52 protein-coding genes and 1 riboswitch (2 of these 53 only partly in view) are annotated in these 57671 nt (G+C 37.6%); of the genes, 8 read left to right on the top strand and 44 right to left on the bottom strand.

Annotated features, from left to right (window positions below; all coding sequences use genetic code 11):
* The 10 genes from lgb_RS05630 to lgb_RS05675 all read right to left on the bottom strand — a co-directional run.
* Positions 1-254, bottom strand: partial view of a deoxynucleoside kinase gene (locus lgb_RS05630; protein ID WP_019294009.1) — the 5' end (the start) only. 385 nt of this gene lie to the left of the window's left edge; only the first 254 of its 639 coding nucleotides appear in the window; its start codon is at positions 252-254; its stop codon lies off the left edge, out of view.
* Positions 255-291: 37 nt separating this feature from the next.
* Positions 292-1578 carry a bifunctional folylpolyglutamate synthase/dihydrofolate synthase gene (locus tag lgb_RS05635; RefSeq protein ID WP_019294010.1) on the bottom strand — a complete coding sequence of 429 codons (1287 nt, stop codon included), beginning with the start codon at positions 1576-1578 and terminating at the stop codon, positions 292-294.
* Positions 1575-2069, bottom strand: coding sequence for an NUDIX domain-containing protein (locus tag lgb_RS05640; RefSeq protein WP_019294011.1), 495 nt, complete (start codon positions 2067-2069; stop codon positions 1575-1577). Before lgb_RS05640 ends, lgb_RS05635 begins: the two co-directional genes overlap by 4 nt.
* Positions 2069-3142 (bottom strand): dihydropteroate synthase, encoded by a 1074-nt coding sequence (gene folP, locus lgb_RS05645; protein WP_019294012.1) that lies wholly within the window; start codon positions 3140-3142, stop codon positions 2069-2071. Before folP ends, lgb_RS05640 begins: the two co-directional genes overlap by 1 nt.
* Position 3143: 1 nt before the next feature.
* Positions 3144-4193: a GTP cyclohydrolase I FolE gene (gene folE / locus lgb_RS05650; protein WP_019294013.1), complete on the bottom strand. Its 1050-nt coding sequence runs from the start codon at positions 4191-4193 to the stop codon at positions 3144-3146.
* 56 nt (positions 4194-4249) lie between these two features.
* Entirely contained in the window at positions 4250-4597 is a 348-nt protein-coding gene (gene folB, locus lgb_RS05655) for a dihydroneopterin aldolase (protein WP_019294014.1), read from the bottom strand.
* On the bottom strand, positions 4590-5177 hold the full coding sequence (gene yihA, locus lgb_RS05660; protein ID WP_019294015.1) for a ribosome biogenesis GTP-binding protein YihA/YsxC: 588 nt from the start codon (positions 5175-5177) through the stop codon (positions 4590-4592). The genes folB and yihA overlap by 8 nt, the downstream gene beginning before the upstream one ends.
* Positions 5178-5357: 180 nt before the next feature.
* A complete protein-coding gene (gene clpX / locus lgb_RS05665; protein ID WP_019294016.1) occupies positions 5358-6596 on the bottom strand; it encodes an ATP-dependent Clp protease ATP-binding subunit ClpX in 1239 nt (412 codons plus the stop codon).
* 31 nt (positions 6597-6627) lie between these two features.
* On the bottom strand, positions 6628-6801 hold the full coding sequence (locus lgb_RS05670) for a hypothetical protein (protein WP_014024827.1): 174 nt from the start codon (positions 6799-6801) through the stop codon (positions 6628-6630).
* A complete protein-coding gene (locus lgb_RS05675; RefSeq protein WP_019294017.1) occupies positions 6798-7313 on the bottom strand; it encodes a dihydrofolate reductase in 516 nt (171 codons plus the stop codon). The genes lgb_RS05670 and lgb_RS05675 overlap by 4 nt, the downstream gene beginning before the upstream one ends.
* A gap of 488 nt (positions 7314-7801) precedes the next feature.
* On the opposite strand from lgb_RS05675, the gene lgb_RS05680 reads away from it, so the two are divergent.
* On the top strand, positions 7802-8305 hold the full coding sequence (locus lgb_RS05680; protein WP_019294019.1) for a tRNA (cytidine(34)-2'-O)-methyltransferase: 504 nt from the start codon (positions 7802-7804) through the stop codon (positions 8303-8305).
* Between the two features lie 74 nt (positions 8306-8379).
* Here the strand turns inward: lgb_RS05680 and lgb_RS05685 are convergent, their stop codons facing one another.
* From lgb_RS05685 to lgb_RS05740, 12 genes are all read right to left on the bottom strand, one after another.
* Positions 8380-10482, bottom strand: coding sequence for a MucBP domain-containing protein (locus lgb_RS05685; protein WP_019294020.1), 2103 nt, complete (start codon positions 10480-10482; stop codon positions 8380-8382).
* 291 nt (positions 10483-10773) lie between these two features.
* Positions 10774-12075 (bottom strand): nucleobase:cation symporter-2 family protein, encoded by a 1302-nt coding sequence (locus lgb_RS05690; protein WP_019294021.1) that lies wholly within the window; start codon positions 12073-12075, stop codon positions 10774-10776.
* 17 nt (positions 12076-12092) lie between these two features.
* Positions 12093-12686 carry a xanthine phosphoribosyltransferase gene (locus lgb_RS05695; RefSeq protein ID WP_249663176.1) on the bottom strand — a complete coding sequence of 198 codons (594 nt, stop codon included), beginning with the start codon at positions 12684-12686 and terminating at the stop codon, positions 12093-12095.
* Positions 12687-12844: 158 nt separating this feature from the next.
* A riboswitch (purine riboswitch) is annotated at positions 12845-12942 on the bottom strand.
* A gap of 86 nt (positions 12943-13028) precedes the next feature.
* The gene (locus tag lgb_RS05700; RefSeq protein ID WP_017369897.1) at positions 13029-13745 is read right to left on the bottom strand and encodes a pseudouridine synthase; all 717 of its coding nucleotides are present in this window, start codon (positions 13743-13745) and stop codon (positions 13029-13031) included.
* On the bottom strand, positions 13732-14301 hold the full coding sequence (scpB, locus tag lgb_RS05705) for an SMC-Scp complex subunit ScpB (RefSeq protein ID WP_086582690.1): 570 nt from the start codon (positions 14299-14301) through the stop codon (positions 13732-13734). The genes lgb_RS05700 and scpB overlap by 14 nt, the downstream gene beginning before the upstream one ends.
* The gene (locus tag lgb_RS05710; protein ID WP_019294024.1) at positions 14294-15034 is read right to left on the bottom strand and encodes a segregation/condensation protein A; all 741 of its coding nucleotides are present in this window, start codon (positions 15032-15034) and stop codon (positions 14294-14296) included. The genes scpB and lgb_RS05710 overlap by 8 nt, the downstream gene beginning before the upstream one ends.
* Positions 15031-15759: a site-specific tyrosine recombinase XerD gene (gene xerD, locus lgb_RS05715; RefSeq protein ID WP_019294025.1), complete on the bottom strand. Its 729-nt coding sequence runs from the start codon at positions 15757-15759 to the stop codon at positions 15031-15033. The genes lgb_RS05710 and xerD overlap by 4 nt, the downstream gene beginning before the upstream one ends.
* Entirely contained in the window at positions 15716-16180 is a 465-nt protein-coding gene (gene cbpB, locus lgb_RS05720) for a cyclic-di-AMP-binding protein CbpB (protein WP_019294026.1), read from the bottom strand. The genes xerD and cbpB overlap by 44 nt, the downstream gene beginning before the upstream one ends.
* A 20-nt stretch (positions 16181-16200) precedes the next feature.
* On the bottom strand, positions 16201-16710 hold the full coding sequence (locus lgb_RS05725) for a metallophosphoesterase (protein WP_064305315.1): 510 nt from the start codon (positions 16708-16710) through the stop codon (positions 16201-16203).
* A gap of 35 nt (positions 16711-16745) precedes the next feature.
* Complete coding sequence (gene racE / locus lgb_RS05730; RefSeq protein WP_019294027.1) at positions 16746-18158, bottom strand: glutamate racemase; 1413 nt, start codon at positions 18156-18158, stop codon at positions 16746-16748.
* A gap of 27 nt (positions 18159-18185) precedes the next feature.
* On the bottom strand, positions 18186-18425 hold the full coding sequence (locus lgb_RS05735) for a YneF family protein (protein WP_004257058.1): 240 nt from the start codon (positions 18423-18425) through the stop codon (positions 18186-18188).
* A gap of 120 nt (positions 18426-18545) precedes the next feature.
* A complete protein-coding gene (locus lgb_RS05740; protein WP_019294028.1) occupies positions 18546-19568 on the bottom strand; it encodes a branched-chain amino acid aminotransferase in 1023 nt (340 codons plus the stop codon).
* A gap of 137 nt (positions 19569-19705) precedes the next feature.
* Between lgb_RS05740 and lgb_RS05745 the strand changes: the two genes are divergently transcribed.
* Positions 19706-20452, top strand: coding sequence for a mechanosensitive ion channel family protein (locus tag lgb_RS05745; RefSeq protein WP_019294029.1), 747 nt, complete (start codon positions 19706-19708; stop codon positions 20450-20452).
* A 19-nt stretch (positions 20453-20471) separates the two neighbouring features.
* Here lgb_RS05745 and lgb_RS05750 read toward each other — a convergent pair whose 3' ends face one another.
* The 9 genes from lgb_RS05750 to lgb_RS05790 all read right to left on the bottom strand — a co-directional run bounded on the left by lgb_RS05750 (position 20472) and on the right by lgb_RS05790 (position 27872).
* A complete protein-coding gene (locus lgb_RS05750) occupies positions 20472-21233 on the bottom strand; it encodes a ribonuclease HII (protein WP_019294030.1) in 762 nt (253 codons plus the stop codon).
* Positions 21220-22077 carry a ribosome biogenesis GTPase YlqF gene (ylqF, locus tag lgb_RS05755; RefSeq protein ID WP_019294031.1) on the bottom strand — a complete coding sequence of 286 codons (858 nt, stop codon included), beginning with the start codon at positions 22075-22077 and terminating at the stop codon, positions 21220-21222. The genes lgb_RS05750 and ylqF overlap by 14 nt, the downstream gene beginning before the upstream one ends.
* 265 nt (positions 22078-22342) lie before the next feature.
* Positions 22343-22987 carry a DNA-3-methyladenine glycosylase gene (locus lgb_RS05760; protein ID WP_029345843.1) on the bottom strand — a complete coding sequence of 215 codons (645 nt, stop codon included), beginning with the start codon at positions 22985-22987 and terminating at the stop codon, positions 22343-22345.
* A 167-nt stretch (positions 22988-23154) separates the two neighbouring features.
* Positions 23155-23562, bottom strand: coding sequence for an NUDIX domain-containing protein (locus lgb_RS05765; protein ID WP_019294033.1), 408 nt, complete (start codon positions 23560-23562; stop codon positions 23155-23157).
* 49 nt (positions 23563-23611) lie between these two features.
* Positions 23612-24232, bottom strand: a complete 621-nt coding sequence (locus lgb_RS05770) for a hypothetical protein (protein ID WP_019294034.1) — start codon at positions 24230-24232, stop codon at positions 23612-23614.
* Complete coding sequence (locus lgb_RS05775; RefSeq protein ID WP_019294035.1) at positions 24219-24890, bottom strand: hypothetical protein; 672 nt, start codon at positions 24888-24890, stop codon at positions 24219-24221. Before lgb_RS05775 ends, lgb_RS05770 begins: the two co-directional genes overlap by 14 nt.
* Before the next feature lie 74 nt (positions 24891-24964).
* Positions 24965-26011, bottom strand: a complete 1047-nt coding sequence (locus lgb_RS05780; protein WP_227671628.1) for a hypothetical protein — start codon at positions 26009-26011, stop codon at positions 24965-24967.
* Between the two features lie 70 nt (positions 26012-26081).
* On the bottom strand, positions 26082-27221 hold the full coding sequence (locus tag lgb_RS05785; RefSeq protein ID WP_019294037.1) for an ArgE/DapE family deacylase: 1140 nt from the start codon (positions 27219-27221) through the stop codon (positions 26082-26084).
* A 159-nt stretch (positions 27222-27380) separates the two neighbouring features.
* A complete protein-coding gene (locus lgb_RS05790) occupies positions 27381-27872 on the bottom strand; it encodes a hypothetical protein (protein WP_019294038.1) in 492 nt (163 codons plus the stop codon).
* Positions 27873-28095: 223 nt separating this feature from the next.
* Between lgb_RS05790 and lgb_RS05795 the strand changes: the two genes are divergently transcribed.
* On the top strand, positions 28096-29547 hold the full coding sequence (locus tag lgb_RS05795) for a Y-family DNA polymerase (protein WP_019294039.1): 1452 nt from the start codon (positions 28096-28098) through the stop codon (positions 29545-29547).
* Positions 29537-29719, top strand: a complete 183-nt coding sequence (locus lgb_RS05800; RefSeq protein WP_019294040.1) for a hypothetical protein — start codon at positions 29537-29539, stop codon at positions 29717-29719. The genes lgb_RS05795 and lgb_RS05800 overlap by 11 nt, the downstream gene beginning before the upstream one ends.
* A gap of 11 nt (positions 29720-29730) precedes the next feature.
* Here lgb_RS05800 and lgb_RS05805 read toward each other — a convergent pair whose 3' ends face one another.
* The gene (locus lgb_RS05805; RefSeq protein WP_019294041.1) at positions 29731-30111 is read right to left on the bottom strand and encodes a VOC family protein; all 381 of its coding nucleotides are present in this window, start codon (positions 30109-30111) and stop codon (positions 29731-29733) included.
* A 296-nt stretch (positions 30112-30407) separates the two neighbouring features.
* Between lgb_RS05805 and lgb_RS05810 the strand changes: the two genes are divergently transcribed.
* Positions 30408-30806: a phosphate-starvation-inducible PsiE family protein gene (locus lgb_RS05810; protein WP_004257024.1), complete on the top strand. Its 399-nt coding sequence runs from the start codon at positions 30408-30410 to the stop codon at positions 30804-30806.
* A gap of 40 nt (positions 30807-30846) precedes the next feature.
* Here lgb_RS05810 and ppdK read toward each other — a convergent pair whose 3' ends face one another.
* Entirely contained in the window at positions 30847-33465 is a 2619-nt protein-coding gene (ppdK, locus tag lgb_RS05815) for a pyruvate, phosphate dikinase (RefSeq protein WP_249663177.1), read from the bottom strand.
* Positions 33466-33665: 200 nt separating this feature from the next.
* Here ppdK and lgb_RS05820 point away from each other — a divergent pair, with 200 nt between their 5' ends.
* The 3 genes from lgb_RS05820 (at position 33666) to lgb_RS05830 (ending at position 35822) form a co-directional block, all read left to right on the top strand.
* Positions 33666-34298 (top strand): helix-turn-helix transcriptional regulator, encoded by a 633-nt coding sequence (locus tag lgb_RS05820; RefSeq protein ID WP_019294043.1) that lies wholly within the window; start codon positions 33666-33668, stop codon positions 34296-34298.
* 9 nt (positions 34299-34307) lie between these two features.
* Entirely contained in the window at positions 34308-35111 is an 804-nt protein-coding gene (locus lgb_RS05825) for a pyruvate, water dikinase regulatory protein (RefSeq protein WP_019294044.1), read from the top strand.
* A 114-nt stretch (positions 35112-35225) separates the two neighbouring features.
* Positions 35226-35822, top strand: a complete 597-nt coding sequence (locus tag lgb_RS05830; protein ID WP_249663178.1) for a lipoprotein BA_5634 family protein — start codon at positions 35226-35228, stop codon at positions 35820-35822.
* A gap of 74 nt (positions 35823-35896) precedes the next feature.
* Here lgb_RS05830 and lgb_RS05835 read toward each other — a convergent pair whose 3' ends face one another.
* The 11 genes from lgb_RS05835 to secA form a co-directional block, all read right to left on the bottom strand.
* Positions 35897-36376 (bottom strand): SNARE-associated domain-containing protein, encoded by a 480-nt coding sequence (locus lgb_RS05835; RefSeq protein WP_019294046.1) that lies wholly within the window; start codon positions 36374-36376, stop codon positions 35897-35899.
* Positions 36377-36556: 180 nt separating this feature from the next.
* Positions 36557-46630 (bottom strand): KxYKxGKxW signal peptide domain-containing protein, encoded by a 10074-nt coding sequence (locus lgb_RS05840; protein WP_019294047.1) that lies wholly within the window; start codon positions 46628-46630, stop codon positions 36557-36559.
* Between the two features lie 34 nt (positions 46631-46664).
* Positions 46665-47108: an accessory Sec system protein Asp3 gene (gene asp3 / locus lgb_RS05845; protein ID WP_019294048.1), complete on the bottom strand. Its 444-nt coding sequence runs from the start codon at positions 47106-47108 to the stop codon at positions 46665-46667.
* Positions 47098-48651 (bottom strand): accessory Sec system protein Asp2, encoded by a 1554-nt coding sequence (gene asp2, locus lgb_RS05850; protein WP_019294049.1) that lies wholly within the window; start codon positions 48649-48651, stop codon positions 47098-47100. The genes asp3 and asp2 overlap by 11 nt, the downstream gene beginning before the upstream one ends.
* Positions 48644-50218 carry an accessory Sec system protein Asp1 gene (gene asp1, locus lgb_RS05855; protein ID WP_019294050.1) on the bottom strand — a complete coding sequence of 525 codons (1575 nt, stop codon included), beginning with the start codon at positions 50216-50218 and terminating at the stop codon, positions 48644-48646. Before asp1 ends, asp2 begins: the two co-directional genes overlap by 8 nt.
* 21 nt (positions 50219-50239) lie before the next feature.
* A complete protein-coding gene (gene secY2 / locus lgb_RS05860; RefSeq protein ID WP_019294051.1) occupies positions 50240-51487 on the bottom strand; it encodes an accessory Sec system protein translocase subunit SecY2 in 1248 nt (415 codons plus the stop codon).
* Between the two features lie 29 nt (positions 51488-51516).
* Positions 51517-51696: a hypothetical protein gene (locus lgb_RS05865; RefSeq protein ID WP_017370017.1), complete on the bottom strand. Its 180-nt coding sequence runs from the start codon at positions 51694-51696 to the stop codon at positions 51517-51519.
* Positions 51693-53039, bottom strand: a complete 1347-nt coding sequence (gtfB, locus tag lgb_RS05870; RefSeq protein ID WP_019294052.1) for an accessory Sec system glycosylation chaperone GtfB — start codon at positions 53037-53039, stop codon at positions 51693-51695. Before gtfB ends, lgb_RS05865 begins: the two co-directional genes overlap by 4 nt.
* Positions 53032-54534 (bottom strand): accessory Sec system glycosyltransferase GtfA, encoded by a 1503-nt coding sequence (gene gtfA, locus lgb_RS05875; protein WP_019294053.1) that lies wholly within the window; start codon positions 54532-54534, stop codon positions 53032-53034. The genes gtfB and gtfA overlap by 8 nt, the downstream gene beginning before the upstream one ends.
* A complete protein-coding gene (locus lgb_RS05880) occupies positions 54521-55549 on the bottom strand; it encodes a sugar transferase (RefSeq protein ID WP_019294054.1) in 1029 nt (342 codons plus the stop codon). The genes gtfA and lgb_RS05880 overlap by 14 nt, the downstream gene beginning before the upstream one ends.
* A 19-nt stretch (positions 55550-55568) precedes the next feature.
* Positions 55569-57671: the 3' portion of a preprotein translocase subunit SecA gene (secA, locus tag lgb_RS05885; RefSeq protein ID WP_064305316.1), read on the bottom strand. The gene runs 225 nt beyond the window's last position; 2103 of the gene's 2328 nt are visible here — the last part of the coding sequence; its start codon lies beyond the right edge, outside the window; its stop codon occupies positions 55569-55571.

The raw sequence follows: 57671 nt of genomic DNA on the forward strand, positions 1-57671 counted from the left end.
AAAAGTTCGTCTTCAAAAATTGACCGGTCAAGGACATTATTCTCTTGAGTATAAGCCATTTTGATTGATTCAAAACGCTTGTTCAAAAAATAGATTTGCAACAAGAAAGCATACTTTTTTGGATCTTGATAATACAAATCAAGAACCGGATTATTATCTACTGCCTCATAGTAAACATCTGTTCCAAGATGCTCCCCTAAAGCTTTTGCTAAGCTTGATTTTCCAGCTCCTATTGTTCCTGCTAAAACAATCACAGTTTTCTTCCTCCTAAAGTCCATCAAGGACTGATTTTTATTGCTCTGACTCTAAGATGTATGCCCTAATTTGAGACATGAAATACAAAGAACCGGTCATTAAAAGTACATCGTCTTTCTGTAGATTTGCTTTTAATGCTGAATATGTGCTTTTCCAATCTTCTGCCAATACTACATTTTCTTTTTCTAAGTAAGTAAAATCTTCTAATTTTAAAGCTTTCGGATAATCAAAAGTTGTCAAAATAAGCTCAGAATTATCAACAGTTTGCAACATTTTAATCATTTCAGTAATATCTTTTGTGACCAGAGCTGAAAAAAGAATCGTAATCTTACGACCTGAAAATTCATTTTTTAAGTTTTCCAAGAGTCGTTGCATGGCATGTACATTATGCGCCCCATCAAGTAGTGTTAAAGGAGCTCGGCTGATTTCTTCCATGCGCGCTGGCCAGAAAGTTCTTTTTAATCCCTTTCTGATTGCTTCTTCTGAAAGTGATAATCCTACTTTCTGCGCGTAAACCATAGTAAGTTTAACAGCAAGTGCTGCATTATCTACTTGATGAAGACCAAGTAAGGATTTTTGCAAGTTGAGCAAGTGAATTTCATCATCCTTGTAATTAAATCGCTCATTTTCAAGGATTTCTACCTGATAATCAATACCGTATTGATAATGCTGCGCTTGATTTTTTTGAGCTGTTTGCGCAATAACAGCTAGAGCTTCGTCTGCTATTTTCCCTGTCACCAAGGGTGTATTCGGCTTAATGATTCCTGCCTTTTGGGCAGCTATCTTTTCTAGGGTATCCCCTAAGATATCCATATGGTCCATCCCAATTGTTGTAATTGCAGTTGCTACAGGTTGAATGACATTAGTACTATCTAAAAGTCCCCCTAAGCCTACTTCTATCAAAGCTACATCAACGTGTTCGTCTGCAAAATAGCGAAAAGCCAGAGCGGTAATAATTTCAAATTCTGTGATGCCAGCAAGATTTTCATCCTTATCCATTTCTTCTACGAATGGTTTTAGTTGCTCAACATACATGATAAGCTTGTCATCAGGAATAGGATGGCCATTAATCGCCATCCGTTCGCCAAAAGTCGCAATAAAAGGACTGGTAAAAGTAGCCACAGTCAAGTCCAACTGCTCCAGAATACCTCTGGTAAAAGCAACAGTTGAGCCTTTGCCATTTGTACCAGCAACATGAAGCATTGATAACTCTTTTTCAGGGTTTCCAAGCAATTTGAGCAAGGCTTCAATTCGTGTCAATCCTGGACGGATATTAAATTTAAGACGAGAATGTATCCATTCTAGTGCTGTTTCGATAGTCATGTTAGGCTTGTTTTCCCTTCTAGAAAATACTTTTTAAATTCCTCAGGTGCCTCTGTTTTGGAAAGCAAAAAAACAGGCAGCTCTGCCAGTTCAGAAGGCTCATCCCGCAATTTAAGGAGATAACGAAAATCTATGTGCTGATGTGCTTTTTCTTCCTTAACCGCATTATAGGGAATATTAATAAGATTCACATCTATAAGACGTGGTGTATCAGCTGTCAGACCTGTTTCTTCATGGAATTCACGCTTTGCCGTCTCATAGGGTTTTTCCCCTTCTTCGACATGTCCAGCAGGCAGTAAGAGTTCTTTTTGATAGGGATGCTCGATAAAATACATTTTCTCCCCTTTAAAAACGACAGCAGATGCTGATAGTTGCAAATCCGGATTCTGTTTTCCTTCAAGTCCTTTTTTATTGCGTAAAAGAGCAATTACCTGTTCTTGTTTTTTAGAACTTTCTAAAACAGAAAGTTCACGTATCAAATCATTATACATTAGTATTTTTGGTATATTTTAAAATTATCAATTAAACGTCGTGTTGCTGCAACATCATGTACACGTAGGACACGCCCACCATCCATCATCATTTGATTTTCAAGAATCAATGTTGATAAAAGACGCTCATCTACTTCCATATTCATAAGATTGGTCATAAAAGATTTACGAGAGATTGCGACCATCACCGGCAAACCTAGGCAAGTCAATAGTTCAGTCGTTTTTAGGCGCTGTAAAGAGTCAATTCCTGTTGCTCCGCCTGAAAAACCAACGCCTGGGTCTACACATATTTGTGCATTCGCAATGTCAAGTTGATTTAATTCTTTCTGTTTCTCTGTAAAATAGACTGGCAGTTCTTGATAAACATTATCTGCGTAATGCATACCTGCTCGACCATTATTCATAGCAACCAAAGCCGGTTGATATTCTTGCATCAACTGTAGTTTTTCAGGTGTATCAAAACCATCAATATCATTAATAATATCTGCACCTGCATCCAGTACACACTGCATAACATAGGCTTCATCAGTGTCTATAGCGATAACTGCTTCCGGAAATGCCTTACGAATACTCTGCAAGGGCTGAGCGAGACGTTGCCATTCTTCTTCTGGCGAAATATCTGCGTAACCTGGACGAGAAGACTTTCCTCCAAGTTCAATGACTTGTGCCCCCTCTTGTAAATCCTGTTCTACTCGTTGTAGGATAAAATCCAAATTGAGATTTTCTTCTGCACCATCAAAGAATGAATCTGGTGTGACATTGACAATAGAATAAACAATCGGATCCAAAGTCAAATCAAAAGAGAAATTCTGTCCTGACCAAATAATCTGATGACGTTTAAAAATGCGCTCCAAATCCAATTTTTCCTGAGATGTAGGCCAAGCCTTAATCAAATCCGCCAATTCATAAATCGTTAAAAAAGTCAGCAAATCATGATTGTCTACGAGAACTTTTGCTCTTACACGGTACAAAAGATTATCCAATTTAGCTTTTTCTTGGCTGCTCATCTCAGTAAAACAGATAGAGATGTGCTTCAGAGAAAAACAATCAGTGTTTTTTTCAATGATTTTCATTTTAATTCAAGCTTTCTAAAAATTCGAGACGTGTTTCTCTGCTTTCTTCAAATTCACCCATGAAGAAAGAGGTTTTTGTTTGGGAATTTCCTTTTTTAACACCACGCATTTCCACACACATATGACGCGCTTCGACAACAACTGCAACACCTTTTGGCTCTAAGATATCATTTAAGATTTCCGCTATGTCTCGCGTAATGTTCTCTTGTACTGAAAGTTTATGCGAAACGTAGTTGACCAAGCGCGGTATCTTGCTTAAGCCAATAATATTGCCATCTTTAGGGATATAGGCTACGTTTGCCTTACCAAAGAAAGGCAACATGTGATGTTCGCACATCGAGTAAAAGGGAATGTCCTTGATTAAGATAGTTTGATCCTGGTCTGTTTTTTCAATTTTAAAGAGTTTATACTCCTCAAATTGCGTTAATTTTTGTGAAGAGAGAATTTCTTCATACATTTTAGCTACACGTTCTGGCGTTTCTAAGAGTCCTTCCCGTTCAGGATCTTCACCAACAGCTGAGAGAATTTCTCGTACAGCAAGCTCAATACGTTTTCTAGCGGGCTTTTCCGTCGGAATTTCTACTATTTCTTGTTCAGTATCCTTGAGCTTTTCAATAGCTTGTTTCACTTGTTGTTCGTATGAGAAACCAGGCTCTAAAATTTCCAAAAGTGGCACAAGAACAAAAAGGCGATTAAAGACTTCTTTGTGCGGAACCATCAAATCTTCCTCTAAAATTTGTTCGTTTCCGTAAAATAAAATATCGATATCTATCGTGCGTGGTCCCCAATGAATTTTGCGAACACGATTTAATTTGGCTTCGATTTTATGAATAAGCTCCAATAGCTGGCTAGCTTCAAGTGTCGTTGAAATCTTCAAGGCCATATTGACAAAGTCATCTTGCTCCACTCCCCCGACAGGTGAGGTTTGATAAAACTTTGATCTTCTATCTATTAAAATGGCCGAATCCTGTCCCAATAAGCTTACCGCATCTTGCAAGTAAGCTTGCTTGTCTCCAATATTGCTCCCTAAACTCAAATAAACCGTTTGCATCACTTTCTTGCTTCCCCCCTTAGAAAGCCGTAAATATTTTCTAAATGTTAAATATTTTAACCGACCATTTCAATTTCGACATTGTCAAAGATTCCTGCAATAGGTACAGCCAATTTGCGGATATGTACTTCTACTGTTTTCACTTTATTGTTTTGTTTAATGGCTTGAATGATATCGAAAGCCAACTTTTCAATCAAATCTGCACGTGAGACTTCAATTATTTCCGCGATACTCTCATAAAAAGCAACATAACTCAAAGTTTCGTCAAGCTCATCTAAACCAGAGTAGGAAAAATTCGTGGTAACAATCAAGTCAATTTCTAAATTTTGTCCTAAGATTTTTTCTTCAGGTAAAACGCCGATATGTGAAAAGAACTTCATATTGTTAATCTTAATCTTATACATATTGTTCAATGGCTTTCCAAGCCTCCTCGATTCCTGTTTTATCAAAACTAGAAAAGATTACAAAATCATCTGTGCTGTCAAATTGCAAGGCTTTTTTTATCACTGAGACATGCTTGTTCCATTTACCGCGTGGAATTTTGTCGGCCTTTGTTGCAACTAAAATTACAGGAATATCATAGAATTTCAAAAAAGTGTACATCAGCTTGTCATCTTCAGATGGTTCGTGTCGTAAATCAACGAGAGCAACCACCGCTTTAAGATTAGGCGCTGTAGTGAGATATTCTTCAATCATCTTACCGAACTTTTCACGCTCTTTTTTCGAAACACGTGCATAGCCGTATCCTGGAACGTCTACCAAATGAACCGTATCATCTACATTGTAAAAATTTAGGAGCTGCGTTTTACCTGGCGAACTTGAGGTACGCGCAAAGTTCTTACGGTTTAATAAGGTATTGATAAAGCTTGATTTTCCAACGTTAGAGCGACCAGCAAGAGCAATTTCCGGCATGTCTGTCTCTGGATATTGCTTGGCAGAGGCTGCTGAAATAGTCAGTTGTAAATTATTAGGGTTTATTTTCATTATTTCTCTCTTTCCTTGTGTGTCAAACTATTTTAGATAGTTGCGCAAGGTTTATTTAAAGTCTTTTTTAGGGAAGAAGGTTCACAAATCACATCTCTCCCTGTCTATTATCATTGATTTACTAAAGGTAAATCAATGATAATAACAAGAAAACCATGAGCACTCATGATTTTCTGTTTTTTATTTTTGAATATAAATGATTTCTGCTTCTGCTTTATCACGCACAGCTGCTTCCGTAATAATCACTTTTTCAATATTATCATGACTTGGTATTTCAAACATGATATCCATCATCACTTCTTCAATGATTGAACGTAAGCCACGTGCACCTGTTTTACGTTCGATAGCTTTCTCAGCAATGGCATGCAAAGCTGCATCCTCAAATTCCAGTTCCACATTGTCATAGCTTAACAACTGCTTGTATTGCTTGATAAGTGCGTTTTTAGGCTCGGTCAAGATACTGATAAGATCAGCTTCTGTCAAACGTTCAAGCGCAGCAACTACAGGCAACCGTCCAATAAATTCAGGAATCAATCCGAAAGTTTGGATATCTTCAGCAATGATTTCTTGCATATAAGATTCATTGTCAGACAAGGCCTTATTATTTGTGCCAAAGCCGATAATTTTCTCACCTAAGCGTTGTTTGACAATTTCTTCAATACCGTCAAAGGCTCCGCCTACAATGAAGAGAATGTTTTTAGTATCAATTTGAATCATCTCTTGGTTAGGATGTTTACGCCCACCTTGTGGGGGAACGCTGGCAACTGTACCTTCGATAATTTTTAAGAGGGCTTGTTGTACACCTTCACCGGAAACGTCACGAGTGATAGAAACATTTTCTGATTTTTTAGCAATTTTATCAATTTCATCAATGTAGATGATACCACGCTCAGCACGTTCAATATTGAAATCACTAGCTTGCAGCAGTTTGAGCAAGATATTTTCAACATCTTCACCCACATAGCCTGCTTCTGTCAAACTTGTAGCATCAGCAATAGCAAAAGGAACATTAAGCGACTTAGCTAAAGTTTGTGCCAAAAAAGTTTTCCCTGAACCTGTAGGACCAATCAATAAGATATTAGACTTTTGAAGTTCAACTTCTTCGTCATCTTGACCTGTAAAGTTGATGCGTTTGTAATGATTATAAACAGCAACCGCAAGTGCACGTTTTGCACGCTCTTGCCCGATAACATAACCATTCAGATGATCCAACATTTCTCTTGGGGTCATTACAGGAGTGGTTTCAAATTCTTGAGCCATTTCCTCGCGCATCTCTTCTTCAATCAAATGGCTTGATAGCTCCACACATTCGTCACAAATATAAACACCGACACCGGCGATAAGTTTCTTTACTTCTGGTTGGCTCTTGCCACAGAATGAACAATATATATTTTCGTTTTCTTTTGTATCGTTAGACATTTATTTCTCTTTTTCTAGATTTTAAACATTTTTAGGAAAATAAAGTTCCAAAAAAAGCATGAATGGAATTTACAATATTCGTAAAGGCATTAAGAAGAAAAATAGTTCCTAAGCCCCAGCGTTTTTTGCGGAAGCATTGCAGTGCAAGTATTACACATATTGCGCATAAAACAGCGGTAAATAAGCCAAAAATAGATTTTGTCACGGCTTTTGTTTCTCCTTCCGCTCATATTTTTCGACGGTAAAGTCATAAGGATTTTGCTCGTCTTTTTTGTGATAATCCGCTGACACCTTCGCATACTTCGAAAAATCAAACGTATCAGGGAAATATGTATCCCCCGCAAATTCTCCATGAACAACCGTTTTATAGAGCGCTGATAGCTCCTTTTCGAAAAGAAGGAACATCTCTGATCCGCCAATGATATATAAATCACGCTCTTGATTATTATACCATTCTATAACTTCGGATACACTATGCATGATTAAGACACGTTCATTATCTTCTTTAGGGTAAGCTTCATCTCGTGTAAGGACGATAGTGATACGTCCAGGAAGCACGCGCTTATTCATGCCTTCAAAGGTTTTGCGGCCCATCAAAATCACTTGATGATAAGTTGTCTTTTTAAAATGTTCGAGTTCAGCAGGTAAACGCCAAGGTAAATGACCATCAATGCCAATCACTTTTTTCTCATCTTCTGCCCAGATAGCGTAAATCATTTTATTTCACCTATGTGCTTTTCTTCAATTGCTTTGAAAAGCCAATCATCCTTTTAAACAAAGATGTTCCTTTCTTTTGGGATTTTAAGGCCATCTATTTCATACACAAATAGCTGATGAAATTCATAAAGAATCCTTCAAGACCTTATTTATTAACCGTTTAAACAGTTAATCTCTCGCTGTTCTCTCAGAAGCTTTTTTCTGCTTTGAGGGATAGAATTACCTTTCCTATTATACCAAAAAACACCTTTTTTTACTTTAATTTTTCTTATTCGGAAAAAAATGAAAAAAATTTCCATTATTTCCTTTACTTTTCCTTAAAGATGTGTTAAGATTACTCTATCAATTAATTTGTTTCAATCAACCCTGTTATGATTAAAGCAAATTAGTCCCCCAACTAGGCTGCTCGCTGAGACCATACTCCGAGCTACCTAGTTTTTATTTTTGTAAAAATGTAAAACCCTTACAAAAACGGAATGGAGAAAATTATGAATCATATTGCACTTTTCGAACCACGTATCCATTTTAACACTGGAAATATTGCACGCACTTGCGCAGCTACTAACACTACCTTACATTTGATTGAGCCTTTCGGCTTTGAAATTACCGATAAAAATCTCAAAAGAGCTGGATTGGACTATTGGGATCAGGTCAACATTGTTTATCACAAAAATCTGGATGATTTTATCAAGCACGTAGATGGGAAACTATTTTTAGTTAGTAAGTTTGCGGATCAAGTATATTCAGGTGTTGATTATGCGGAAACTTCAGAAGACTACTACTTCCTCTTTGGACGAGAGGATACTGGTTTACCAGAAGACTTTATGCGAGAAAATGCTGAAAAATGTATTCGCATTCCAATGAATGATGAACATGTACGTAGTCTAAATCTTTCTAACACTGCTTGTATGATTGTCTATGAAGCGCTTCGTCAGCAAGAATTTTCTGGTTTGGAGCTTAAACATACTTATGAAAATGACAAACTAAAATAAATCTACTCTTTCTTAGTTGAAAGATAAAAATTTAAAGAAAAACGGAAGTTATAGCGTGTAACTTCCGTTTTTTATTATTTATTAATTTTCTTGAGACGAAGTGTAAGCCCAAACAGAGCTAAAACCAAGAAAGTCAGTCCTAAAATAAAATTGATTAGAGTCATATTTTCACCTGCCTTGGGCAAAAATTTTCGCTTTGCTGAAGCTACTTGATCTTTTTCTCCACCTTTAGGAGTTTCAGTTGCTTGAGAAATCATCTTATTTTTTGTATAGACATAACTTACAGTTTGTACTTGGTCTGTATAATGACCTGCAGCATTACCACGAACTTCTTTGAAAGTATAACCTTTGATATCTTTCTTTTCAGTGCTATAACCTTCTCCAACAATTCCTGATTTTACAACGTCTTCCGAAATTGACTGGCCATTCGTATCTACATATTGGACAAGGACAGTTCCAGTTACATGAGAAAGTTCATTCTTAGTATAAACATAAGTGACAGTTTGGGCTTGATCAGTGAACTTACCTGATGCATCACCTTGAACTTCTTTAAATGTATAGCCTAGAATATCTTTTTGCTCTGTCGTATACGCTTCTCCAATATTTCCTGCTTTTATCACATCATCAGAAATTTTATTGCCTTCTATGTCCACGAATTTTACAGTAATATCACCACCTTTTACAGGTTGAGCTTCTTTTACAGTAATTGTGGCTACAGCAGAATATGTGCCTTGATTTTCAGAGTTTGAAAAGAAATTAGGTACAAACCTGGTATACGTGACTTTATAAGTTCCTGCTTTTGTCGTATCGACTTGCCCTTCAACATTTATATCTGAAAAAGGAACCGCATTTCCATAATAATCTGTGGCACTGTCAAAGTTATCTTCTGATTTCCATGTATCACCAACTGTTAGTTCTGAGTCATGTACAATAACTGTTGATTTATCTTTGTATTGCTCATAAACATACGTGACAGTTTGAGGTTGATCTGTAAATTTACCGGAGGGATTACCTTGTACTTCCTTGAAGGTGTAACCTGCGATATCTTTTTGTTCTGTTGTATAAGCTTCTCCAATATTTCCTGCTTTTATGACATCTTCTGCGATAGGAGTGCCTTCTGTATCTACGTACTTCACAGTCACATTCCCTGCTGCTATGGTGTAAGGTTGCCATACATAGGTATCGCTTTTAGCATTGGAATTGAAGTTCTGAGTGAGTTGCTTACTTGTCCAAACATCTGCTCCTTGCGGATGCGAAAGCGAACCTGTCCCAACATTTTGCCACTTCCCTGTGTATTGATTATTTGCTGAAATTTCTGGAAGCTCCACGTTGACACTATCCGTAACCCAAAAACGGAATTTATCGCTAAGTTTTAGCACCTTTAAAGAAGTTGTATTTTGGAAAAAACGTGACATCTCATAGCCTGTTATCCATGATTTTTCTAATTGTGTCATATCAAAACCTGAAAGATCAAGAGCTTCTAAAGAAGAATCTCCCATAAATACACCTTGTGCAGAATATAAAGGAGTAAGTCGCCACTGAGACAAATCTAGTTCCTTTAATTTGGGCATCTCTGAAAAAGCATAAGTAATGGCAATCATATTTGAAACGTTCCAATTGGAAACATTTAATGATTCCATATTTGTCGCACCATTAAGAAAAGAAAATATCGTTGTAACATTGGATACATCCCAAGAAGTCAAGTCAAGACTTGTCAAGCTCGCACAACCTCCAAACACCCGTTGCATCTCAGTGGTATGAGAGGTATTAAGTCTTTCAATACCATCAATACTAGTGACATTCGTTAAATAATCAAATAAATTACTTAGTATATTTCCAGCAACAACGTCGCCTTCAAAACGAATACTTGTTATCTGCTTGCTCCATTGATACCAGGGACTCAGTCTTGCGCCATTTTGGTTCACCGGTGTGTCAGAAAATGTTCCAGCTCCAATGTGTAACACACCTGATGAATCAATTCTCCACGGTGCTGTCCCAAAAGTTCCTGCTGCGATATCACTTGAACTTGCCTGAACTTCAACATTTTCTGGTGAAGCCTCTGGGGTTACTTCTTGGGTTTCTTCTACTTTTGGGGTTTCAGCAATAACTTGTAATGTGGGTGAGATAGCTCCCAACACTATCGTGCTTAAAGCGATTGCATGAGTCAATTTTTTCATATATTAATCCAATTTCCCTTGATATTTCGTTTGCGCGAAAAAGTACGGTTTGTTGGAAACAAAAAAACTTGACAATGCCGGTAATAAAGCCTTTCTAAGCTGAAGTTTATCATAGAAAATCATGCATGGGCTATTGCATAGATAAAAAGATAAAGGTATAATGGAGATGTATCGGTTATGTGAAAAGAGATGTGTTAGAAAAACCGTACTTTTATTGAAATATGCTTTTTATACCTCAGAATAGAAAAAAACAGCTAGCTATAACTGGCTGTTTTTCTTATATCCTTCATCTTACTGTGTGAATTCTGTTGAAGTTAAGTTGACTTTTGATTTACGCTCTGAATTTAAAACGAGATTAAGCAAGATAGCTGAAACAGTACTTACAACAATTCCATTAGAAAGGAAGATTTGTGCCCAGCTTGGTAAACTTACAAAAAGGTTACTTGAGTTAAAACCAACGCCCATCCCAACTGAAACAGCTACGATAAGCAGGTTTTGATTATCTTTGTAATCTACTGTACCAAGCATATTCACACCTTGCATGGCAACCATTCCAAACATGATAAGCATAGCTCCACCGAGTACGGGAACTGGAATAAGTTGAGCAATTGCTGCAAACTTAGGAATCAAACCTAAAACAATCAGAAAGCCAGCAGTGAAATAAATAGGCTTACGTGATTTAATACCTGATAACTGTACTAATCCAACGTTTTGTGAGAAACCTGTATAGGGGAAAGTATTGAAAATTCCACCAAGCAAAACAGCAAGACCTTCTGAGCGGTAACCGTTACGCAAACGTTTTTCAGATAATTCATCACCTGTCAAGTCAGCCAAAGCTAAGTAAACACCTGTTGATTCGACCATTGAAACAATGGCGATAATAATCATCATCAAACAGTCAACCAGATAAAAACGTGGCATTGCCATACGGAAAGGAATCGGCAAGTGGGCCCATGGCGCTTGATTGATCGCAGAGAAGTCAACCATATGTAAGCTTGCTGCTAAAATTGTTCCTGCAACTAAACCAATCAAGATAGCAATAGAACGAATGAAGCCCTTTGCAAAGATATTTACCAAGACAATAACCAAGATGGTAAATCCCGCAAGCAAGAGACTATTGGCTGTTGGAGCTGCTTCGTTATTACCCATATTTCCTACTGCAACAGGAATCAAAGTTAAACCAATCGTGGTAATTACTGAACCAGTAACAAGTGGTGGGAAAAATTTACGAATTTTAGAGAAAACTCCTGCAAAAGCGATAACGAAGATACCTGAGGCAATTAAGGCACCAAACATCGCGCCATCACCATGTTTTTGACCAATAATAATCAGTGGGGCAACGGACTGAAAAGCAACGCCCAAGACAACTGGAAGACCAATCCCAAAGTTTTTGGTCATCTTTAATTGCAACAAAGTCGCCAAACCACACATAAAAATATCGGCCGAAATCAAATAAGTCAATTGCATAGCACTATAATTGAGGGCTGAGGCAATCATAATAGGAACAAGTATTGAACCTGAATACATGGCGAGTAAATGCTGCAAACCTAAAACTGCAGCTTGTCCGTTGGCTTGTCTTTTTGTATTAAACATTTCTTCCCTTCTCCTTCTTAATCCCAAGCAGCATCATCTGCTGGCGCAAAGACGACTTGACCTGACTCAAACTTTTCAATACGGGCTAGAGAAGTCACTGTTAAGCCTTTCTCCATCAATAGATCGCGTCCGGTTTGAAAACTCTTTTCAATGACAATACCGATACCAGCAACTTTTGCGCCTGCCTGTTTGATCAGCTCTTCGAGACCAAGCGCAGCTTGACCATTGGCTAAAAAGTCATCCACAAGTAAAACAGTATCTTCAGAAGAGATAAATTTACGAGAAATTGAAACTGTTGAAGTAATTTGTTTTGTAAATGAAAAAACCTCTGTTGTCAATAATTCTTCATTCATTGTGATATTTTTGGATTTTTTAGCAAAAACCATGGGTACACCAAGTGCTTCTGCTGCATAAAGTGCTGGTGCAATACCGCTTGCTTCAATCGTTACAACTTTAGTGATATTTTTATCTTTGTAAACTTCAGCAAAGCGCGCACCAATCGCTTTCATCAACTCATAATCGACCTGATGCGTAAGGAAGCTGTCCACTTTTAATACTTGGTCTCCCAAAACTTGTCCATCAGTTTCGATACGATTTTCCAATAACTTCATAACTTCTCCTATAACATTTATCACTCAAGACTGGCTTTGGCTCTAATACGCACAAAAACTCTACCCGATAAGGTAGAGTATTTCTAGACGACAAAAAGAAGATATTATTTACGACCTTTAAATGTAAACGATGAAAATTTCGATTTAAAGATAGGACTGTACAAATAGAATCCTCTTATTGTCCTGCCTTTACGGTGCAGGGTAGAAACACTTAGCCATATCCTAAGCATAAATAAGATTTTTAATATTGATACAGTATATCGCATTTTATTATTTTTAGCAAGAAAATATCGTAATAAATAAAATTTTTTCAAATATTCATCAGAATTGTTCGGAATTTACTTATTTTTTTGCTTCATTTACCAATTGTGAAACTTCTTTTTTGGTCAGGCGACGGTAGCGACCAGGGACTAAACCATCTAAACTTAATGGTCCATATTGAACACGGCTAAGTTTTTGGACAGGCAAACCAACTGCTGCAAACATTTTCTTAACTTGATGATTTTGTCCTTCATGGATTGTCAAGCTAACAAGCGAGCTGTTTTTCGCTTTGTCCTGTTTCATAATCTCATAACGTGCTGGACTCACTTTTTTCCCATCAATGGTCATACCTAAAGTCAAAGGACGCAAGTTTTCCTTATTGGCTTGCCCTTCAACCTTAGCGATATAAACTTTTTCAACACCATGGCGCGGATGTGTCATCAAGTTGGTAAATTCTCCATCATTAGTCAGCAACAGGAGACCACTTGTGTCCCAGTCTAAACGACCGACAGGATAAATGCGCTCCTTTCCTGAAGGGAGCAAATCCATAACGGTTTGGCGCCCCTTATCATCGCTTGAGCTTGAGATATAGCCACGTGGCTTGTTAAGCATATAGTAAACCGGTTCTTCGTTATAAACAGCTACACCGTTGACTTCAACGATATCTCCTGATTCTACTTGATAGCCCAGATTGGTCATTGTAACGTTGTTGACAGAAACTTTTCCTGATAGAATAAGTTCTTCTGCCTTACGTCGGCTGGCGACACCTGCATGTGCCAAAAATTTATTGATTCGCATTTAATTCCTCATTTTCGTTAAATAATACTTGTTTTTCGCCAATAAATTGGCTTTCATCTATTTCCGGTAGCTCTGACAAGTCATTGATACCAATATAATCTAAAAAGAACTCTGTTGTTCCATAAAGTCCTGGACGACCAACAACTTCAAGCGTACCTGTTTTTTCGACCAAATCATAAGCACGCAGTGTTGAGAGCGCTCCACTAGAGTTGACACCACGTAACTGATCAATTTCTAGGCGCGTAATCGGCTGTTTGTAGGCAATAATCGAAAGTACTTCTAAGGCAGAACGTGACAGACTTTGATTTAGTGGCGTCTTCGCATAGTTTTTAAGAATATCAGCAAAGCTATCTTTCGTTGCTAACTTATATTTCCCAGCTGTTTCGATAATAGTTAGTGCAGATTCTTCATCGGCTTGATATTTCTCAATAAGGCGCTCAATTTGTTGTTCACAAGCAAACTTACTCATGCCTGAAAGCTCTGATAATTGATTTAACTCCAGTCCTTCTTCACCCGTAACAAAGAGTAACAGCTCCAAAGTAGCTGTCTTATTCAGATTGTTCATCTTTCGTTTGTCCTCTTTCTAATAGAATTTCACCAAAAACTTCTTCCTGCTTAAACGTTACTTGTTGTGTTTTTATGAGCTCTAGTAAAGCCATGAAAGTGGTCAAAAGTTCTTCTTTCGATGTCTTCTTCGAAAACAGAGAACTAAACTTACAAGTCTTTTTCTTTAAAAAGTAACGGGATAACTCCACTATCTTATCGGAAATTGAGAATTTCTCTGCCTCTATTGTTGTATTCTCATCTGTGAAAGACTGTTTTTGTAAAGCTAAAACATTACTGAAAGCCAAAAATAAATCCAGACTGTTATGATCTTGTAAAAGTACTGCATCTTCTCCAATAATTTCCGTTTTGGCTTTGGAATAATACTGACTACGAGCTTCATGCATCTGGGCAATATCTTCGGATAGTGCTTTATATTTTCGATACTCATCGATTTGTGCCAGCAAATCTTGTTCCAACTGTTCAGTATCTTCGATGAATTCCTCGGCCACTGTAGGCAAAAGGCGACGGGACTTTATCAGCATTAACTGACTCGCCATGACCATATATTCACTGGCAATTTCCAACTCTAATGTTTTCATGGCCTTCAAAAAGTTCAAATATTGTTCAATAATCGGAACCAAAGGCACCTCAAAAATATCAACTTTATATTGCCCAACCAAGTGCAAAAGTAAATCTAAAGGACCTTCAAAATCATTGATTTTTATCTTTATTTCTTCACTCATTTATAGTATTTCTCTAAAGTAGTTGTTGTAGATAGCCCTAGAGCTTCTGCTAATTCGTATACGGTTTTACCCAGCCGCACTTGTTGTAAGATATATTGTTCGCGTAATTCTTTTGCTGTTAAATCCGTATATTTTTTTAGTTCTAAATAAAGAAATTGACGTGATTTGGTAAACAATTCATCAGCATTGTTTATTCTTTGGGTATAAAGTGCAAACTTATCACGTATTGGTAAAACACGCTTTAAGCCGGACTTCTCAACAGTAAGAATTCGGAATTTCCAGTTGAAATTTTCCCACCTTAAGTGCTGTATTTCTGAAAAAGTTAATCCAAACTCAAGAATTAAAAATGCTAAAAAATGACCAGGAGAAGTCACCGGTTTGTAAACGGATGACATGTTCTTGATTTCTAACTTTTTCTTTAGTTCTTTCTTTGGTGCATTTACTTGCTGAATTTTATGGTATTCTTTCAATAAATTTTTATCGTAAAGATAGAGAAGAAACTGATTTGCACTTGATATCTTGCGGCGTTGTGCTGCCACAGCCAATTTTTTCAAAGACTGACGATAAAGCATGAGCGACTCACGAGAAATTGTTCTTTTCTCAAAAAACTCGGCAAAATTTCGTAAATCATAAAGATAATTTGATTTGGTATTTTCTGAGAAATTTTTACTCTCTAAAAAATTAGGAATTTCGTTCGATAATATCATATTTTTTACTAAATTCATGGGCAAAAGCGTTAATGGCTTTAAGAATTTCTTGACGTGCAATAATCCCCACAAACTCGGTTCTTTTTACTACCGGCAAGAAAGGCTCTTTAACCAACTTATGTAAGATTTCTTCCAAGGGTGCTGAGGGGGAGACTGTTTCTATCTCAGTGTCCACAATCTCTGATATAGGTGTATTCATCGATTTTTCATAAAAGAAATCTTCACCCATCTCAAATTCGACAATATCTGCAAGCCCTAAAACGCCGACAAACTCTTTATCTTTAGTGAGAACAGGAACTCTAGAATATTTATACTGACTGAGCAATAATTTTGCATGAGAAATATTATGTTCGTCACATAAAATAGCTACGTCGTCAGCATCTTTTATAAAAGTTTCGCTTTGTTCTAAGAAATATTTTTCAATAGCTTTATCAATCATTTTTACTCTACCTCTTTTTTCTAAAGCTCAAAAGTAAACTGTAGACCTGGAATTTCCTGGTGCTCTAAATCATGATAAGAAACCTTATAGCCATCTTCTAAAATTGTGACGACAGCATACATTTTGATATTGATACTTCCTCTAGGCTGACTTACTGAACCCGGATTAATATACAAGGTATTTCCTATCATCTGTGCGACAGGCTGATGGATATGACCAAAAAGTGCAATGTCCGCTTCTTTTTCTTCTGCAAAGTAAGAATAACGATCAAGACCTAAGCCAACGTAAAACTGGTGGCCATGAGCAATAAGAACTTTCTTCCCTTCGACATCCACCATTTTTATCTCAGAATAGCCTTCATCGTAGTCGCAATTTCCCGCAACTACGGTGATACCTTGCCATATATCATCATTACTTGGCAATTCAGAATCGCCACAATGAAACAAAGCTGATGCTGTGCCTTCATATTTTTTTTTGATTTTTTTAATTACGTCACGATCAGTATGTGAATCACTCATTACAATAAACATTGAAGACTCCTTTTAGCTAACACTCATGCCGCTTTTTATTTTTTAATGTGCTCCAGCCATTCTGGGAGTTCTGTCATTAATTTTTGTAAAGCTTGACCACGATGTGAAGCTGTATTTTTTTCTTCAGCACTAAGCTGAGCAGCAGTTCGGTCTGACGTTCCCACTAAAAAGATAGGATCATAGCCAAAACCATTTTCGCCTTGCGGCGTAAGGCCAATACGTCCTTGCCAGTCTGCTTCAACAACCAAACTGTCATGGCCTGGATAAGCAGCAACTAATGTCGTATGGAAATGCGCCGTCCGACGCTCAGGTGTTATTGCTGTTGAAGCTAACTCATGGAGAAGTTTTGCAATATTTTCCTCATCTGTTGGATCAGGCCCAGCAAAACGATGGCTCCAAACACCAGGCAAACCCCCTAAAACATCCACACATAAGCCAGAATCATCACCGATGACAACTTCACCAGTAATTTCGGCAATTTGTTCTGCTTTGAGACGTGCATTTTCTTCAAAAGTCATGCCAGTTTCAGCAATATCTGGTAACTCAGGATAATCTTTAAGATTTTTAATTTTGTAGCCAAATTCTTCAAATAGACGTTTGAATTCTGCTGTTTTCCCATCGTTACGTGTGGCGATGAGTATCGTTTTTTTAGCAGATAATTCTGTGTGCTGTGCAGTGATTTTTGCCGAACCAAGCCATCTGTCCGCAATAGCTTGAAAATCTTCTGCCTTACCTGTTGTATAAAAACGGTGATGGAGATTTTGACGCTCTTCACCGTTGAGATCAAAATAATTTAGCAAAACGGTAATATCACGTACAGTTTCAGAACCACTGTCAATAAGCTGAACATCCGGTCCCATTTCTTTTTGGATGAGTTTGCGCAAAAGAGGATAATGTGTGCAGCCTAAAATCAAGGTGTCAACTTTGCCAACCATTGGTTTTAAAGCCTTCGCTACTATTTCTTGAGCCTCTTCCGAATCTGCACCGTTGGATTCAACCAATGGTACAAACTCTGGGCAAGCCAAACTACGTACATCAACACTTGATGATTTGAGTTGAATAACTTTACGATATTGATCAGAATTAACCGTTGCTTGTGTCGCAATTACGCCGACTTTCTTGTTAATTGTTTTTTGAATCGCACTTGAAGCACCTGGTAAAATCACACCTATGACAGGAATATCAAGAGCTGCTCTTACTTCTTCAATTGCAACTGCTGTTGCTGTATTGCAAGCGAAAACAATCATTTTTACATTTTTAGAAAGCAAAAAATTGACCATATCCCAAGTGAAAGCAGTAATCTGCTCATTTGAGCGTGGCCCGTAAGGCGCACGTTGCGTATCACCGATATAGACAATTTCTTCGTTTGGTAATTGACGGAGAATCTCGCGAACAACGGTCAAGCCTCCAACTCCTGAATCTAGTAAGCCAATAGGTCTGTTGTCCATAAATACCTCCAAAATTTACTTTTTATCTTATTTTTTCTTAGTGTCTGCTTGTTTAGCTGCACTACGAATTTGACGAAGTACTTGTTGTACTTGTGCTTCAGATGGTTTGCGTCCCATTGAACCCATCATCATACGTACTGCATCTTCATTCAATGGTGGGTTATCCATCAAGAGCTTTTTAGTTTGTTTTTGTGTAAACCAAGCGCCCCCAGCAAAGCCAGCAATGGCAAAGACAATCATAAGTAAAATTGCAACAAATAAATTCATTAATACTCTCCTACAAGAAAGCTATAAAATCGCTTTCGTAATTTTTACTCCTTATTATATCAAATTTAGACACATTTGTCAGCTGCAGATTTTCTCTTTATTTTTTGAGACTTTTATTTATTATTCAACAGTATAAATCCAACCTTCTGGGGCTTCCTTATCGCCAAATTGAATACCAACAAGTTCATTGTATAAGCGTTGAGTCACTGGGCCAACTTCTGTTTCTGAATAAAAAACATGGTGTTTATCCTGATCATCAATAGCACCAATTGGTGAAATGACTGCAGCAGTTCCACAAGCGCCTGCTTCGACAAAATCATCTAGTTGATCAACAAAAACATCTCCTTCAATAGCTTTCATTCCTAAACGTTCTTCCGCCAATTGCAATAAAGAATATTTTGTGATAGAAGGTAAAATTGAAGGGCTTAAAGGCGTGATGAACTCATTATTCTTGGTAATCCCAAAGAAGTTTGCTGCACCCACTTCTTCAATCTTAGTGTGTGTTGCAGGATCAAGATAAATCACATCAGAATAGCCAGCTTCATGTGCTTTTTGTCCTGGCTCAATCGAAGCGGCATAATTCCCTCCAACTTTTGCCGCACCTGTACCATGTGGCGCCGCACGGTCATAATCACGGGATACGAGGAAGTTTGTTGGTGCTAAACCACCTTTAAAATAAGAACCTACTGGGACCGCAAAAATTGTAAAGATGTATTCATCAGCTGGTTTTACCCCAACAAGGCCGCCAACACCTATTAATAATGGACGGAGGTAAAGCGTAGCTCCAGTTCCGTAAGGAGGGACAAAGTCTTCATTTGCTTTAACGACTTGTTTTACGGCATCGATAAACTTGTCTGTTGGTACTTCTGCCATACGCAAGCGGCGCGCTGTAGCTTGTAAACGCTCAGCGTTACGGTCAGGACGAAAAAGATTTATTTTTCCAGATTTTGTACGGTAGGCTTTGAGTCCTTCAAATCCTTGTTGTCCATAATGAAGCGCTGGCGAGCCTTCCGAAAGGTGCAAAGTCGCATCGCCTGTAAGTTTTCCATCATCCCATTTCCCATCTTTAAAATGTGAAATATAGCGATAAGGCAACTCTCTGTATTCAAAACCTAAATTTTCCCAATCTAATTCAACTGTCATTCTTTTTCATCCCCCATTTTATTGACATTCTTTTTCCATAAAGCCAAACTTCATGGTATTTGTTATAATTAATTATTATAAGCTATTTTGAATGTGATTTCAACATAAATTCAGAAAATTATAGAAATGGAAATAAAATGAATATTCTTAGAATAAATTTTCAAGAACTCGGCCAACTCTTGTTGGATAAATTAATCTACGTCTTTTTAGTCAGTCTTTTGTTTTTTATTTTATACCGGATCAGTGCACGCATCGTAGAAACTCTTTTCAAAAACTACAGCAATCGTTCTTGGGCAGATGCTTCTCGGATAATGACCTTAGCCCGCTTAACAAAAAGTGGTTTAACTTATCTGACAGCCTTTCTCTGGATTTATACCGTTCTCTCTATTCTTGGTGTTCCTGTAGGAAGTGTACTTGCAGGTGCTGGTATTCTTGGTGTTGCTCTTGGTTTCGCAGGCCGTGACCTTGTCGCAGATATCATCAATGGTTTCTTTATTATTGTCGAACATCAGATTAACGTGGGCGATTGGATTCGTTTTGAAAATCTCGGTATCGAAGGGGAGGTTACTGCTGTAGGTATCCGCTCAATCACTTTGATTTCAGATGATGGTGCCACAGCTTTCATTCCTAACCGTAATATTGAATCCTTGAAAAATTTCTCTTACAAAGATCGGACGATGAACTTAGACATCCCAGTTACAGCCGAAAATTTAGAAGCGATGAAAGACCAAGTTCTCCGTGTGAACGCTGAATATCCTCAAGTCGTTTACAACGGTATTATTACACGAGACGAAAGCATTTTTATACGGAGTTTACTCACGGCGAATCTCAGCGAAATAAATGGCTTACGGATGGAAATTATGAACAAATATTATACAAAATAAGCAGATCATGATGATCTGCTTATTTTTCTAACATTGATTTGATGGGTTCATAAGATTTACGGTGAATCGCTGTAACACCGTAGTTCTTTAGGCCTTCCAAATGCTTGGCCGTGCCATAACCTGCATTATGTTCAAAGTCGTAATGTGGGTATTTTTGTGCATACTCCGCCATCATTCGATCTCGTGTCACCTTCGCAACAATACTTGCTGCCGCAATGCTTGACGACTTGGCATCACCTTTGATAATACTGACTTGAGGAATATTAATGTCTAACTTCATCGCATCGATTAAGAGGCATTCTGGCTGTATTTCTAATTTTTCTACAGCTTGAAGCATTGCGATTTTAGTCGCCTGATATATGTTCACTTGGTCAATCGTTTCGTTATCAACTAAACCAACACTGACAGCAAGTGCTTTTTCTTGGACTTCTGCAAAAATAGCTTCATGTTTAGATTTTGGAATCTTCTTACTGTCGTTGAGACCTTTAATCTTACAATTTTTTGGTAAAATCACGGCTGCAGTCACAACAGGACCAGCTAAGGGGCCACGTCCAACCTCATCTATACCCGCAATCAAGTCCATCCCTTGCGCATATGCTTGTCGCTCAAAGTTCAGCATCATTTCTAAACGTTCGTCTTCTGCTTGTTCTGCTAAAATCTCTTTTTTACGACGTTTAATCGCTGTTTGAACTCCTGCACGAGTATCTTCCAAAAAAGCGTCCACTTCGAGTAGTGTATTTAAGCCGTTCAGTTGCTCTTTTATTTCTTTAATCGTTGACATAGTCACTCACTTTATCCAAGCAATATTCGCCCATTCTGCCATCACGTACATCCTTAACAAACATTTGATAAAAACGGTCATAATCATCACGGAAGCCAAAACGTTTGGTCAATTCCATGATGAGATCGGGAATTTCTAACTCCAGATCTGCTTCTTTCATGCGCAAACGTTTCATAGTAGCTTCTTGGTAATTTTCAAGGAAATACTGCAAACCAAAAATAGTCACATCATCCATCGGCAAAAGCTGATCCTTAATAGCGCCTGTTAAAGCAAGTTTTAGACCAACTTGGTCATCTTCGAATTTTGGCCAAAGTATCCCTGGTGTGTCAAGAATTTCCAACTCTTTATTGGTACGCAACCATTGCTGCCCCTTAGTTACACCAGGCTTATTTCCTGTAACAGCTACTTTTTTTCCTGCAAGACGGTTCATCAGTGTTGACTTACCCGCATTAGGAATACCTACAATCATCGTACGTAAAGAACTATTTTGGATGCCTCGTTCAGCATTACGCGCAAGCTTATCAGCCATCAAAGTTTTCGCTGCAACAGTCAAACGTTTGGCAGTATGTGCTTCTTTCGAATTGATGGCTAGAGCGATTATGCCTTGCTTTTCGAAAAACTCCACCCACGATTTCACAGCGTTTCTGTCAGCTAAATCAGCCTTGTTTAAAGCGATAAGACGTGGTTTATCCCCAATAATTTTATCCAACATTGGGTTACGTGAACTGATTGGTAAACGTGCATCTACCAACTCAATCACAAAATCAACATATTTTAAATTTTCTTGCACTTGACGACGCGCTTTGGACATGTGTCCTGGGAACCACTGAATTGCTACACCCATTTTTAAACCCTGCTATGACTGATGTCATAGCCTTTCATTTTTATTTTTTAGTGATGAAAATAAGTATTAAATACATCTAGAGATGTCCGTATCTCTATTTTACTTGAATCTGCTCTGTGTGTTTTTTCTTACATAAAAAAGCCTTGTAGAGCATATCATACTAGGCTATTCTATCATTTTTTGGGATTCTGCGCTAATATGTAGCTGTTTGAGTTTGTGGTCTATTTTATTGTTCTGGAGTTCTTTCTCATATAAAAACAGCAAGTCATGCCTTTGGTATCGTTTCTTTTAGATAGTTTTTATTTTTCTGAAAAGGTGGTTTTTCCCAAGTCAACTCATCATCATCTAATATTTCTTTTTTCCGAATACGGGAAACTTGCGAATTTCCTTTTACATAAAATCCTAAAGGTTCATCTCGCCATTCATCCATACATGTTATTCCAATTCTTTTTCGGCTAGCAATCTCTTTGGGTGTTTTGTCTACTTCTAATGTCAAACGTGAGTCAGGAAAATACTCTCCGTCTATCTCTTTCGTTATACCAAAGGATTTCGTGAGCTTTCCAGGACCACTGCCATCATGTTCTGGAGCATCTGCTTGAACGGCACGAATTAAAACAGCCTCTGGGATATCTTCGTCCATAGTTACTAGATTTAACATAAAATGACCATGAATTTGATATACATACCAGTGACCAGCGGAGAGATACATGGATTCATTACGAGGTGTACGTTTTCCCATGAAGCTATGGCACGCACTATCCAGTGTACCAAGATAAGCTTCAGTTTCTACAATATTACCAAGTATTTGCGACTCTCCGTCTGTTTCCATGACAAGTTTCATACCAAGAAGGCTTTTGGCCGTCTCAATTGTGCTTTTATTTATAATATCTAAAAAATTTTTATCTTTCATAAATACCTGTTCTTTCATATAGCAAAGTACTTTTTGGGTGCCGGTTTTACCTTTACTTAATTAGAATCTAGTCAATCCTTGATTACTCATATATCTTTTACATTGGAAGAGTGTGGCTTAGAAAAAAATAATTACCATCATATATTTACTAAGTCCCAACAAAAAGTTCAAACCCACTTCGTTGTTTTAGCATCAAGAATATTATATTTATCTAAATAAGACAGTAATGGATTTAAAACGTAAGAAAAGTTTACCATGTCCAGTGTTTCAATAAATTGTATTCCTTTTATTTTATTAGGTTCATTTAGTGTGGGAAGTCCTTTGGCAGTATTTGCAAAATAGAAATGTCCTCTCCACTCTATATCTCCAAAAACAAAATCATCAGAATACACTTCTTCCAAATCAGAAATAGTTAAAGAAATTTCTTCTTCAACTTCCCTTATTGCACAAGCAATTGAGGATTCTCCTTGTTCTTTTTTTCCTCCTGGAATGTTCCAGACTGCCTTTCGATCTCTTATAACTAAAACATCTCCACTTGCATCATTCAAAAAAACTCTAGAAAATTCTTTTTTCATTACCTAGTCTCCTTCCTTCCGAATATCCTATTCCATTTTAACTTCTTTGTTACTCTAACCCATACATAGAAGCAGATAGATTTTTATGTAGAATTTGATCTGAATCCTTATCATAGATAACATACATACCAACTGATCCATCAGAGAGTGTTTCTCCACTGGACCAGTTTGCTTTACCCTCAACTGCGGCTCCTCCCGGATAGTATTGCGTATATTCAACTAGTTCCTCAGGGGGGCCAAGTTCTTTTATTAGCTCTTTCATGAGTGTACCATGTGCGTAGTACTGCTCTTTCTTATCTGGGGAACGATGCAGCGCAGCAATTTGTATATTGTCGTACTTTTCTAAGCTCAGACCTTCAATTGCTGATGCATTTTTCTCAGCATATTCTTTTTCCTTTGAAAGCTTAACTTCTTTCGTTGACATATTTACAGCCGTGGCTTTTTCTTCAACTTTAAATGTTTTCAAATTCGTGTTTTTCAAGATAAAAACCATTACTATCAGTAGACTGAGGGTCAAAATGAAAAGAGACAGCCAAATCATTTTTCTACTTTTGTGTCTGGGATAGCTTATATACTCGGTCTGGCAGTAAAGACATCTTGTTGTTCTTGCTTCTTGAACAAATTCATTAGCGCCACAATTTTTACATTTCACTGTTTCATTCTTTGTCATAAATATTGCCCATCAAGTCTTTTCTTAAAATTTGTCCTGTTTCTTTATCATAACTGATTGAGATTGTTACTTCTCCGTCTTTTAAAGAAGACCCTGTGGACCAAGTTGCTATACCTTCAATTTTGTTTCCCGGAACACGACTTTCTTTTAAGCTATCTGGAGAATAACCAACACTTCGCTCAAGGTCCGAAAAGTGCATACCATTTTGGTAAATTGGATATTTACTTTCCGCTGAGACAATCTGTTCTGCTCGTTGGATATTGTTGTATTTTTCTAAAGACCAGCCCTTTATTTTATCAATATTTTCACGCGCGTATTGGTTCCTGTTTTTCTTTAAAGAGGAGTCACTTTGGAATAGTTTTTGATTTTGAGAAGTTGTTGATTTCCTTCCCGAATTGTTTATTCCATAAGAAACTAAAAACCAGACAATCACAAAAGTTGTAAAAACTAATGCTCCGATAGCAAGCCAAATATTTTTCCGACTTCTTCTGGGAGCATACTCCTCCTTGTACTGCGTAGCGCAATAGGAACAAATAAGTCTCCCTTGCTTTCTTATAAAACTTGATCCTCCACAATTTTTACAGATAATTGCCTCTATCATTTTAACCTGACCTTTAATTTTTACGTAAGGAGAAAAAAATTGATATGTATTAATCAATTATTTTCTCCTTGATGATATCACTATTTAAGTATATTGTATCATTTTTAAAAAGACATGCATTCATGCCTTTTTTATATTCTATCCAAAGGATCCGCAATCATATCCTGTTTACTTGATGCGTCTCCATCTACATCATTCAGATATGTTTCCATACGTATGGCATTAATCTGCAGCTTATCTTGACTAAAATCAATATTCTCTTTCTTAATGACCAGCTGTTGGGTAGTGAGCGTGTTGAAAATACCGTAGCGGAACTTAATCGCGTTTTGTTTTGCAAAAATATCCTTCCAAGTAATTTGAGGAATACGCTTTAAGACTTTTTCTGTATTAATATTTTTTAAAGGGTTATCTGTAAAAAGTGTCTTCAATGCCCCTTCACTTAGCATATCGTAAGCCCCAAAACCTTGACCCTTCACGACAGGTTCATAGATTTCCTCAGTTTCAAAACCAATCATTTGAAAATCCACCGTAGCCTGAGCTTCAAAATGCCCATGTTCTGTCTCTTTCGAAGGTTCGGTCTGAATATGAACAGTGACTTCTGCATTAGGCTTCATATGAATGGCATTGATCATATCATAACCTTGCCATGTTGTATCATCAAGAGCCGCAAATAATTCATTATTTAGCACCTCTACCCGCTTCTTCCATGCTTCGTTAATTTTTGTACTGTTTTTGACGTTTGCTGCTCTTTCTTTAACCAAAGATTCTTCTTTTTGTTGGTAAGCTTTGCTTCCTGGCCAGTAATACGTTTCCCAGATTTCCTTCTCACCAAGTTTGGTACGGATTTTTAAGACCTCGTTATTATTTTCCATACGAAACTTGCGTGTGACTGAGAAATCACCCGCTTTTTCTGTAATCGTGTGCGTAATAGGATTAATCTTCACATTTTTATCTGAGCGAATCACCATTTCCTGTTTGGTAAAAGGACTGGCTTGCACCAAATCTCCTCGTAATGAGCCGGCAGAAACACGGAGTTTATTTTCCCCAAAGCTGACCCATTTCCCCCGAACATCTGTTGTGTCTGGGCCTAAAAAGAGATAAGTAAGGAGAGCTGCGCTGACAAGAACTACTCCCAATAGACCACCAATAAATATTTTTTCATATTTAAATTGTAACATAAAGTAATATAAACGCAGATTAGAATATAAAAAACCAAGCAAAAACTTGATTTTCTACACTCTAATCTAACTAATCTAAATATTTTTTCGCAATATTCTGGTATGTATCAATCATATCTAAGTAATTTGAAATTTCAACATACTCATTAACTTGGTGAGGGAGATTACTTACTCCTGGGCCAAAGACGACAAAGTCAAATTTATTTTTGGATTTCACAAATTCGGCAGCATCAGTAGTTCCTGCGATGCCAATAACTGGTAAAGGCGTATCAAACTCACTTTGAATAGTTTGGATTAAGATTGAGTTTTTATCCGACTGCACTGCCACTTTATCCTCGTCAATCGTTAATGTCAACTTATAATCATGATTTTCATTCACTTTATCAACTACTTCTTGAAGTTTGGCCTTAATCTTATCGTTACCATAGGTTGGTACACTTCGGATATTTCCTTCAAGACTGGCTTCTCCCGGAATTGCATTCACCTGGTCACCCCCTCGGATAACAGTCACATTATGGATAGTTGTTCCCAGTTCTGCATCAGGGTATTCTTCAGCAATTTTATCCATTTCAACATTAACAGCAGTAATAAATTCGTTCAAGTGATTGATGGCATTAAAGCCTTCTTGAGGTTGTGAGCTATGTGCTGCTTTACCTGCTGAAACTACAGAGTAGTTAATCGATCCCATATGCGTGTAGACCAAGTTATAATTGGTCGGCTCAGCAATAATTAAGCCGGATAAATCATCCGCAAAACCGAGCTCTGTAAGCTGACGTCCACCAAGTTCTCCAACTTCCTCACCTACCGTAGCCAATAAACGGATGATTCCATCAAATTTTGTCTCAGCTTCTTTTAATTCAATCATTGCAATCGTGATGGCTGCAAGCCCAGATTTCATGTCTGTTGAACCACGCCCATATAATTTATCACCGTCAATAGTTGCAGAAAATGGCGGGTAAGTCCAAAGGGATTCATTACCAATATCAACAACGTCCATATGACCTGTCAGCCCCAAAACTCGGCTGCTTGAGCCACTCTTAATTTCAGCTACTAAACTGCTGCGCCCTTCGGCATATTGAATTAATTTGGAGTCAATTCCATGATTTTTCAATAAGTTTTGTAAATAAACAGCGACTTCTTCTTCATTTCCGTTAATCGATTTAATTTTTATCAAATCTTGTAAAATTTTAACTTTTTCTTCTTTTTCCATGAAATCCCTCCTAATTTTTAATTCATTTGCATTATTAATTTAACCTCTACTAATAATTGTACTCTATGTCATTTCGTCTTGCCAATAATTATACTTTTTATTTTTGGGAAAACTTTATTTATACAAAAAAAGAACCACTTTAGAAGTAATTCTTCTTTATTATTTCTTCAAAATGTTTTTCAAGACAATTCCACTGGTTACTGCCAACAATACACCTGTAGCAAGTGTTGTCTTTGTCACAATATTCCAAGGTCTTTCTGTAAGATGTTCAACTGTTTCTTTCATATAGTAAGCAGGATTTTGTCGCGGACCTTTGAGGCGTGCCGGTGCTTCTTCCTGAGTTTCAGCTAATGGCATAATCGGAACATAACCTGCTTCTGTTACAATCTTATTTTGTTTATCCTCAGAAGTCATTGGAGTTTGCGTTCCGTCTTCCTGCCCGACAAAATGATCCATCAATACACCTTGTTCTGGTACTTCATGTATTTGCCCAATAGTAAAATCTGTACCACAGAAACGAGTGCGCACAGTATTTGCAACGGCAGGCGCTGTTCCTTTGGCGACGACCAGTAAAGTGGTCAAACCAACCACTGAAGCTTTCTTTACCTTACTCCAGTATAAGGGCTTTTTTTGATTGATTAAAATTTTCATAGCTCCTCCTTATATTACAATTTCGTTACTTATATTATAGCATTCCCTTTTCTGTTTTTACTAATAATTTGAGAAATCCATGTTTTTCGTGTTACATTTTTTTATAAAACATCATTTAGGTTACACAAAGAATAAATATTGAGTTTATAATTATTTTTCTTTGTTTTCTTTCTTTTTTAGGTATATAATATTGAATAAATCAATATTTGATAAGAGGTATAATATGTTTATTGACTATACGTATGAACCACGGCGCGCAATTTTTTTTGAGGATGTAAAATCGAACTATGCCTCAATCGAGTGTGTGGAGAGAGGGCTTCATCCTTTAGATACCTCTCTATGTGTCATGAGTCGCTCAGATCACTCCTATGGCCTTATCTTAGCTTCAAGTCCGAAATTTAAAGAGGTTTTTGGAAAATCTAACGTCAGTCGTGCGGCAGATTTACCTTTTTTACTGGAAAATAGGAAATTTAACTATCGGCGTTGGTATGCCAAACATACTGACATTTACGGACAACGCACAGAACCCTCTATGCAACATGTCGCTTTTATTGAAAGTTGGGCTAAACGTACACATATCGTCCCTCCACAGATGGCTCTTTATATCGATAAGAATATCGAGATGCAGCAACTTTTGACCAACTATACTTCTTCTGAAGAAATTCACTCGTATTCTATTGATGAGTCCTTCCTTGATGTTACAGAATCTCTGAACCTTTTCTACCCTAAAATCAAAGATAAATATGAACAAATGGATTTGTTAGCTCAGGATTTACAGCAAAAAGTCCTTAAGCAAATGGGCCTATTTGTGACTGTTGGAATGGGGGATAACCCTTTACTGGCCAAGTTAGCGATGGATAATTATGCCAAGCACAGCGCAACTATGCGGGCGCTCATTCGTTATGAGGACGTCCCCGAGAAGATTTGGACACTTCCAAAGATGACTGATTTTTGGGGGATTGGGAGACGGACAGAGAAAAGATTCAATAAGTTAGGAATTTATTCTATCAAGGATCTGGCTCATGCGAACCCTGATAGAATTAAACGAAAAATGGGAATCGTTGGTCTGCAACAATTTTTTCATGCACATGGTATTGATGAAACCAATGTCCGCGAGAAGCACCACAAAAAATCAGAAAGCTACAGCAACAGTCAGATTTTGCCACGCGACTACGTAAAGCAAGATGAAATTGAGCTAGTGATTAAGGAAATGGCTGAGCATCTTGCTATCCGACTTCGAAAAGGTAAAAAGCTCGCGGGTGGTCTCTCACTTTATGTCAAACCTTCCTACAAAGAATACTCTTCTTCGATAAAAATAGCCAGTAAAATTGAGCCCACTCAAAGTACAACGGATATTCAAACCGAGTTTTTGCGCCTCTTTAGAGAAAAATATCATGGTGAAATTGTAAGAGAAATCGGTATCGGTGGTTTTGATTTATCTAGCGAAAATATCAAGCAACTTAATCTTTTTGAAACAATGCTCCCTAATGAATCTAAGGTCATCACTCATCAAAAACAGGAAGCTCTACAAAATGCCATTGATGAAATACGTGATAAATTTGATTTTACAGCCATTCAAAAAGCCAGCGTTTTGACAACTGGCTCTAGAGTTTTAGAAAGAAGCAAAATGATTGGCGGCCATGCAGCCGCAGGAGGAGAAAAAAATGACAGTTGATCGCTCATATAGCCCTTATGAATCTATCCGTAACTATCATGACAGAGGCATGATGAAATGGGGCGCTTTCGCCACAGGAGAGCTCTCTGAGGCACAACGAAAACTGCGAGAGAAAGAGGAATTAGAAAGTGAAATATCATCAAAGAAAGCAACTTCAAAATCAGACGATTAAGATTTTGCACATCATTCTGGTAATTCAGTCTGCGCAAATGCATAATAATTTCCATCAGGATCTTGGAAATTAAAGTTCACCATACCTTGGAAATCATTGATTGCGCTTGCTGTGTTCGTTGCTTTAGAGACACGCGTATGCCATTCCTCTAAGTCATCCACAGTAAAAAGCATTGAGCCTTTCATATCTGCTACTTCTGGTGAATTTTGACGAATAAAGTCAAGATTCCATAATTGAATACGTGCGCTTGGAGCATCCGCATCCACTGCGAAAATCACCGTTTCTTGCGAGCCTGAACCTTGGCGACGAAGTTCTTTCAAGCCAACTTTCGCCCAAAATTCTGCGTGCGTTGGGACATCCGAAACATAAAGCATATTACAAAGATTAATCATAGTATTTTCTCTTTTCTATAAAGTAAACAGATGGTGACTTGCTCTAAAACGCACCTTCTTCTTTTACATTGATTATCCCACAGTCTAAGGTAAAAAACAATTTAGAAACGCTGGAATTCCGATAGGGATAATTTATACATTGAGATAATGTGATAAGAAAATGTATCTTTTTAATAAGACTTTTCTTATTTTCAAATATTCAATTCATTTTTCCAAGTCTAATCTCTCCTCAAAGCTGATGTTTCTGTGCTATACTAGAATTATAAAATTACACGACTAATCAGGGAGGTTCTCATTTGATTCAATTTAATTTTTTATCAAAAACTTTTAATGTCATTATAAAAGTCTGTTTAAGTTTACTCGGGCTGGTCATTGCCTTTCTTATGTTTAAAGAGATTTGGGTTCTTCTCTCCTCATTTACTACAGGATTTATTGATTACAGTTTCTACGATATTATTGACCGTATCTTAACCTTTTTCCTCTTTTTGGAATTCTTAGAACTCATTATTCACTATCTCTCCGATAATGATCACCCAACAATCAAGAAATATATCTATATCGCGGTTGCTTCTATCGTTCGGCTTTTAATTTCAAATCACGAAACTTCTCAACTCAGCCTGTTCCTCCAATGTTCAGCCATTTTAGTCCTTATCATTGGAACCGTGATGCTCAACCTTTGGGGAGATTTAAAATAATAAAAACCTTCGCTTATCGTCGAAGGTTTTTTACATTCTCTTACTTAATACTCATCTGTGCAACAGTAAGAAGAACTGCTGGAACTCGATATGGCGAACATGATACATAATCCAAACCGATTTTTTGAAGGAAAGCAACAGAGTCTGGATCACCTCCTACTTCGCCACATACCCCAAAACTGATATCTTTATGTTGTGGTTTGACAAGCTCTATTGCCGTTTTCATCAAACTGCCCACTCCTTTCTGATCCAAATGTTGAAAGGGATCATCTTCTAAAATACCTTTTTCAACATAATCGGGCAAAAATTTGACCGAATCATCCCGAGAAAAGCCATAGGTCAGCTGTGTCAGGTCATTGGTACCAAAGCTAAAGAACTGTGCTGATGTCGCAAGCTGATCTGCCGTCAAACAAGCTCTTGGAATTTCAAGCATTGCGCCGATTTTATAGGCAATTTTCAGCTGGTGTTTTTCAAAGACATCTTGGATTTTGTCTTCTAACATCTTTTTAAGATAAGACAATTCTTTTTCTTCAGCAACTAAAGGAATCATAATCTCTGGTTTGACTTGCTTTCCTGTTTTAGCGAGTTCCAAAGCAGCTTCCATTATTGCTTCAACCTGCATTTCATATATTTCGGGATAGGTGATGGCTAAACGACAACCACGATGCCCCAGCATCGGATTGAACTCTTCAAGATCTTTACCTCTGTGCATAATAAAGTCAACCGTTTGTCCACACGCTTCAGCCACTTGCTCATATTCTTCCTTAGTTTTGGGCATAAATTCGTGAAGTGGCGGATCTAAAAGGCGAATCGTACATGGCATTCCTTCCGTCAGACTCAAAATTTCAGCAAAATCCTTTTTCTGGAATTCTTTGAGTGTTTCAAGGGATTGCTTACGCTGCAGTTGATCTTCTGAGAGAAACATTTTACGCATTTCCAAAATTCGTTCTTTCCCAAAGAACATATGTTCTGTACGTGCCAACCCAATGCCGCTTGCACCAAAATCCAGTGCAGCTCTAATATCTTCAACTGTCTCAGCATTTGCTCTGACTTGCATATTTCCGATGTGAGAGGCCCACTGAAGTACTTTTACTAAAAGATCTAGATCTTGTACCTTATCGAGTTTAATTTCCCCGCGGTAGATTTTTCCTGTTGTTCCATCTACTGAGAGTAAATCACCTTCGTTTATAGTGTGTGTACCGTCGTACGCTTGTTTGAGCTTTTCATTAATCGTTAATTGTTCGCATCCAACCACGCAGCACACCCCCATTCCTCGTGCTACGACAGCAGCATGAGAGGTCATTCCTCCACGAGAAGTGACAATAGCCTCACTCACAACCATACCTTCAATATCTTCTGGTGAAGTTTCTGTTCTAAGAAGGATAACTTTTTGCCCAGCTGCATGCGCTTTTTGCGCATCTTGCGCATAGAAATAGACTCTGCCAGATGTTGCACCAGGACTTGCAGGTAAACCCTTTGCCACAGATTTACTCTCCGCCAACATTTGTTCATCAAACACAGGATGAAGCAGCTGGGTAATCATTGAAGGTGTTAAGCGTTTCAGACTCTCCTCCTTACTTATTACGCCATCTTCTGCCATTTGCGTTGCAATTTTAAAGGCAGCCTTTGCTGTTCGTTTGCCATTACGTGTTTGAAGAATGAAAAGTTTTCCCTCTTCTATGGTGAACTCGATATCTTGCATATCTTGATAATGAGCTTCCAACTGATGGCATATTTTCTCAAATTGCATATAAATCGTGGGCTGTTCTTGTTTCAACTCTTGTATTGGACGTGGTGTCCGAATCCCTGCAACAACATCTTCTCCTTGCGCATTCAACAAAAATTCGCCAAAAACACCAGCTTCCCCTGTTGCAGGATTGCGTGTAAAGGCAACACCTGTACCGCTATTCCCTCCAGTATTTCCAAAAACCATTTCTTGGATATTAACGGCTGTTCCAAGTTTATCAGAGATTTCATGGATCCGACGGTAAGTTACAGCACGCGGATTATTCCAAGAAGTAAACACCGCTTCTACAGCCGCATAAAGTTGTTTGGAGGGATCTTGAGGGAAGTTTTCACCAACTTCTTTCAGATAGATTGTGGTAAATTGTTGAATAATCTCCTTCCAATCTTCCGCTTTCATCTCAATATCAGAACTGTAACCTTGGGTCGCTTTATATAGCGTTAGTGCTTCTTCAAAAATATTTTTATCAACCCCTTTAACCACATCGCCAAACATTTGGATTAAACGACGATAGCAATCATAAGCAAACACAGGATTTTCAGTCTTGTGGGCAAAGATTTCAACGCTTTGATGATTCAAGCCTAAATTCAAAATAGTATCCATCATACCCGGCATTGAAAATTTTGAGCCACTTCTGACCGAAACTAATAGCGGATTTTCCTCATCTGCAAATTTCTTTCCAGTTTCGTTTTCTAGCCTAGCAATATGTTCTTCTATTTCCTTAACCAACTCAGGCAATAATTTTTTCGAGTCCAGATACTCTAAGCAAGCTTCTGTAGTAATGGTAAATCCTTTGGGTACTGGTAAACCAATCCCAGTCATCTCTGCAAGATTTGCTCCTTTTCCTCCTAAGAGATCCTTTTGTTCTTTTGAACCTTCTGTAAAGTTATAAACACGTTTTTTTGCTTGTGACATTCGCGTCTCCTTTATATGTGACATACTATTTAGTGAATAAACACATTATATAGTATGTCATATTCGTTGTCAAGTTTTTTGTAATCGCATTCTTTTTAGCTTGTTAACATTACATGTGGCAACCATCCCTTTTATTAGTTGATTTAAAAAGATAAAACACATATAATATATAGTATGTCCTATTTATTAAGGAGTGACACTTGAAATTAACAACTCGACAAACTGAAATAATTAATATCGTAAAAGCGGAACAGCCCATCAGTGGTGAAAAAATTGCACAAACTTTAGGTTTAAGCCGTGCAACTTTAAGGAACGATCTGTCTATTCTTACCATGACAGGGTTACTTGATGCAAAGCCAAAGGTTGGCTATTTCTATACTGGGCAAAAAATGCAGCCTCTTTATATTGAAAGTTGCTACTCAAAAAAAGTGTCTGACTTTATGACTTCACCCCTGATTGTTGCACAAGATATGTCTGTTTACGATGCTGCGACAAGTCTTTTTCTCTATGATATTGGCAGTATCTATGTCAAAAATGAAAATGGCGATTTAGCTGGACTTCTTTCTCGTAAAGACCTTCTTCGGTTCGCTATAAGTGGCAATAATCTAGAAAAAACTCCTGTTGCTGTAATAATGACACGTATGCCTAATATCCATACTATAACCGCCGATAAGACTTTACTAGAAGCTGGGAATATTCTTTCTCGATACGAAGTAGATAGTTTACCTGTGCTTGAAAAAGCAGACTCGAAAAAAATAATCGGTAAAATATCCATTAAACACATCATGAAAGCTTTCATCCAAACAGGAAACGAAATGCAAAGCGAAGATTAAGGGGACAAAATGCAAAATATAAAAATTTATCTCATTACTGACTCTGTCGGTGAAACAGCAAAAAAAATTATTTCTGCTGTTGTGGCACAATTTCCAACTGTTGATTTATCAGATGTTCAGCTTTATCCTTTTACCAATGATAAAGATTCACTATTAGAAATTTTGAATGATGCCAAAAAAGAAAATGCCCTTGTCGCTATCACTCTCGTTGATAAGTCTTTAGTGGAGTGTGTCCAAAAATTTTCAGATACACATGATTTGGCCTATGTGGACTTTATGTCGCCGCTCATGCAACTTATTGAAAAACGTTCAGGTGAGCAACCTACACAAGAGTCCGGCAGTGTGCATCGGTTAAATCAAGCCTATTTTAATCGGGTCGCTGCTATCGAATTTGCGGTGAAATATGACGATGGGAAAGATCCTAAAGGTTTTTTAAATGCTGATATTGTGCTTCTTGGTGTCTCTCGAACTTCGAAAACCCCACTGAGTATGTACTTGGCCAACAAAGGTTACAAGGTAGCAAATCTCCCGATTATTCCGGAGGTCGAAGTGGCTAAAGAACTTTATAAAGTGAATCCGCATAAGATTATTGGCTTAACCAGTACTTCTGAAAGCTTAAGTAATATACGAAGCTACCGGGAGCAAACGCTCGGACTTAAAACAAAATCCATGTATTCTGATGAAAAACGTATTCTTGAAGAGTTGGCATATGCCGATACACTCTTTGAGCAGTTAGGCATAGAGACAATTGATGTCAGTAAACGTTCGATTGAAGAAAGCTCAATGCTTATTGAGAATCTTATCCAAAAATAAAAAGCACACAAGTGCTTTTATTTTTTATCTTACAGAAGAGTAAGTTTTTGAGTCATAATTCCTTGATAAAATAAATAAAGAAATAAAAAAACTTTAGAAAAGGACAACACTACATTGACAAAGAAACTTTGGATTATTCCAGCACTCATCTTGTTTATCGCAGGAGGCTACTTTGCCGTTAGTAAAGTTATCTCTTTATTCCACCAGCCTGTTCATGGCATCATTCTTTATAGTTCAGACAAAAAAGAACTTGATCAAAGCTTAAAAGACAACCAATCTTACATAAAAAATAACATCACTGTTGAAGGAAAATATGTCGCTGAAACAGATACTTTGGTATTAGATGCGACATCTGCTGAAAAATTGATTCAGGCAAAAGCTGTCAACGCAGTCAGCAAAAAAGGGGACGAATTCAAATTCAAACATATTACCTCGCTTTCGAAAACTCCTGCTTTATGGACCGCTGATACACAAGTAAAAAATATCGAAGATGAAAAAGGACAAAGTTTTACTGCTGCTACAACGGAATATGTTGTCTTAGGTGAATCAAGTATGACGAAAAAAACACTCGTTCTTGACAAAGAAGACTTCAGCAAGTTTCAAGCTCCTGCCAAATATGTCAGCATGATTGAAGAAAAACGATATGCTGCACATGCTTTAACAGAATATAAAGCCGATAAAGCACAAATTTTTAATTTTAAACAAAAATAAACACAACTAAGGTTGTGTTTTTTATATTGAATCCATATTTAAAGAAAAAATGAAATATGAACAAGTCCCTTGTGTTATGTATTAGGCTTAAGTTTTTTCACTAAAAATGTCCCAACACTCCAAAGTAACAATACGATAATAACAAAAAGAATCAATAAGCCAATTGAGCCATTAGCAATCGAGCGGAATAAGGTTAGTCCTCCTGCAGCGTAGACAAAGCCCCACGCTAAATAGCCTGGAAGAGCGACCAGTGTGTACTTGCTCCATTTCCAATCTAACATACCAGCAGCAAGCTGCACCACAGTTTGAAAACCAACTGTCAAGAAACTCAAAGGTATAACGGGCCATCCATATTTTTGAAGAGCAAGCATTCCTGCTCGATTTTCTTCGGATTTCTCTGCCTTTTTCCCCCATTTTGTCTTCAATAGTCCCATATGAATGAGTTTTCCTAGACCAAATGTCATCTGTGCCCTAAAGAAAACAACAATAAACAAGAACAAGGTGGCTTGCCAGAGTGGCAAACTTGCCACCCAATTTAGCATCTTTTCAACCATCTGTTTTTACTCCTCTTATTTTACATAAGCTTAATTATAAAGCTCTCTACTATTGAAACATAATATATTAAAAAGTCAAATTCTTTTGTTTTACATCAAATATAAACTAAAAAGCAAATACCTTAGTACTTGCTTTTTTTACTTTATTTTATTCCTTTCTAAATATTTTGTTATTTGTTCTTAAGCTTTTTTCTTTTTCTTCTTACCTAGAGCTGCGGCACCTATTAATCCTAAGCCTAAAACACCTAAGCCAATAGAGTCCTTATCGCCAGTATGCGGTAAAGTGCTCATGTGTTCTGAATTTCTAGATGCTAATGATGTTGATTCAGAAGAACTTAGTGATGCGGAAATTGATTCACTTGTTGACACAGATGCTGATTCAGACATTGATGATGAGGTTGAAAGTGAGACTGAATCACTTAGTGATAGCGATGTTGAGCCACTTTCTGATGCTGATTCTGAAACAGACTCTCTATTTGAAGTTGATATCGAAGTTGAATCACTTGATGAATCACTTATGGAATCACGACTTGACTCCGAACTTGATGATGAAAGTGAGACTGAATCACTTGTGGATACAGACAGCGAAGCACTTGCTGAACCAGACTCACTCACTGAATCGCTGAGAGAATCTCGCTCTGATGCTGAAATAGATGTTGAAAGACTGGCAGACTCACTGACGGAATCGCGACTTGACTCCGAGCTTGATGATGAAAGTGAGACTGAATCACTTGTAGATACCGACAACGAAGCACTTGTTGAACCAGACTCACTCACTGAATCGCTGAGAGAATCTCGCTCTGATGCTGAAATAGATGTCGAAAGGCTGGCAGACTCAGACATTGACTCACGCCCTGAAGCAGAGATGGAATCTGAAACAGAGACTGAATTACTTGTGGATACCGACAGCGAAGCACTTGTTGAACCAGACTCACTCACTGAATCGCTGAGAGAATCTCGCTCTGATGCTGAAATAGATGTCGAAAGGCTGGCAGACTCAGACATTGACTCACGTCCTGAAGCAGAGAGTGAATCTGAAACAGAGACTGAATCACTCAATGAAGATGATGCGGAATCACTTGCTGAAACGGAATGACTCACAGACTCACTGAGCGAGTTTCGGTTTGAATCAGAGACTGATGTCGAATCACTTAACGAATCTGAAGCTGAACCTGACTCTACTGGTTCAGACTGCGAAAGTGAATGTGATACTGAAGTTGACTCGCTCACGGATTGAGAAGCTGAACTTGATGTTGAAGTTGAGCTCGATGCTGACTCTGATCCACGGTCAGAATCTGACTGAGATACGGATAGACTATTTGAACTGCTTTCAGATGAAGACTCTGAACTTGAGAGCTCTCCTGAAAGAGATGCTGAGGTTGATTCTGAAACTGATGTCGAACCAGACATAGAGATAGAATCTGAAATTGAATCACTCTGTGATTCACGTTGTGAATCAGAAATTGAGCCCGACATACTATTTGAGCTACTTTCAGATGAAGACTCTGAACTTGATACCTTCCCTGATTCTGAAGCTGATGCCGAATCTGAGACAGATAAGGAAGCTGAGGTTGACACTGAAGTTGAGATTGACTCACTCAACGAATCACGTTCTGAAGTTGAGTGAACGATTGATTCACTTATTGACAAACTATCTGAAGCTGATTCTGAACTTGAAGTTCTACTTGAATCCGACGAGGATACTGATTCTGATATTGAAGCTGAACTTGAGCCTGATAGGGATTCTGAGACAGATTCACTTAAAGAGTCTCTTTCCGATGCTGAGGAGGATACAGATCCACTCACAGATACACTTTCAGATACTGAGTCCGAGCTTGAAGCTTGCTCTGAACCCGAAATAGATAGTGATTCTGAGGCTGATGTAGATACTGAGTGTGAGGCAGAACCTGAAGCCGAATTACTTGCAGAGTTAGTATTAGAATTTGAAGCTAATGATTCTGAAGCTGACTCCGAAGTAGAGTTACGGTTCGAATTTGATGCAGATAGGCTCTCTGAACTTGACAAGGATAAAGATGTCGAAAGTGAATCACTGATTGATACTGATGTTGATACCGAATCAGAAAGAGATTCTTGCTCTGAGCTCGATGTTGATAAGGAAACAGATATTGAATCACTTTGAGAATTATTTACGGACTCAGATACAGAGCCTGATTGACTGCTAGATTCACTTTGTGAACCTGAAAGTGATTGTGAACCACTTATAGATTCTGAAGCTGAAAGTGAGGTAGATACTGAATCTGACTGTGAACCAGAGGTTGAATGTGATACTGACTCACTGCTTGATTCAAGTGTTGAAGTTGAAGCTGAAGTACTTTCTGAGCTGGAAGCATTACTAGAGCCTGAAAGAGATTCACTTACGGAACTTGATGTTGAGAGACTTTCAGAAGTTGATTCACGACTTGAATAAGAGAGCGATTCAGAAATTGATTCTGATGCACTCACAGACTCACGCGCTGAATCTGAAAGTGAACGACTTTCTGAACTTGACTCAGAGACTGAACTTGATGTCGATAGACTCATTGATGTGGAAAGCGAAGCAGACTCGGAAGCTGATTGACGGCTAGAATCTGAGCTTGAGCTACTCTCTGAACTTGAATCTGAAGCTGATTCACGACTGGAAATAGAAAGTGAAGTACTTTCAGAAGCTGATTCGCTGCTTGAAAGTTTGCTTGATTCACTTGCGGAAAGGCTACCTGAATCACGTTCTGAGGCTGACGTTGATGTTGAAGCACTTGCTGAATCAGAGAGAGAGTCGCGACTCGAAGCTGAAACTGATGTTGAAACTGATGTCGAATCACTTATTGATTCTGACACAGATTCACTTACAGAAACAGATGCACTCGTTGAAGCACTATTTGAATCTCGTTCTGAGGCTGACAACGAGCTTGAAGCACTCACTGAGTCAGAAACAGATTCACGAGAAGAGTTTGATGTCGAAACAGACTCTGAGGCTGAAATGCTATTAGACTGTGATTGTGAATGACTTACTGAGGCTGACGTACTACTTGATTCACTATTTGAAGTTCGGTTCGAATCTGACATAGACGTTGAAATGCTCAACGAATCAGATTCTGATCCTGACTCAAGAGGTTCAGAATGAGACAATGATTGTGATACCGAAGTTGACTCACTCACAGACTGAGAAAGTGAGGTTGAGCTGGATTCAGATGATGAGTCGGAATCGGATTGACGTGATGAATCTGACTGTGATCCAGATAAACTATTTGAAACACTTTCAGACACAGATTCTGAACTTGAAATGCGTCCTGAGTCCGAAATTGAGATTGACTCAGAAACAGACTGGGAATCTGAGTTAGATGCAGAAACCGAGCTTGACTCACTTTCTGAATCACGACTAGATACAGACTGGGAGTCTGAGTGACTATTTGAACTGCTTTCAGATACAGATTCTGAACTTGAAGCTTTTCCAGACTCTGAGCTTGAGCTAGACTCTGAGCTTGAAATTGAAGTTGAGTGAGACCCCGATGTTGAGCTGGATTCACTCATAGAGTTTGTATCAGAATTAGAAGTCAGAGAATCTGAACTTGAGTCAGAAATTGAATCACGTGTTGAGTCAGAGTTTGAAGTGCTTTCTGAGCTTGAATCATTACGCGAATCAGAAAGCGATTCACTAATTGAGCTTGATACTGAAATGCTTTCAGAATGAGATTCACGTGCTGAGTCAGACACCGATTGTGAAGCTGATACAGAATCACTGAGCGAATCACGACTTGATTCTGAAAGAGAACTGCTCTCAGAGCTAGAACTACTTCTTGACTCGGATTGTGAAACACTCATCGAGCTTGATGTTGAATTTGATAGAGATTGAGAATCACGACTTGATTCTGAAAGAGAGCTACTTTCAGAAATAGATTCTGACATCGAATCACGGCCTGAAACAGAAAGCGAAGTACTCTCAGAAGCTGATTCGCTACTTGAATGCTTGCTTGAATCACTTGCCGACTCACTCAGAGAGGTACGAGCAGAGTCTGAAACAGATGTCGAAAGACTGGCAGAATCTGAGATAGAATCACGACTTGAGTTAGAAACTGAAACAGAGTCCGAAATCGATTCACTAAGAGAATTCGAAGTTGAATCACTTGCTGAGCTTGAATCACTCACCGACTCGCTTATTGAATCACGTGCAGAATCTGACAGAGAGTCTGAGATTGAGTGACTTGAAGAGTCAGATACTGATAGAGATAGACTTATCGAAGCTGACAACGAATCGGAGAGCGAGCTTGAATCACTCATTGATGTCGAAAGTGAACTACTTGTTGAAGTAGATAGCGATGCTGAGTTACTTTCTGAATTACGACTTGATTCTGAAGTCGAGGCAGAAAGACTTGAAGAATCTGACAATGACTCACGACTCGAATCTGAGCTTGAGGCAGAGTTTGAATCTGAAAAACTTCCTGATGTCGAAAGTGATGTACTCAACGATGCTGAAAGACTTGAAGATTCACTTGATGAAACGCGACTTGATTCTGAAAGCGAGCTTGAAGCGCTAAGCGAATCGGAGTCTGAACCAGATTCGACAGGCTCAGAGTTTGAATCTGAAGTTGAAACAGAAACAGATTGGCTCTCAGATTGAGATATAGAGTTTGAAACGGAAGCGGAAATTGACTCTGAGTCAGAATTACGTTCTGAATCTGAAACAGAAAGTGAGTTGCTGACAGAGTTACTTTCTGAAGCGGAGTCTGAACTTGAAGCTTTACTTGATTCTGAACTTGAGCTTGAGTTTGAAACAGACTGCGATTCTGATACAGAAGTTGATGCTGAAGCTGAATCACTGGTAGAAACCAGCTCTGACTCTGAGCTTGAGCCTGATTCACTCAATGAAGTACTGTTTGAAACCGACTCTGAATCAGAATTAAGGTTTGAATTTGAAACAGAGTTAGAAATAGAACCTGAAATTGATTCAGAAACCGAAAGTGACCCTGACACTGATTCGCTGCTTGACTCTTGTGCTGAGTTTGAAAGTGATTCTGAAACACTATTTGAAAGACTTTCTGAAGCGGAGTCTGAATTTGAAGCTTTACTTGATTCTGAACTTGAGCTTGACTCTGAGCTTGAAACGGAAGCTGAAAGAGAACCTGAAGCGGAACTTGACTCGCTCGCTGAGTTTTGATCAGAATTAGACTCAAGTGAGTTTGATGCAGAATCTGATAATGAATCTCTTGTTGATTCTGAACGTGAAGTACTTTCTGAAGCTGAGTTTTTACTTGACTCAGATATAGAGTCACTTATTGAAGTTGAGAGAGAACTTGATTCTGAAAGTGATTCACGACTTGATTCCGACAAAGATCCAGACACGGAGTTTGAATCACTCATAGAAGCCCACTCAGAAGTTGAAAGAGAATCTGAAGCTGAACCAGAAACTGACAATGAATCAGAGAGAGAATTGCTTACAGATGTTGAAGACGAGTTCGAATCTGAAAGTGATTCACGACTTGACTCTGATGATGAAACGGAAGCTGAGGCGGAGTCACTATTTGATTCTCTACTTGAGTTTGACGTTGAAGCACTGATTGAAACGGAAACTGAACCAGACAGTGAAGCAGAGTCACTCATAGAACTAGAAACTGAAGCTGATTCTGAGTTTGACTGACGTCCAGATTCTGACAGTGAAAGACTTTCTGAAGCTGATTCTGAACTTGAGGCTTTGCTTGACTCACTCGCTGAATCACTTGAAGAGTCACGTTCCGAAGCTGACAGTGAAGTTGAAAGACTTGCTGATTCTGAACTTGATTCTCGACTTGAAGTTGAATGCGAAATTGATTCCGAAACAGATGTGCTTACTGAGGTTGAAAGGGAATCACTTGTTGAAAGAGAGTCACTGCTTGAATCGCTTGTTGATTCACGACTTGATACTGATTGTGAATCAGAGGCAGATTGGCTTTCTGAACGAGAATCACGACTCGACTCTGATAATGAAGATGAAATCGAACTTGATTCACTTATTGATTGTGATATAGACTCGCTTGTAGATGTTGAAAGGCTTGCTGAATCACTTGTTGATTCTCTTTCCGAACCTGAAAGGGAAAGAGAATCTGATGTAGAGTCAGAAACTGATTCTTCTATTGATCCTGAATTAGAAATGGAATCACTTAGCGACTCACTGACTGAGACCGAATTAGATTCGCTTATTGAGGACGAATGTGATGCAGATTCACTATTAGACTCACGGTTTGAATCAGACAATGAACTTGAAACGCTTAGAGAGTCCGACTCAGAACCTGATTCTAAAGAGTCAGAATGAGAGTTTGAACTTGAGGCAGATGCAGATTCACTTACTGATTGTGACGTTGAAGTTGATCCAGATACAGAGTTAGATTCAGAAGATGAATTATTGCCTGATTCTGAAAGTGATGATGAGTCGCTTGATGAAGTGCTTTCTGAAGCTGAAGTCGAGCTTGACTCACGTCCCGATTCAGAAGCCGAGAGTGACTCAGAAGCTGAAACTGAAGTCGAGTTGGAGCTTGAGTCAGAGCTAGAATCGCTTGTCGAAACACGTTCTGAATCAGATTGAGAAATTGATTCTGAGACTGAACTGCTTTCGGAGCTTGACTCGGAGTTTGAATTTCGTCCAGAATCTGAGCTTGAGTCAGAAATTGAAGCTGAAACAGAGTCAGAGGTAGAACTTGAAACTGACTCAGAATCACTTTGTGAATTTCTCTCTGAATCAGATATTGAGGCAGAATCTGAAACTGAGCTGCTCTCTGAGCTTGAGTCGGAACTTGAATTTCGTCCAGATTCTGAAGACGAAACAGAATCAGAGACTGAGTTCGAAGTCGAAATTGAAGCTGATTCTGAGCTTGATTCTGATGCCGAATTTGTATTCGAATTAGAATTAAGTGATTCTGAGGCTGAATCTGAAGAGGAATCACGACTTGACTCGGAAAGTGATGTACTTTCTGAGCTTGATACTGATACCGAAGTTGAAATTGAATCACTTGTTGAGGTACTTGTCGAAAGCGATTCTGATACAGACTCAGAAATTGATGGACGTTCCGAAGTCGAAATTGAAGTCGATTCGCTTATTGAGTCCGATATAGAATTACGGTTTGAGTCAGAAAGTGATTCGCTAACTGAAGCTGACAATGATTCTGACTGTGATACTTCTTCACTTTGTGACTGTGAGTCTGAGCTTGACTCTGAGCTTGATTCTCGATTTGAATCTGAAACTGAGGCCGAATGACTGTTTGAGTCAGATGTTGATTCACGATTCGAATCTGATTGCGAATCTTTATGAGAATTAGATGCTGAGTCTGAGACGGAAGTCGACTCACTAAGCGAACGAGAATCAGATACTGAATCGGAGAGTGACTCCCGATTTGAATCTGAAAGCGAAGTTGAGAGACTGCTGGATTCTGAACTTGACTCACGACTTGACTCTGAGAGCGAGCTACTATCAGAAGATGAATCGCTACTTGAATTTTTACTTGATTCACTTGCTGAATCTGAACTTGATTCCTGCTCTGAAACTGAAAGTGAATGTGACGTGCTTGAAGAATCGGATTCAGACTCACGCGTTGATTCGGAAGTTGAGCTACTTATTGAAGTAGACTCTGAACTTGATTCTGAAATCGATAGGCTAATAGAGCCTGATTCTGAGCTTGACTCACTTGCTGACTCACGATTCGAATCAGACGTAGAGACAGATCCGCTCACTGAATCGGAGTTTGAGTCTTGCGTTGATTCTGAATGTGAGGATGAATTCGAAGCAGAATCACTAATTGAGTCTGATAACGATGCACTGATTGAGTCAGAAAGACTTGAAGATTCGCTCTGTGAATCGCGAGTCGATTCTGAGCTTGAAGTTGACTGGCTTGAAGAATCAGATTCTGATCCAGACACAATAGGTTCTGAATGTGAAAGAGAGCTTGAAATCGATTCTGAATCACTTACTGAGTTGGACACGGATGTCGAGTTTGATTCAGAACTTGAATCTGATGAAGACTGACGTTCTGACTCAGAATTTGAGAGTGATTCACTCACCGATGTACTTTCTGAAGCTGAATCAGATATTGAACCTTGTCCTGATTCCGAGGAAGATACAGAATCAGATATCGATTCTGAAACTGAAAGTGAGTGAGAATCTGATACTGACTCACTTACAGAAGCATGATCTGAATCTGATGTTGAAATAGATCCGCTTACAGAAAGACTCTCTGAAATCGAATCAGAAATTGAGCCTTTGCCCGACTCTGATGAAGAAATAGAATCGGAAATCGACTGAGAAACTGAAGTTGAACCAGACTCTGATGCTGACTCACTGGCTGAATTCGTCTCTGAATTTGATGCCAATGACTCTGATGCAGATTCCGAAACTGACTCACGTTTTGAGTCTGAAAGTGACGTACTTTGCGATGTAGATATAGAAGTTGAGACTGAAGCTGAGTCACTTATTGATCCTGAAGTTGAGACAGACTCTGATAAAGAATCTCGAATCGAGTCTGAGAGAGATTCTGAACTACTGCTTGAATTTGAATTTGAATCGCGGATTGAATCAGATAGCGAAACACTTTGAGAATCGGAAATTGATGTTGATTCTGATTGTGAATCACTCATGGAAGTTGAAAGTGAAGAAGATTCCGAATTAGAAGCGCGGTTTGAGTCGCTTGTAGAATTCGAAACACTTGCAGAATCACTGCTGGAATTTCGATTAGATTCACTTACTGATAGTGAATGACTGGCAGAATCACTCTCTGAATCTTCCACTGAGCCACTTAAAGATACCGAAACAGATTCGCTATTTGAATTTCGATTAGACTCACTTATGGATACAGATTGAGAGCCGCTTAATGAATTTGAGACACTTTCTGACTCACTCATAGATACTGAAAGAGAATCACTCACAGAGTTTGAAACACTCTCAGATTCACTTATAACTTCTGATTCAGAAGTAGATTCAGAACCAGAAATTGATTGTGAATCAGATATTGATTCTGAGCTTGACTCAGAAAGGGTTTCTGATAAAGATTCAGAACTAGAAATCGACTGGGAGTCAGATATTGATTCTGAGCTTGATTCAGAAAGGGTTTCTGAAGTAGATTCAGAGCTAGAAATCGACTGGGAGTCAGATATTGATTCTGAGCTTGACTCAGAAAGGGTCTCTGACAATGATTCAGATACAGATTCCGACCTTGAAATTGAATCCGAATCAGACTGTGATTCAAAGCTAGAATCGGATAAGCTTTTTGAATCACTTTTCGAGTCTGAGTCACTTACAATTTCTGATTGTGAAATAGATTCAGACCCACTCACACTCTCTGATGTAGAGGATGAATCACTAATTACAGGAATTTCATAACGGCTAACTGTTGTCCATCCATTTTCATTCGCAATCCAGTGTCCATCATTTACCACAATTTGAATGGCTGGATTTGTATCCGCCCATTCTGGGTGTTTCTTAATATAGTTCGTCCAATAAGTGCTCAAATCTCCATCATAAGAAATTTGAGTTGTATAATCTGTCACCGTTTTTCCGAGAGTTAAATTCAATACATTTTGTTGTGGAACAGAAGGATCAGCTTCAGATTTTAATTTAACCGCAACACTTCTTGGGAGCGGTTTGCTTGGATCAAATTGAACGGTCACATTATCTTTATTCATCTGAACCTTCATCAAACCGTCATATTTTGAAGGATCCGTCCCTTTACTGGACTGATAGTAATAACCTTTATAATTAACGTCATAAATCTGGTTTTCAGTGACTTGTCCGTCATCATAAGCAGCTCTTCGAACTGGACCTTGCAGTACTTGTGCTTCTGATGCAAGTTCAGAATTTGATTCAGATGTAGAAAGTGATTGTGATTGTGACTCTGATACAGAGCTAGTATTCGTTTCAGATTCACTCGTTTCTAACTTAATTGCGACACTATCTTTTTGAGCTAATGTTTCTTTTCCGCTCTGCTTCTCCACTGATGGTTGTGTCGTTTCAGCATAGGTTTGCCCTTGTGAAATCCCGGCACCTAATCCAAGACCTGCTACAAGTCCAGTTAAAGCCTTTAGGCCTGAACCAAATCTTGTTTTATGTGTGGCTTCATCTTCTTCACCGTATAATAGTTGGTAAGAAGTTTCTTTAATTTCTGCTTTAACTTGCTGTGCGGATTTTTTGGATAAATTTAACCAGCTAAAGTGCGTTAAACTGGAGATTACCCAAAATTTTCCCGACTTATGCATTTTAAAACGTGTTACTTGTTTTATAAGTCCCTTTTTCTTATTCATTAACCTTTTTCTTTCTTTTAATTTGTCAATACTTTTATACTGTTTCTGTACCTTTACTTGCATGAATTATCTTTATTTTTTTAAATAAAAGCTCACGCATCCCCATATTAATAAGAGAAATAGAGTAAAAATATGCACCCATTGGATATGTTACATCACCTCCTTTACCTTCAAAAACACATGTCTCCATTAATTTTCCTGAGCGCTCGTAGAATTCCATTTTTATTAAAACTGAGTCTTGAGGTTCACAAGTAAAGTCAGTTATTAATTCATAGTGCTTTCCACGCTTTAAAAGGGGAAGTTGTAGCAACGTGCGCTCCCCTTGGTAGAGAGAATTGGAAGTCCACTTCACAATAGTTGCCCCCGAGGGAAAAAAATTATTCGTGAAATAAACTGTATGATCCGAGCGATATACAATTTTTGCACCATATTTGTAAAAATTTATTTGCGAAGTATTCCAGACTATGTCAAAATCCATTTTGTTTCCTCTCTCGACCGTAAGTTTCCACTAAAATTCGATTATATTGATTAATAAACCATTGATTAATTGCCTGTGAATTATCATTATGGCGCCCAGGTATTCCTTTGCCTATGACTGCTGAATCCTTGTCAGATAAGGCTGTGATAATATTGGGGTATGCATTTTTATCGTAGTCATCATTTTTCATATAGGAAATGATAAAACGTGTATTTGAAAAATCTGATTTCTCAAATGAATCCCAAAAGCGTTGATTCAAAATCTCAACTCCCTCCTCTGAGAGACTCCCTGACAACGAGCGTAAAATATCTAAAGAAGTGGGAAATCCTCCTGGTCTGACAAGCTCTTCATTAGAAGCTATGTCACCAATATTCACTAAAGGTTTACCCACGATAACATAACCAGGCGACAGTTCACTTGCATAATAAAGGGCTCCATAAGTTCCCATCGAAAGTCCTGACAAGATGAGTTGGTCACTTGTAAAATGAAGTTCTTGTAAATGCCTCTGAATAATCTCAATTAACTGCCTTTCAAGTTCCATACTTCCCATATAAAAACTTCCCCCTTCCAACCGAGGATCAGTAATCAGCAAGAACGGTGTCCCTAGCTTCTTCATCATAAAGAAACCTTCGAAACCTTCAGCTGATCGATAGCCTGAGAAGTAGACATTAAGTGGTGGTTTTAAATCTCCTGGATGAAAGTAGTAAAAAAGTTCTTGGTTTCTTTCATCCACAATTTTTCTCCCACCAAGAATGTACTCTCCATAATGTTGGCGAGAATCTCTAAAGTGCAAAGGTCCAACTTTTAAAGTACCAAATCCTGTAGCTGTTAGCGATAAACTTAAGTAACCGATATTTTTCTCATAGGGAACTTCTATTCCTTTTTTTATCTCTTCTTGTGTGTAAACTCGTCTTTCAATGATTTGGCTGCTTCCCTCAAGTATTTTAAGTAGCGTGAAGGAAATCTTTGCGTTGCCTTGACATTCAAACTCTAACCATATTTTTTTAGAACGGCCATACATGCCAATATTATGCTGCCATGTTACTAAGGAATTTTGAGAAAATCCGGAAAAATCTCCTGTTAATTGCAGATAATCCTGCCCATATATTTCAATCTCTCCTCTAAATTCATCATTTACTGTTAGAGTGTTCACATGAAGTTTTGAACCCATTTGTCCGGAAAAGAAATTTTGCGATACACTCCTTATCACTTCTTCTTTTTTATCTTCTGTATTCATAAATAGAGGACATTTTTTTAAGGCTAAATCATGAGGAATCTCTTCTTCATAATCTTGATTAATAATCAGACTATAAGCTTCAATAACTTTTGAAAACTTAGTTACTTGTGTCCAGTTTATTTCGTCTGTACATATCACAGCATCAAATGTTCGTCCCTTCCTCTTCTTCATGAGTGCAAGAGCCTCCTCATCTGTTCCTGCCCACATATCAAAATAGGTCCACTCCAGTTTGTCTCCGTCTTGCAAGGATATGTACTCTTGCCAGTTTTTTTGACCGATTTGTAAAACGTGTGTCTTTTTATTCATTTATTCCTCCTAAAATTTGGCATATCTTCTCTCTAAGAGCAACTCCTGAATATTTTTTTATTTGTTGGACAGCGAACATCCGTGCTTCTTGCCAGTGTTTTAATCGATCCAGATAATAACTTAGACCTCGGTAAAGTTCGGTCCAGTCCGCGATCACTAAACCATTTTTATGGGCTTGCACATATTCTGTTTCCACTTGATTTATCTGAGGAATACCTGCACTTATACCTGCAATCTGAGTAAAAAGATCAGGCTCTTCTCTTAAATCAATAATTAATCGTGTTTCGTTAATGATTCTAAATAGCTCATCATCACTATTTATTATCTGAAGTTCAAAACTTTTCCATAATTGCATCACCCTTTTTACTTCTGGATTAGTCTTTTTTAAGAGTGTTGCATCGATAGAATTTTCTCCTGTCAACATGGGGAGCAGTTCTTCTACAAGCGGCATTTCTTCGGGAAATTTTTCAATAAAAAGAGCACGTATTTTTGCTGAAAAAGCCGAAATTAAGGGATACGATGCCATACGTATAATGATTTGAAAACTTCTTTCAACTTCGCAATTATCAAAGACATCAACTAAATAAGAAAAAAGTATCTCTATGGCTTGTCCGATTGCTTCTTTTGTCATGTCTCGGCTCTCAAAATAAATAACTTCTTCTTTTAACTCATGACTTCTGCTTAATTCGAATCGCGTATCATAAGGACTAATGCGGTGGATTTTGCTTTCTTCAGTAAATGCTTTTACTTTCTGCATATTCTGATTCGAATCCACAATCACAGCAAAGCACTGTCCAGTAACTTCTTCTAATTCTTTTTGAGTTTTTGTTTTACTACTTAAACGATTGCCAAATAGTGAGAGTGTCATCTTTGGAAGAACTTTACTTTTCTGGAAATAAGGTAAGTTCTTTTCTGTCAATGATACGATTATTGAATCATCTGCACCAAGTTGTTCATAATGACTCTCTAATTTTTCAAACTTAATTTCTTCTAAGCTCTCATAGTATCTTTGCCTTAGTCCTGCTGAATATTCTTCATTTACCTCACACGCAGCATCTTTATATGTGCGAATAACCCAGTGTTCTTGCTGATTCAAATACTCCTTATAGCAAAAGTTGCCATCTTCATAAATATCACGACTAGAAATAAAACCGCGGTCATCATAGATTTCGACTAAAGTTACCTTTCCTCCACTAATATATGTCACTTCAGAAATATAAGATGCTTCTCCTAAAGTAATCTGACCAATAAGTGCCTCTTCCTGATAAACTAAAATATTAAATGGCGTATAAGAAAAAGTCGCCGTATCAGGAAAATTTAAATCCTTCAATGTTAAGCTTTTTTGCTCCACGTGTTTGATTGTTTGTAACTCATCAAAAATGCTTACATAGCTGCTTTCTAACAAATCATAGCGGTGAAGGAAGTAACGGAGTTCAGGCATATAATCACTGATAAGAATTTTATAGGCAACATCAGAAGACATGAAAGACTGTACCTGTCCCATCAGATCATCTGTAGACATGCCTGACTGTATTTTTTTATTCCAGGCCGGTACAAAATAAATCATCGTTTTTTTCTCCTTCTATTTTTATAATCCTTCAACTTCCGGTATAAAAGCACCATAATCATTTCGATGGTAGTATCTTGAAAACTGCACTGTGATTTCTCGCATCAAAATCATAAGTATGAGCCAAGTAGGAACGAAATAAGCCCAAACACTGATATGAGGCCAATAAAGAGCAGCAAACATAGGTAGACCGATTATCGTACAGTTTAGTGCGGCTGAAATCCCTGCCATGCGAGAGACGTTATGAAAAAGATAACGCTCTGTATTTTTTCCTGGATAAACGTTATTAAAGTAATCTCCACTTTTTTTCAAATTATCTGCAATTTCTTTATAATCAATATTGACATAGGCAAAACCGTAAGTCAGTAGGACCAAACTAATAAGAAGGAGTATAACACCCAAAATATGATCCAACTGCACCTGTTCGTAAAGAAAACTTAAGAACTGATTATTTTTATCCCAACTTTTTAGCATGAATAGAATATACTGCGGAAATAAGACTACACTGAAAGCATACATAAATGGCATTCCTCCCGCTGGATTTGTGGGAATAGGAAGGTAGGATTGTGCAGCGAAACGGTCATCCAACATCACATGCATCAAAGGTAACCGACGTTCTCCTTGATAAAATCTAAAAATCATGAAAGATATTAGCAAAAGAAGGGTAAAAGCTAAAAGCCAACCTAAAAGAGTGATGATACCATGATAATTCTTCACTAAAGGCTCCAGAAAGCGAGCAGGCCAATTTCGAAGCATGCTTACTAAAATAATGATAGTAGGTCCGCCTATACCATAATCTGTATTAAGATTGCCTAACCAGATAAGGACAGCTAAACCAGCTACGAGTATCAAAGCTAAAGAGAGATTACCAATAGGTTTATAGACATCTCCCAAAATTTCAACCTGCGTTATAATACTAAAACTCTGAACCAAACCCAGCAGAATACTAAAAATATATTTCATGCGATAATTTTGCTGGGGAGTGAAACTTTCAATATGAAAGACTTTACTGACCGTAAGCACTCTCCAAAAAATCATAGCTGACATCCACGGTCCTAGCCCTAAAGAAAACAATGACAGTCTGTCAATAGAAAGTCCGGTCATACTCATTGCAAAAGATAGACCAGCTGTTTTACGCGAAAGTTCATATAGAGCTTGAGCATCTATTCCAGGAATAAGTATATTACTCCCCAATATATAGATGAGCACGATCATGAGTGAAAAGAGAAGACGTTTAATAGCCTTTTGCTTATAAATTGTTAAACTCATCTTTTATGTTTTCCTTTTTTTTAAAATAATCATTTTACAAGTGTGAGAATTATTCTCAGAAGTCCAATAAGGATACCAGATAACAAAAGGATTGAGGTCGCAATCACAATTCGATTTTTTATCTGATGTTTTGGTCTTAAGCGTGATTCCTCTTCAATTTTGGCTTGTTTCTCTTGGATTTTTATTAAAACGGGATCTTGATTTTTCATTTGAGTACTTCCTTATAATCATCAATTGTCGACTGCCCAGATGACCACCATTGACTACCCAGCGCTTTACGATACGCTTTAAAATTCTTACCTACTTCACGGATTCTTTGGACGAGATTCATCCAGTCGTTTTGGTGGAAAATATTCTCTTCACTTGTATAGCGTTTGTTGTGAATTGTTTCATTGAATCCCAAAATAAGTTGATTATTCTCAAAAGCTGTACGAATAATGTGCTCAACTTCATTTCCGTGGTTAATATCTAAGTAAAAACTACTTTTTGAAATAAGTTTTTCTAGCTCTGAGTCATCCACTGTTGGATACAATTGCACATTTGAATAATTTTCAAAAGCATGTAATTTCTGAGACATTGTCGTTCTCGCTGCGATATTAAACTGATAATTTGGTAAAGCATCTAGAAGCTGGTTGAGTTGTGCAATTTGGTCAGAGTTGGTAAGAATTAGAATAGATTTATTTATGGATTTACGTGCTCTCAAATTGTAGAGATAGCCGAGATACTCAATTTGTACACTTGTTTGCTCGTTAATTTGTTGCTGAATTCGAATGTATTCTTCACGATTTTGAATCACAATACGTTTCGTTGGTGCAGCTTTATCAGATAATATCATCCGCATATTCCCTGGTATTTCAGCTGATTCTTCTTGCCAAAATAAAGTATGGTTATATGCCTTATTTGGTTTCTTAGCCTTTAAAGCTTCTGTAATGAAAAAGGGACGCCCGAGTGAATTATAAAATATTTCACGCGTATTGCTTTTGGATTCTTCCAAATAAAAGATAATGAAGTCAGTATAAGTTTCAAAAACATATTGTTTCTTTTTATAATTGAGTTGAATGGTTTGAGTGATATGGTTTATCAAAATCACTTCTGCTTGTTTTTTATCAAAATAAGTTGTCAAAGTCCGCTGTCCATCACTGTAAGCTTCTCTACCAAACAATGTTCCATATTGATTGTAAAGATCAATCGCTCGAACTCTTCCTGAGTCGTTCAGCCATTCTACGGACTTCACTGCACGATAGTCCGTTTTTCTTTGACTATAATTGATGTGCCCTCTTTTTTTATAACCTTCAAAAATCTCTGCTTTTTGCCCGTCCCCTTTGATTTCCCAATAATTAGGGAGGGAAATTTCATTAAAAAATTTAGGAGAATCATTTTTGGAGGAATTATCTTCTTTCATTCCAGTAAAAAAACTGATAGGTGAAGCGACATGTTCTGGAAGATAGCCATCTTCATTCAAAACAATTGTTTGATGTTTATATCCAGCCTGTTTGAGGGAACTTTCTAAATCTTTCTCTTCCTCGCGATAGTTTTCAAATAAGTTAATCATGTGTGACCTCCGCTTCAAGTTGTGCCCATTTCTTTTGAATATGAGAGGTTAGAAATGGTTGAGCAATGTGATAAGATGCCTCGCGAACTTTTTCAAGTGCTGTCTGGCTTTGCTTTTGATGTTTCACAATTGCTTCTGCAATTGCTGAAATATTTTTAGGTGTTTCATTTTTACTATAAGACACTAATAAGCCATTTACTTCAGATTGAATAAAAGTTTGATTGCCATAAGGAACATCATAGCCAATCATTCCTAAACCTGAACCAACTGCTTCTAATAATGTAAGTCCAAAACCCTCACTTGTTGATGTCGAAACATAAGTCGTATAGTTTTTATATATATTTTTTAAATTATGCTGTCCCATTAAATGTATATAATCACTCGCTTCGAGTTCCTCGATTAACTTTCTTAAAATCGGTTCATCACCACCGCGTCCATAAATATCAAGGCTAAGATTTTTTATCTGTTTTCGTGCTTGCACCGTTGCCCGTATAAGCCAGTCCAAATGTTTCTCGCTTGCTAAGCGTGAAGCAGTGATTAAGGTATTGGCTTTCCTTTTTTTATTGACCATGAGTTTATCAATGCTACCTACTGGTATTGCGTAAACAGTGATTGGACCTTTTCCATATTTAAAAAACTGTTGTTCCAAAACTTGCTTCTGAATTTCTGTGGCAGTAACGAAAAAGTCAATACTTCGTGCATTTTCGAACTGATAATCGTAATAATTGTTCCAAAGAATCTTCTTCTCTGTCGTTAACGGCGCATTATAATGTTCTGCATGAATAACGACACCAACTTTAGCTTCACCTTTAGCCTTGATGATTTCTGGACCCATTCCTGTCGAACGATCGATAATTAGAATATCCTTTTTAGTTAAACCTAGGCTTTCAACAAAATGAATCAAAAGATTTTCTTTAGAATAAATGGTTCTATCCTCAAAAATATATAAACTTTGTTCTCCATTAAGAAGCTCATCGTAGGCAGTGGAGCCATCTTCATTGAAGAAACGACGTTGATAAAGATTCGCTTGATTATTGACAGGTTTAAAATATTCAGAAAAGATTTTGACATAGTTATAATAATCCCTCTGAATTAAATTCCCATTGACAATCGTTTCTGTTTTGTAAACTGCCCCACTTGCTCCTGTTTTGTCTATAAAAGCTGTGACCCGTATGCCTTCCCAGATATATGAAACTAAATTTTCATTTTTCTCTATATGTTGTGGTTTATTTGCAAAGCTATTTTCAAGTTGTTTAAGTGTAAAAGTTGTCGGGCTAATTTTAATATTTGTAAAGTATTGATAGAGCCAAATAACTTCATGGTCTTCAAAACCAATATTTTTAGTCATTGGTTCCAAGTTTTCATGGAAAATATCTGTAAAAATAAATTTTGCCTCTTGTTTATTCTTCTTAAAAATATTGGAACGATAAGCTTGTGCATACTCCACTCCTGAACTGGCCCAGCCTATGCCAAGATTGAAATTATAAATGGTCATTTTCTTTTCCCTTTTCTAAAAATAAGTAATTTTGTATCTCCATAAGCAATTGTTTAGTGAAAAAACCTTCCTTCACAAGTGCCCCCACACGTTGCACGTTGGAACTGATTCGCATGTACTCTGAAGAGGACATGCATTTCACATAATCTATTGCCTCCTCAAGATTATTTGCCACTAAACCAATCTCTTGCTCTTCCACAAAGCTTTGTTTTGCTAAACCTTTATTAACAATAATTGGTAAGCCTGCAGCAAGATAGGTGCTAAATTTAAAAGAAGCGTTCATTTCTGAGTATTCTCGTTCAAATTGGTTTTCAATATTTTCGCTCCAAACTAACCCAAAACCACCTTTATTAAGTTCACGTAAAAGTTGATCATCATGTTGCCAACCTTTCATCTTTAAAAAGCCTCTTGCATTCACTTCACCATTGCTAAAAACTTCTAATGGTAAATCACTGCTCCATTCTTTCACAAAAGGAAAACGTGTAATATTTCCAGCAAATTTCAATTTGCGTTGAAATTTTGGATATTTCAAATTATCAATTCCTACCAAATGGTCCCAGATACCTTGTATTTTCACAGGGCTTGTCAGACCTCGTTCTCGTAGTTTTTTCTCCATTCGTTCCGAAGGCAATATTACTAAGTCAGCTAAATTGTAAGCCTCTAAGTACCGCTCAAATAAATAGTCATTATTTTGAAACATAAGAGGCACAAAATCATGAATAAAGACGACTAGTTTATCTACTCTTTCACGAAGTATTTTCAAAAAAACTTCATCAAATGCAATCCCGTTCCAAGATGGCATTTGAGCAATGGCCAAATCTCCCTGTGTGACAGAAGACAGCATGCCAATGATTCTTTTTTCTTTTTCCTCTGGTGTATCTTCACTCACCGAATAAGCCGAAACACTGATTTCTTTAAATCCTTCATCGTGTGCAAGCTTAGTAATCATATGTTGCGCAGTCATAGCCGTGCTTTGTTCACTTTGTCCATATAAATTTGTTATATACTTTCTCATCTATCCTCTTATCACTTCTCTAAGGAAAAGTTACGATAAGTTCCCCTTTCTTAATATCTAGCAAACTTAATGCAGCGTTTTTTAGAATTAGGAGTGAGACCTCACTTTGTCTTTTTTGGTAACTTCTTTGAGCCTCCTTTTCAAATTCAGCAATGGGCTTTTTTTGTGCTGTCGATCGACTTTGCACAACAAAGCGGAGTTGATTCATTGCGTCTACTTGATTACTCCAAGAATTATCTATAGCTTTCAGCATTGTAATCTGTAAATATTGAAGAAAAGCTCTATCATCGCCAATTTTTTCTCTTTTTGCTTGAAGATTTTCTTTTAAAACATACCTTATATACCATTGTTTAAGTTCATTTGTTTTCAGATATTCTTCATTAACATTTTTAAAATTATAGTCAATATGATCTAAAATAAAACGTTGTATAGTATGTGATGTCTGTCTCTCTTTAGTTGAAAAATAATCATTAACGACAATTTCTGCACTCTGATTTACGATTAATAAAGCTTCAGATACACTTCTAAGTTCCATAATTTCTTGACGCTTCTTATTTACTTGCTCTTTCTGCAGGCGTAAAACTTCATCAAATTGGAGAGCCTTTATTCGCTCATCATAACCATTTTGTTCTGAAATTTTTTGAGCTTTCCTAAAAGCACGCTTTACCTTATAATTACGAATCGGTTTTGTAACTTCTTTATATTTTTCATAATAAGTTTGTATGCTTTCTTGGACGAAATTTTTAATAACATCATCTTCTAAAGACTCAAAGGTATAAGTATCCCCAGGTTCTCCCTGTCTACCTGCTCGACCTTTGGCTTGTAATTCAATACGTCTATTTAACATCCGCTCAGTTATAACAACTGCAAGCCCTCCTTTTTCACTAGCTTCTTCCGAGATTTTAATATCCGTACCTCGACCAGCCATAGAGGTAGAAATAGTCACCGCTCCGACCTGTCCTGCTTCAGAGATAATTTGCGCTTCTTTAGAGCTGCTCTTTGCATTAAGAATATTATGAGGAATTCCTATATTAAGTAAATTCAAAGAATAAAGTTCTGAAGCATCAACAGACCCTGTAATGACGAGAACAGGACGCCCTTCAGCATGTAAAGAAGTTATTTTTTCAAGGCTTGCTTCTAATTTAGCCGCAAAATTTGTGTAACTTTTCGGTTTGTGATCAACTCGGATACTTTTTTTATGAGTTTTTATCATTTTTACTGGGAGATTATAGGTATTGATAAATTCATTTTCCGCAACTTTTGCTGTGCCTGACATACCAGCCAACTGTCGAAACTGACGGAATAAATTTTGATAAGTTATAGATGAAATCGTCTGTGTTTCATTACTTAATTCAACAAATTCTTTTGCTTCAATAGCTTGATGTAAGCCATTTTGTAGATTCGAGCCTTCTAAAATTCGCCCATCTTTGCGGTCAAGCAGTTTAACTTCACCCTCTTCCACAAGATAATCTCGATCTCGTTTTAATGTATGATGTGCTTTTAAGGCCAATATTATATGTTGGTAGAGTGTAAAGAACTGTTGATCAAGAAGATTTGAAATCGAAAAATATTTCTTCGCTTTTGTAATGCCTTTTTCTGTCAACCAAACATTTTTCTGTTCTTCATCCAATTTAAAATCAGCTTCTTTTTGGAGTATCGTAATGAAGGCATTCGTGTTCTCAAAATAATTGGATTGAACTTTTGGCGCACCTGAAATAATCAAGGGCATCTGCGCACTATCTAGAAGGATCTCATCTACCTCATCTAAAAGAGCATAAGTCAATGTCGACATAAACTTCTCTTCTCTTTTTTCAGCCAAACCATCGATTAAAAAATCAAAAGCCAAAGTTCCATTTGAAATATAAATAATATTTGCAGCATAAACTGCTTGTCTTTTTTTTACATCAAATTCTTCTTCCTCAGGATCACTCGTACCATTTGCAACTTCTAAGCCTAACCATTGATAAACAGTACCTATACGTTCAAAGTCCCTACTTGCCAAATAGTCATTCGTTGTCACTAGAAAGACAGTATCCAGATACAAAGCTTTTAAATAAAGGGGTAAGGTAGCCACTAAGCTCTTTCCTTCACCAGTCTTCATCTCAGCAATTTGCCCCTCATA

The organism is Lactococcus petauri (genome assembly GCF_023499275.1).
Lineage (GTDB): Bacteria > Bacillota > Bacilli > Lactobacillales > Streptococcaceae > Lactococcus > Lactococcus petauri.

Coding starts and splice junctions, on each gene's coding strand:
- clpX (WP_019294016.1), bottom strand. CDS start 6,596: ATGTCTAACGATACAAAAGAAAACGAAAATATATATTGTTCATTCTGT.
- lgb_RS05800 (WP_019294040.1), top strand. CDS start 29,537: ATGACAGTTGATCGCTCATATAGCCCTTATGAATCTATCCGTAACTAT.
- yihA (WP_019294015.1), bottom strand. CDS start 5,177: ATGAAAATAAACCCTAATAATTTACAACTGACTATTTCAGCAGCCTCT.
- lgb_RS05635 (WP_019294010.1), bottom strand. CDS start 1,578: ATGACTATCGAAACAGCACTAGAATGGATACATTCTCGTCTTAAATTT.
- lgb_RS05840 (WP_019294047.1), bottom strand. CDS start 46,630: ATGAATAAGAAAAAGGGACTTATAAAACAAGTAACACGTTTTAAAATG.
- lgb_RS05795 (WP_019294039.1), top strand. CDS start 28,096: ATGTTTATTGACTATACGTATGAACCACGGCGCGCAATTTTTTTTGAG.
- lgb_RS05735 (WP_004257058.1), bottom strand. CDS start 18,425: ATGAATTTATTTGTTGCAATTTTACTTATGATTGTCTTTGCCATTGCT.
- asp3 (WP_019294048.1), bottom strand. CDS start 47,108: ATGGATTTTGACATAGTCTGGAATACTTCGCAAATAAATTTTTACAAA.
- lgb_RS05640 (WP_019294011.1), bottom strand. CDS start 2,069: ATGTATAATGATTTGATACGTGAACTTTCTGTTTTAGAAAGTTCTAAA.
- lgb_RS05710 (WP_019294024.1), bottom strand. CDS start 15,034: ATGAGTGAAGAAATAAAGATAAAAATCAATGATTTTGAAGGTCCTTTA.
- lgb_RS05770 (WP_019294034.1), bottom strand. CDS start 24,232: ATGACAAAGAATGAAACAGTGAAATGTAAAAATTGTGGCGCTAATGAA.
- lgb_RS05675 (WP_019294017.1), bottom strand. CDS start 7,313: ATGATTTACGCTATCTGGGCAGAAGATGAGAAAAAAGTGATTGGCATT.
- ylqF (WP_019294031.1), bottom strand. CDS start 22,077: ATGGGTGTAGCAATTCAGTGGTTCCCAGGACACATGTCCAAAGCGCGT.
- lgb_RS05785 (WP_019294037.1), bottom strand. CDS start 27,221: ATGGAAAAAGAAGAAAAAGTTAAAATTTTACAAGATTTGATAAAAATT.
- gtfB (WP_019294052.1), bottom strand. CDS start 53,039: ATGATTAACTTATTTGAAAACTATCGCGAGGAAGAGAAAGATTTAGAA.
- lgb_RS05760 (WP_029345843.1), bottom strand. CDS start 22,987: ATGAAAGATAAAAATTTTTTAGATATTATAAATAAAAGCACAATTGAG.
- lgb_RS05700 (WP_017369897.1), bottom strand. CDS start 13,745: ATGCGAATCAATAAATTTTTGGCACATGCAGGTGTCGCCAGCCGACGT.
- secY2 (WP_019294051.1), bottom strand. CDS start 51,487: ATGAGTTTAACAATTTATAAGCAAAAGGCTATTAAACGTCTTCTCTTT.
- lgb_RS05680 (WP_019294019.1), top strand. CDS start 7,802: ATGAATCATATTGCACTTTTCGAACCACGTATCCATTTTAACACTGGA.
- lgb_RS05790 (WP_019294038.1), bottom strand. CDS start 27,872: ATGAAAATTTTAATCAATCAAAAAAAGCCCTTATACTGGAGTAAGGTA.
- lgb_RS05725 (WP_064305315.1), bottom strand. CDS start 16,710: ATGTTTATTGTAATGAGTGATTCACATACTGATCGTGACGTAATTAAA.
- lgb_RS05805 (WP_019294041.1), bottom strand. CDS start 30,111: ATGATTAATCTTTGTAATATGCTTTATGTTTCGGATGTCCCAACGCAC.
- asp2 (WP_019294049.1), bottom strand. CDS start 48,651: ATGAATAAAAAGACACACGTTTTACAAATCGGTCAAAAAAACTGGCAA.
- lgb_RS05685 (WP_019294020.1), bottom strand. CDS start 10,482: ATGAAAAAATTGACTCATGCAATCGCTTTAAGCACGATAGTGTTGGGA.
- lgb_RS05745 (WP_019294029.1), top strand. CDS start 19,706: ATGAATATTCTTAGAATAAATTTTCAAGAACTCGGCCAACTCTTGTTG.
- gtfA (WP_019294053.1), bottom strand. CDS start 54,534: ATGACCATTTATAATTTCAATCTTGGCATAGGCTGGGCCAGTTCAGGA.
- lgb_RS05740 (WP_019294028.1), bottom strand. CDS start 19,568: ATGACAGTTGAATTAGATTGGGAAAATTTAGGTTTTGAATACAGAGAG.
- xerD (WP_019294025.1), bottom strand. CDS start 15,759: ATGAATTTAGTAAAAAATATGATATTATCGAACGAAATTCCTAATTTT.
- lgb_RS05835 (WP_019294046.1), bottom strand. CDS start 36,376: ATGGTTGAAAAGATGCTAAATTGGGTGGCAAGTTTGCCACTCTGGCAA.
- folP (WP_019294012.1), bottom strand. CDS start 3,142: ATGAAAATCATTGAAAAAAACACTGATTGTTTTTCTCTGAAGCACATC.
- lgb_RS05765 (WP_019294033.1), bottom strand. CDS start 23,562: ATGAAAAAAGAATTTTCTAGAGTTTTTTTGAATGATGCAAGTGGAGAT.
- lgb_RS05865 (WP_017370017.1), bottom strand. CDS start 51,696: ATGAAAAATCAAGATCCCGTTTTAATAAAAATCCAAGAGAAACAAGCC.
- lgb_RS05825 (WP_019294044.1), top strand. CDS start 34,308: ATGCAAAATATAAAAATTTATCTCATTACTGACTCTGTCGGTGAAACA.
- racE (WP_019294027.1), bottom strand. CDS start 18,158: ATGGACAACAGACCTATTGGCTTACTAGATTCAGGAGTTGGAGGCTTG.
- lgb_RS05695 (WP_249663176.1), bottom strand. CDS start 12,686: ATGAAGTTATTGGAAAATCGTATCGAAACTGATGGACAAGTTTTGGGA.
- cbpB (WP_019294026.1), bottom strand. CDS start 16,180: ATGATTGATAAAGCTATTGAAAAATATTTCTTAGAACAAAGCGAAACT.
- lgb_RS05750 (WP_019294030.1), bottom strand. CDS start 21,233: ATGTCAACGATTAAAGAAATAAAAGAGCAACTGAACGGCTTAAATACA.
- folE (WP_019294013.1), bottom strand. CDS start 4,193: ATGCAAACGGTTTATTTGAGTTTAGGGAGCAATATTGGAGACAAGCAA.
- lgb_RS05780 (WP_227671628.1), bottom strand. CDS start 26,011: ATGTTACAATTTAAATATGAAAAAATATTTATTGGTGGTCTATTGGGA.
- asp1 (WP_019294050.1), bottom strand. CDS start 50,218: ATGATTTATTTTGTACCGGCCTGGAATAAAAAAATACAGTCAGGCATG.
- lgb_RS05880 (WP_019294054.1), bottom strand. CDS start 55,549: ATGAGAAAGTATATAACAAATTTATATGGACAAAGTGAACAAAGCACG.
- lgb_RS05690 (WP_019294021.1), bottom strand. CDS start 12,075: ATGTTTAATACAAAAAGACAAGCCAACGGACAAGCTGCAGTTTTAGGT.
- folB (WP_019294014.1), bottom strand. CDS start 4,597: ATGTATAAGATTAAGATTAACAATATGAAGTTCTTTTCACATATCGGC.
- ppdK (WP_249663177.1), bottom strand. CDS start 33,465: ATGTCACAAGCAAAAAAACGTGTTTATAACTTTACAGAAGGTTCAAAA.